We start from the raw sequence: 57671 nt of genomic DNA, 5'->3' as shown, positions 1-57671 counted from the left end.
ACCCCTGCGCCTGGCGATCCTCGAAGCGGTGTCGGTGCTCGAGGAAGCCGGTGTCCCCAGCCCGCGTGTGGACGCCGAGCTGCTCGCCGCGCATCTGCTCGGCATCGAGCGCACCCGTCTCGGGCTCGTGCCGCTCGTCGACCCCGCCATGGTCGACGCGTACCGCGCGATGATCGCGCAGCGTGCCAAGCGGATCCCGCTGCAGTACATCACCGGCAGCACGGGGATGGGGGAGATCGACATCGAGGTCGGCCCCGGCGTCTTCGTCCCGCGGCCCGAGACCGAGCTGCTGCTGGCCTGGGCCTTGGCGTACCTGGAAGGACTCCAGGAGCATCCGCCGGTGGTGCTCGACCTGTGCACCGGCTCGGGCGCCCTCGCGCTGGCCGTTGCGCACGCCCGGCCCGACGCGGTCGTCCACGCCGTCGAACTCGAGCCCCACGCCCTGGCCTGGGCGCGGCGGAACGCGGAACGCTGCGCGGCGGCGGGGGACACGCCGATCCTCCTGCATCAGGGCGACGTGACGGACCGCAACCTGCTCACCTCGCTCGAGGGCCGGGTCGACATCGTGGTGTCGAATCCGCCCTACATTCCCGAGGGCACCGACCTCCCGCCCGAGGTGATCGAGCACGACCCGCACTCGGCGCTGTTCGGCGGTCCCGACGGGCTGTCGGTGATCAAGCCGATGGTGTCGAACATTGCCCGCTGGCTGCGGATCGGCGGTGCCGTCGGCGTCGAGCACGACGACACGAACGGTGCCCAGGTCGCGGAGCTGTTCGCGCAGCGCCGCGTGTTCGGTGACGTGACCGAGCACCCCGATCTGGCGGGCCGGCCGCGGTTCGTCGTCGCCCGCCGGGTGCCGACCGACGTGGAGGCGCGGCGCGGCGGATCCCAGGGCGGGACGGGTGTGTGATGCCGGACACGTTCGCGGCAGTGGAAGGATGAACCCGTGAGCACCGTCTACGACTGCAGTCGCCCCGATTCCCGCGCCGCCGGTCTGACCGCCGCCAAGGGTGCGCTCAAGGCCGGACGGCTCGTCGTCGTGCCCACGGACACGGTGTACGGGATCGCGGCGGATGCCTTCGACAGCGATGCGGTGACCAGTCTGCTGCGCGCCAAGGGCCGGGGCCGGGACATGCCGGTGCCGGTGCTGGTCGGCTCGTGGAACACGATCGACGGCCTGGTGAACACCGTTCGTCCGCAGGCGCGGGAACTCATCCGTGCCTTCTGGCCCGGCGGTCTCAGTCTCGTTGTGCACCAAGCGCCCTCGCTCGCATGGGACCTGGGGGACACGCGCGGCACCGTGATGCTGCGCATGCCGTTGCACCCCGTTGTGCTCGAGTTGCTGCGCGAGGTGGGCCCGCTGGCCGTGTCGAGCGCGAACGTCTCCGGCCGTCCGCCGGCCACCACGGTGGACGAGGCGCGCACCCAGCTCGGCGGGTCGGCGAGCGTGTACCTCGACGGCGGACCGGCCGAACACGCCGTCGCCTCCACCATCGTCGACCTGACCGCCGACCGGCCCCGCGTGCTGCGCGAGGGCGCCGTGGCGGTCGAGGACATCGCGGAGGTGCTGGGCGAGGACCCGGCGCAGCTGCGTGCCGGCGGGGAGTGACGGCGGGGACCGGGCGAAGTGACTGCCGCCGACACGGCATCCCTGGTGCTGGCCCAGTCGGGCCGCGGCGCCGGCGTGCCCATCCGTGAGCTGCTGCTCGTGCTCCTCACCGCCGCGGTCGTCACCTTCCTCTCGACCGGGGCCGTGCGGATCGCCGCGATCCGGTTCGGTGCCGTCGCGGTGCCCCGGGACCGCGACGTGCACGTCCAGCCGACGCCACGGCTCGGCGGCGTCGGCATGTACATCGGGCTGGTGGCGGGCCTGCTGTTCGCCCAGCAGCTGCCGGCGCTGACCAGAGGCTTCGAGTACACCCCCGACATGGGTGCGGCGCTGGTGTCGGGCACCATCATCGTGATCGTCGGGATCATCGACGACCGTTGGGGACTCGACGCCCTGACCAAGTTCGTCGGGCAGGTCACGGCGGCGGGCGTGCTCGTCGTGATGGGCGTGAGCTGGATCGTCATCTACGAGCCGTTCGGCGGCAGCACCCTCATCCTCGACCAGTTGCAGGCGGGGCTGTTCACCGTGCTGGTCGCGGTGGTGATGATCAACGCGATGAACTTCGTCGACGGCCTCGACGGGCTCGCGGCCGGCCTGGGACTGATCGCAGCCGTCGCGATCTGTGCGTTCTCCGTCGGGCTGTTGCACGACCAGGGCGGCGACGTCAGCGCGTATCCGCCCGCCCTGATCGCCGCGGCCCTCGCCGGCGCCTGCCTCGGCTTCCTGCCGCACAACTTCCAGCCGGCCCGGATCTTCATGGGCGACTCCGGATCGATGCTGATCGGCCTGATGCTGGCGGCGACCTCGACGAGCGCGTCGGGACGCATCCCCCTGGCCGCCTACGGCACCCGCGACCTGCTCGGCCTGCTCTCCCCGCTGATCCTCGTCGGGGCTGTCATGTTCATCCCCATTCTCGACCTGCTGCTGGCGATCGTCCGGCGCACCCGGGCCGGGGTCAGCCCCTTCAGTCCCGACAAGATGCACCTGCATCACCGGTTGCTGCAGATCGGGCACTCGCACCGCCGGGTGGTGCTGCTGATCTACCTGTGGGTCGGGGTGCTCGCGTTCGGGGCCGTCGGCTCCTCCCTGCTCGACCGGCGGGCCGTCGTGCTGCTCGTGGCGGGCGGACTGGTGTTCGCGCTGGTCGTCACGGCGGTGCCGTCGCTGCGTCACGAGGACGCCGACCGTCCCCGGCGACGTTGGGGCCGGCGCCGGGTCCGTTAGGCTTGATTCCCGTGACCTCCCCGGATCGGCCCCTGCCCGCCCTGCCCGACTCTTCCGCGCCGATGCGCGCCGCCGTCCGCTACGGCGTGCTCGGACTGATCGCACTGACGGTCGTCGCGACGGTGATCGGCGGCCTCGTCGCCGGCCTGCCGGGCGTGTGGGGCGCGCTGATCGGCGCGGCCGTGGGAGGGGGGTTCATTCTCTTCACCGCTCTCGGCGTGCTGCTCACCGCCCGGCTCCCGGCGACGACGGCGGGCGCGGTGCTGCTGGGCACCTGGCTGCTCAAGTTGATCCTCGCGATCGTGGTGATGATGCTGCTCAAGCCGCTCGATTTCTACGACAAGGGTGCGCTGGTGCTCACCATCGTCTTCGCGCTGCTCATCGTCCTGGGGGCCGAGACCTACGGTGTGCTGTCGCAGCGGGCGCTGTACGTGGAGCCTGCCGGTAGCGCTGAGCAGGGGAACAACGACGAGCGGTAGTACCGCCGTTGTCAATGACCTGGCGGTACGGGCACCCGCCTACACAACGTCGTAGAAGTGTTGATAAGGTCGTCCCAAGCGAGTGCGACTGCCTGCGATTCCGGAGGAGTCGAGTGCGGTTGTGCCCTCGCAGGCGGTCGTGTTCGAATGGCCGCCGAGTCGACGAGAGTCGCCGACACCGACAGACGCTGGCCCCGATCGGGAGCCGACAGCAGCTGGCGAATACGCGAGCCGACCTGGTCGACTTGTTGGATCGTCAATGTCCGATCGAACCGCAGACGGCAATGCCTGCGGCCGACTACGGGAGAGAGCGCTGAGCGTCACCACCTTGGCTGCCGGAGAATTCCACGCGCCGTCACTAGCCGATTTCTTCCCCCCAGCAGTTCTGTTCGAAGGCACCCCCTTCGAAATGGACCGCCTGATGCTCATCCGCGTCGTCGTGGCCGTGCTCGTGGCGCTGTTCTTCGCGCTCGCGATGCGCAGCCCGAAGATTGTGCCCCGCGGTGTGCAGAACGTCGCCGAGATCATGATCGACTTCGTGCGGATCAACATCGCCGAGGACATCCTCGGCAAGCAGCAGGGCCGCCGATTCCTTCCGGTGCTCGTGACCATTTTCTTCCTCGTGGTCGGTCTCAACCTGACGTCGGTCATCCCGTTCCTGAACATCTCGTCGAACGCGCGCATCGGTATGCCGATCGTGCTGGCCGCGCTGGCCTACGTCGTCTTCAACTACGTGGGCATCAAGAAGTACGGGTTCTTCCGCTACGTCAAGAGCAGCATCGTCGTCCCGAACCTGCCCCCCGCGCTGCACGTGCTGGTCATCCCGATCGAGTTCATCTCGACGTTCCTGCTGCGCCCGTTCACGCTCACCATCCGTCTCATGGCGAACATGCTGGCCGGCCACATCATGCTGGTGCTGTTCTTCAGCGCAACCCAGTTCTTCTTCTTCAGCTCCGAAGGCGCGATGAAGATCTTCGGCATCGGCTCGCTGATCGGTGGCGTCGCGTTCACCTTCTTCGAGCTGCTGGTGATCGTCCTGCAGGCGTACATCTTCTCGCTGTTGACGGCGGTGTACATCGACCTGGCGCTGCACGCCGAAGAGCACTAGCGCGCCGACCGGCACTACCCACACAACACACAGACTGACTCGGTTGCCGATCCCCGGGGCCGAGCCACAAGAAAGGGAATGGAACACCAATGAGCGTTGCGCTTCAGGCAGTTGACGTCCTCGCCCAGACGGAGAGCACCATCAGCGGTCTCGGTGCGGTCGGCTACGGCCTCGCGGCCATCGGCCCCGGCATCGGCATCGGCATCGTCGTCGGCAAGGCGATCGAGGGCATGGCCCGCCAGCCCGAGATGGCCGGCCAGCTGCGCACCACCATGTTCCTCGGTATCGCGTTCACCGAGGCCCTGGCGCTGATCGGTATCGTCGCCGGCTTCATCTTCTGATCTGACGACCATGGCTGACAGCATCCTGTTGCTCGCGGCGGAGGCGGAGGACCAAAATCCTCTGCTCCCCGCGACGTATGACATCGTCTGGTCGCTGGTCGCCCTGATCATCGTCGGGCTCGTCTTCTGGAAGTACGTGCTTCCGCTGTTCCAGAAGGTGCTCGACGAGCGTTCGGAGCTGATCGAAGGCGGCATCAAGAAGGCCGAGGAAGCTCAGGCCGAGGCAAAGGCCGCGCTCGAGCAGTACCGCGCGCAGCTCGCCGAGGCCCGCACCGAGGCGGCGCAGATCCGCGAGGAGGCCCGTGCCCAGGGCCAGCAGATCATCGCGGACATGAAGGCCCAGGCCCAGGAGGAGAGCGACCGCATCGTCGCTGCCGGTCACAACCAGCTGCAGGCCCAGCGCCAGCAGATCGTGACCGAGCTGCGCGGCGATCTCGGACGCACCGCCGTGGATCTGGCCGAGAAGGTCATCGGGGAGTCCCTCTCCGACGACGTCAAGCGTGCCGGCTCGATCGACCGCTTCCTCAGCGAGCTCGACTCCCTCAGCGCTGACTCTGCATCCCGAAAGTGAGCACCATGTACGCAGCAAGCCGTGAGGCACTCGCTCAGACGCGTTCCGCGCTGCAGGGCGCGTTGGCGTCGAGCACCGCATCCGCTGCCGCGGGTGCCGCAACTGCAGCTGCGGCGCAGGCCGGCTCCGAGCTGTTCTCGGTGGTCGAGGTGCTCGACGATCAGCGCACCCTGCGGAGTGCGCTGGCCGACGCCTCGGCCCCGGCAGCCGGTCGGCAGGCACTGGCCGAGCGGGTCTTCGGGAGCAAGGTCTCGCCCGTCACCCTCGCGACCCTGAAGGCGGCGGCCGGGCAGGACTGGTCGACCCAGTCCGACCTGACCAACTCCCTCGTTCAGCTGGGCCGCGAAGCCCTCCTGTCGGCGGCGGCGGACCAGAACCAGCTCGACACCGTCGAGGACGAGCTGTTCCGGCTCGGTCGCATCGTGGCCGGCAACGCCGAACTCGAACAGGCCCTCTCCGATCGCACCAAGCCGCTGGCGGCCAAGCGGGAGTTCCTCTCGCGTCTGCTCTACGGCAAGTCCACGGCGATCACCGAGGCCCTGGCCGTGCAGGCCGTCGGACGGCTGAAGGACAAGGCCCCGGCCGACGCGTTCGACGCACTGTCGAACCTCGCCGCCACCCAGCGGGACCGCGCCGTCGCCCACGTGCGCAGCGCGGCACCTCTCAGCGCGGCGCAGGCCGAACGGCTCACCGGTATCCTGACCAGAACGTACGGGAAACCGGTCACGGTGCACGTCGAGGTGGTTCCCGAGCTTCTCAGTGGATTGGTCGTCCGGGTGGGCGACGAGGTCATCGACGGCACCGCCGCGGGTCGACTCGCCGCAGTGCGCAAGAGCCTCACGTAGTCCACTACCGAACACACACACATAGCGATCTTTTCGAAGACCAGATACCGAGAGCAGGAAGAACATGGCGGAGCTGACGATCTCCTCCGACGAGATCCGTAGCGCGATCGACAACTACACCGCGAGCTACTCCCCGGAGGCCTCCCGCGAGGAGGTCGGCGTGGTCGCCGACACCAGTGACGGCATCGCGCACATCAGCGGTCTGCCGTCGGCGATGGCCAACGAGCTGCTGGAGTTCCCCGGCGGTGTGCTGGGCGTGGCCCTGAACCTCGACGCCACCGAGATCGGTGCCGTCATCCTCGGCGACTACCAGGACCTCGAAGAGGGCCAGGAAGTCAAGCGGACCGGCGACGTTCTGTCGGTGCCGGTCGGCGACGGCTACCTCGGCCGCGTCGTGAACCCCCTGGGCCAGCCGATCGACGGCCTCGGCGACATCGAGGCGACCGAGAACCGGGCCCTCGAGCTGCAGGCCGCGACCGTGCTGCAGCGCCAGCCGGTCGAGGAGCCGCTGCAGACCGGCATCAAGGCCATCGACGCGATGACCCCGATCGGCCGCGGCCAGCGCCAGCTGGTCATCGGCGACCGCAAGACGGGCAAGACCGCCGTCTGCGTCGACGCGATCCTGAACCAGAAGGCCAACTGGGCCTCCGGCGACCCGAAGCAGCAGGTCCGCTGCATCTACGTCGCGATCGGCCAGAAGGGCTCCACCATCGCGGGCGTCAAGGCCGCCCTCGAGGAGCACGGCGCGATGGAGTACACCACCATCGTCGCGGCCCCCGCCTCCGACTCCGCCGGCTTCAAGTGGCTCGCCCCCTACACCGGCTCGGCCATCGGCCAGCACTGGATGTACCAGGGCAAGCACGTGCTCATCGTGTTCGACGACCTGACCAAGCAGGCCGAGGCGTACCGCGCGATCTCCCTGCTGCTGCGCCGCCCGCCGGGACGTGAGGCCTACCCGGGCGACGTGTTCTACCTGCACTCCCGTCTGCTGGAGCGCTCGGCCAAGCTGTCCGACGAGCTCGGTGGCGGTTCGCTGACGGCCCTGCCGATCATCGAGACCAAGGCCAACGACGTCTCGGCCTACATCCCGACCAACGTCATCTCCATCACCGACGGCCAGGTCTTCCTCGAGTCCGACCTGTTCAACAAGGGCATCCGCCCCGCCATCAACGTCGGTATCTCGGTGTCCCGAGTCGGTGGCGCCGCGCAGACCAAGGGCATGAAGAAGGTGTCCGGCTCGCTGCGTCTGGAGCTCGCGCAGTTCCGTGAGCTCGAGGCCTTCGCCGCCTTCGCCTCCGACCTCGACGCGGCCTCGAAGGCGCAGCTCGAGCGTGGCCAGCGTCTGGTCGAGCTCCTCAAGCAGGACCAGTACTCCCCGGTCGCCGTCGAGGACCAGATCGTGTCGATCTACCTCGCGGGTGAGGGCGTCTACGACTCGGTTCCCGTCGGCGACGTGCGCCGCTTCGAGGCCGAGCTGCTCGAGGACCTGCACCACAGCGCCTCGGGCGTCTACGAGCAGATCGCCGGCGGCAAGGCGCTGACCGACGACTCCGCGTCCGCGCTGCTCGCCGCGACCAACAAGTTCAAGGAGGGCTTCATCGCCTCCGACGGAACCCGCGTCGTGAACGAGGCCGAGGCCGAGGCCCTGGGCGCCGACGAGGTCGAGCAGGAGCAGGTTTCCGTCAAGCGCACCACTGTTCGCAAGTGAGCGTGGAGACCATGACCCAGCGTCCTGTGAAGGGAGTGTGATCGACGAATGGCAAGCCTGCGCGAGCTCCGCTCGCGGATCAAGTCGGTCAACTCGACCAAGAAGATCACCAAGGCGCAGGAGCTGATCGCGACGTCGCGGATCACGAAGGCTCAGGCCCGAGTGGCAGCGTCCAAGCCGTACGCCGAGGAGATCACCAAGGTGCTCTCCGAACTGGCGAGCGCGTCCGCGTCGCTGGATCACCCCCTGCTCAACGAACGGCCCAACCCGAGGCGTGCCGCAGTCCTGGTTGTCACCAGTGACCGTGGCATGGCCGGCGGCTACAACGCCAACGTCCTCAAGGAGGCCGAGGAGCTGCGGCAGCTGCTGGTCAGCGAGGGCAAGGAGCCGGTGTTCTACGTGCTCGGTGCCAAGGGCCTGAGCTACTACACCTTCCGCGGCCGGCAGGTTGCGGGGGCGTGGACCGGCTTCTCGCAGGAGCCGCGCTACACGGATGCGGCCAAGGCGAGTCGTCACCTGGTGGAACTGTTCATGGCCGGGTCCGGCAACGAGGTGCCCGCGCCGAACGGTGAGGGCACGATCGAGGGCGTCGACGAACTGCACATCGTCTACACCCGCTTCGTCTCGATGCTGACCCAGACCCCCGAGGTGCGCCGGATGGCGCCGCTCGAGGTGACCGTCACCGAGGACGAGATCGACCTCGGCGAGGACATGCTCACCGACGGCCGGCACGTCGGCAGCAACGGCGGGCCCCGGCCCGGCTACAACTTCGAGCCGGAGGCCTCGACGCTGCTCGCGGCGCTGCTGCCGAAGTACATCAGCACCCGCATCTTCGCGTCGCTGCTCGATGCCGCGGCATCGGAGTCGGCTGCTCGGCGTACCGCCATGAAGGCGGCCACCGACAATGCCACGGAACTGGTGAACACCCTCAGCCGTCAGGCCAACCAGGCCCGCCAGGCGCAGATCACCCAGGAAATCAGCGAGATCGTCGGCGGTGCCAACGCGCTCGCCTCGAGTGCAGGAAGTGACTAAGCACATGACCGCAGCAGTAACCGATAACTACGGGGCGGGGGCGGCCTCGGCCACCGCCGGCCGCGTCGTTCGGGTCATCGGCCCCGTCGTGGACGTCGAGTTCCCGCGTGGTGCCGTTCCCGCTCTGTTCAACGCCCTGCACGCAGAGGTCACTCTGCCGTCCGTGGCGAAGACCCTGACCTTCGAGGTCGCGCAGCACCTGGGTGACAACCTGGTGCGCACGATCTCCATGCAGCCCACCGACGGCCTGGTGCGCGGCACCACGGTCGTCGACACGGGCCGTCCGATCTCCGTGCCGGTCGGCGACGTCGTCAAGGGCCACGTGTTCAACGCCCTCGGTGACTGCCTCGACGCCCCGGGCACCGGGCGCGATGGCGAGCAGTGGGGCATCCACCGCAAGCCGCCGGCCTTCGACCAGCTCGAGGGCAAGACCGAGATCCTCGAGACCGGCATCAAGGTCATCGACCTGCTGACCCCGTACGTCAAGGGCGGCAAGATCGGTCTGTTCGGTGGTGCCGGTGTCGGCAAGACCGTTCTGATCCAGGAGATGATCACCCGTATCGCGCGTGAGTTCTCCGGCACGTCGGTGTTCGCCGGCGTCGGCGAGCGCACCCGTGAGGGCACCGACCTCCACCTCGAGATGGAGGAGATGGGCGTCCTCCAGGACACCGCCCTCGTCTTCGGCCAGATGGACGAGCCGCCGGGAACGCGTATGCGCGTCGCCCTGTCCGCGCTGACCATGGCGGAGTACTTCCGCGATATTCAGGGCCAGGACGTGCTGCTGTTCATCGACAACATCTTCCGGTTCACCCAGGCCGGTTCCGAGGTGTCGACCCTGCTCGGTCGTATGCCGTCGGCCGTCGGTTACCAGCCGACGCTGGCCGACGAGATGGGTGAGCTCCAGGAGCGGATCACCTCGACCCGTGGCCGCTCGATCACCTCGCTGCAGGCGATCTACGTCCCCGCCGACGACTACACCGACCCGGCGCCGGCCACGACGTTCGCGCACCTCGATGCGACCACCGAGCTCTCGCGTCCGATCTCGCAGATGGGTATCTACCCCGCTGTGGATCCGCTGACGTCGACCTCGCGCATCCTCGAGCCCGGCATCGTCGGTGCCGAGCACTTCCGCGTCGCCAACGAGGTGAAGCGGATCCTGCAGAAGTACAAGGAGCTGCAGGACATCATCGCCATCCTCGGTATGGACGAGCTCTCCGAGGAGGACAAGGTCCTCGTCGGCCGCGCCCGTCGTCTGCAGAAGTTCCTCGGCCAGAACTTCATCGTGGCCGAGAAGTTCACCGGCGAGCCCGGCTCCGTGGTGCCGCTGCGCGACACCATCGAGGCATTCGACCGCGTCACCAAGGGTGAGTTCGACCACCTGCCCGAGCAGGCGTTCAACAGCTGCGGTGGACTCGACGACGTCGAGGCCGCTGCCAAGAAGATCGCCGGGAAGTAGTCCGCGATGGCTGAAATGACCGTGGACCTCGTTGCCGTCGAGGAGCGCCTGTGGTCGGGCACCGCCCGGCTGGTCAGCGCCCAGACGACCGAGGGCGAGATCGGTGTCATGCCGGGCCACGAGCCGGTCCTGGGCCAGCTCGTGGAGGGCGGCGTCGTCTCCATCACGACCGGCGACGGCGAGCGCGTCGTCGCGGCCGTGCACGGCGGCTTCCTCTCGGTGACCGCCACGACGGTGACGATCCTCGCCGAGGCCGCGGAGCTGACGGAGAACATCGACGTCGAGTCCGCGCGCGCCGTGCTGAGCGAAAGCCGGGACGAGGCCGAGATCGCCGCGGCGCGGGGCCGGCTCCGGGCTGTCGAGCGGGCCTGACCGGACACGAGAAGCCGCGACGGAGCCGACGAGCAGTGTCAGTTGGAATGATTGTTCTCATCGTTCTGGTGATACTGCTCGCGGCTGCCGTCGCGGCTTTTCTCTATCGCCTCGTCACCCTGCGGGGCGGCGGCACCGCCGCGATCCTGCGGCGCCTGCCCAACGGCGCCGGCGCCGGGTGGCGGCACGGCGTCATCCGTTACGGCGAGCGCACGCTCGTCTTCTACAAGCTCTCCAGCCTGCGCCCGGGCCCGGACTCGCGCCTCGCCCGGCAGGGAGTCGAGGTGCGCAGCCGTCGCGCGCCCGAGGGCAGTGAGCACGACATCATGACCGAGGACATCGTGATCCTCGAAATCCAGGACGGCGCAAACAACTTCGAGATCGCCCTCGACAGCGGTGCGCTCACCGCCTTCCTGTCCTGGCTCGAATCCCGGCCCTCGGACCGATCCCTGCGCGGTCGGCCGAACTGAGGTCCGGCCGACCGGGTCCTCACGCGCCCGCGCCCGGCTTCCAGAGCACGTCACCATCCGGGTTCGCGACGCGACCGAGGATGAAGAGCAGATCCGACAGCCGGTTGAGGTACTTCGCCGGCAGCACATTCGTGTCGTCCGGGTGGGCGGCTACCGCCGCCCAGGCGGAGCGCTCCGCCCGCCGTGCCACCGTCCGGGCCGTGTGCAGCAGGGCCGCCAGCGCGGTGCCGCCGGGGAGAATGAAGGAATCGAGCGGCGCCAGTTCCTCGTTGAACTCGTCGCACCAGCGCTCGAGCCGATCGATATACCCCTGCGTGATCCGCAGCGGCGGATACTTCGGCTCCGGCACCACCGGCGTCGACAGGTCGGCTCCGGCGTCGAACAGGTCGTTCTGGATCTGGCGCAGGACCGGCACCATCCGTTCCGGTACGTCGCCCACAGCCAGCGCCACGCCGAGCGCCGCATTCGTCTCGTCGCAGTCCGCGTAGGCGATCAGCCTCGGGTCGTTCTTCGACACCCGGGAGAAGTCGCTGAGGCCCGTCGTACCGTCGTCGCCGGTGCGGGTGTAGATCCGTGTGAGATGGACAGCCATGCAGGTCACGGTACCGCTCCCGTATTCCCGCAGTGTGGTCGATAGGCTGTGGCGTTGTGAGTGATCGCTTTCTTGTCTCCGGTGGTAACCGGCTTGTCGGTGAGGTAGTCGTCGGGGGCGCCAAGAACAGCGTGCTCAAGCTGATGGCAGCCGCCCTGTTGGCAGAGGGGACGAGCGTCATCACCAACTGCCCGGACATCCTCGACGTGCCGCTGATGGCCGAGGTTCTCCGCGGACTCGGATGCGACGTGGAGCTCGAGGGTGACGAGGTACGCATCACGACCCCCGCACAGCCGAAGTACCAGGCAGATTTCGCCGCTGTCCGGCAATTCCGTGCGTCGGTGTGTGTCCTCGGACCGCTGGTGGCTCGGTGCCGCAAGGCCGTCGTCGCGCTGCCGGGCGGCGATGCGATCGGCTCACGGCCGCTCGATATGCACCAGACGGGGCTCCGCCTGCTGGGGGCGCACAGCACGATCGAGCACGGCTGTGTGGTGGCCGAGGCCGACGACCTGCACGGCAACGCGATCCGCCTGGCCTTTCCGTCGGTGGGGGCCACCGAGAACATCCTGATGGCCGCCGTTCTCGCGAGCGGAGAGACCACGATCGACAACGCGGCTCGGGAGCCGGAGATCGTCGACCTGTGCACCATGCTGGTCCAGATGGGTGCCCGCATCTCCGGGGCCGGCACCTCGACGCTGACGATCATGGGCGTCCCCCGGCTCGAACCCACCACCCACCGCGTCATCGGGGATCGCATCGTCGCGGCGACGTGGGGGATCGCGGCGGCGATGACACGCGGCGACGTCCGCGTGCGCGGCGTCAACCCGAAGCACCTGAGCCTCGTCCTCGACAAGCTCCGTGCCGCCGGCGCGGAGGTGACGCCCGAGGTGGACGGCTTCCGGGTTGTTCAGCACGACCGTCCCCGGGCGGTCAACTTCGCGACCCTGCCGTATCCCGGCTTCCCGACCGACCTGCAGCCCATGGCGATCGGGCTCGCGGCGGTCGCCGACGGCACGTCGATGATCACGGAGAACGTCTTCGAGGCGCGGTTCCGGTTCGTCGAGGAGATGATCCGGCTCGGCGCCGATGCGCGCACCGACGGGCACCATGCCGTGGTCCGCGGTGTCGAGGAGCTGTCGAGTGCGCCGGTGTGGTCGTCGGACATCCGTGCCGGTGCCGGACTGGTCCTGGCCGGGCTGTGTGCGGACGGCGTCACCGAGGTGCACGACGTCTACCACATCGACCGCGGCTACCCGAGATTCGTGGAGATCATCGAGGAGCTCGGTGGCGTCATCGAGCGGGTCAACTCCGACTCCTGATGCGGAGCGCCGAAATCGGCTGTGCCTCAGTCATTTCGGGCTCAAACGGGCGGGTGGACGACATGGCTCGTCCGAATGTGCCGCGCATCACGGTGGAGTGACAGCGCGGAGGCGGGGCTGGGGGCGGCCCGCGAACTGGGAAAACAGTGCCGCATCGGAGCTTGACCAGCGGATTTGGCGCACGCTTGTTCCTCACGTAACTTATTCCAGGTCAGAGCGACACGGACACCGACCCGGCCCGCAGGGGCCCGGGAAAACGAGGTTGGACGAAGGCGCCTGATTAACCCGATTGAAAACCTTCTGGTAGGGTTTCCAATCGCTCCTGAGATCGGATCGGCCGCGGATTTTGATTCCGAAAGCCCCCGATGTTAGGCTGGAACGGTTGCCCCGGAGTGAAGCACTGAAAAGTGCGTAGCGATGGTGTGCGCGTGTTCTTTGAGAACTCAACAGTGTGCCGATGAATGTCAGTGCCAAATATTTTGTTTGGTGCGATCAGATCAGACGCCGACCATGGTGTCAAGCCGATGAGGTGTCGTGAGATGATCGTTGCTGGCTGCCGCATTCTTCCGTCTGTGGTGGTCAGTGTTTTTTGCTGGTTTGAGTTTTTTGCTGGTGATTTGGCTCGATGTCTATGACTGATCGGCCCTTCGGGGTTTGATTGTGAGTCTTCAACGGAGAGTTTGATCCTGGCTCAGGACGAACGCTGGCGGCGTGCTTAACACATGCAAGTCGAACGATGAAGCCCAGCTTGCTGGGTGGATTAGTGGCGAACGGGTGAGTAACACGTGGGTGATCTGCCCTGCACTTCGGGATAAGCCTGGGAAACTGGGTCTAATACCGGATAGGACCTCGGGATGCATGTTCCGGGGTGGAAAGGTTTTCCGGTGCAGGATGGGCCCGCGGCCTATCAGCTTGTTGGTGGGGTAACGGCCCACCAAGGCGACGACGGGTAGCCGGCCTGAGAGGGCGACCGGCCACACTGGGACTGAGACACGGCCCAGACTCCTACGGGAGGCAGCAGTGGGGAATATTGCACAATGGGCGCAAGCCTGATGCAGCGACGCCGCGTGAGGGATGACGGCCTTCGGGTTGTAAACCTCTTTCAGTACCGACGAAGCGCGAGTGACGGTAGGTACAGAAGAAGCACCGGCCAACTACGTGCCAGCAGCCGCGGTAATACGTAGGGTGCGAGCGTTGTCCGGAATTACTGGGCGTAAAGAGCTCGTAGGCGGTTTGTCGCGTCGTCTGTGAAAACCCGCAGCTCAACTGCGGGCTTGCAGGCGATACGGGCAGACTTGAGTACTGCAGGGGAGACTGGAATTCCTGGTGTAGCGGTGAAATGCGCAGATATCAGGAGGAACACCGGTGGCGAAGGCGGGTCTCTGGGCAGTAACTGACGCTGAGGAGCGAAAGCGTGGGTAGCGAACAGGATTAGATACCCTGGTAGTCCACGCCGTAAACGGTGGGCGCTAGGTGTGGGTTTCCTTCCACGGGATCCGTGCCGTAGCTAACGCATTAAGCGCCCCGCCTGGGGAGTACGGCCGCAAGGCTAAAACTCAAAGGAATTGACGGGGGCCCGCACAAGCGGCGGAGCATGTGGATTAATTCGATGCAACGCGAAGAACCTTACCTGGGTTTGACATACACCGGACCGCCCCAGAGATGGGGTTTCCCTTGTGGTCGGTGTACAGGTGGTGCATGGCTGTCGTCAGCTCGTGTCGTGAGATGTTGGGTTAAGTCCCGCAACGAGCGCAACCCTTGTCCTGTGTTGCCAGCAATTCGGTTGGGGACTCGCAGGAGACTGCCGGGGTCAACTCGGAGGAAGGTGGGGACGACGTCAAGTCATCATGCCCCTTATGTCCAGGGCTTCACACATGCTACAATGGCCGGTACAGAGGGCTGCGATACCGCGAGGTGGAGCGAATCCCTTAAAGCCGGTCTCAGTTCGGATCGGGGTCTGCAACTCGACCCCGTGAAGTCGGAGTCGCTAGTAATCGCAGATCAGCAACGCTGCGGTGAATACGTTCCCGGGCCTTGTACACACCGCCCGTCACGTCATGAAAGTCGGTAACACCCGAAGCCGGTGGCCTAACCCCTCGTGGGAGGGAGCCGTCGAAGGTGGGATCGGCGATTGGGACGAAGTCGTAACAAGGTAGCCGTACCGGAAGGTGCGGCTGGATCACCTCCTTTCTAAGGAGCAACTCCTTGCTCGGACCAGCACACAGGTGCCGGGGGAGCGAGGCAGAGCCATTTCGGATTCACACGTAATCCGGTGGTGCTCATGGGTGGAACGCTGACAGTCATCACCGCGCGGGAAGGACCCGAGTGTCCTTCTGCGGTGGTTATATCGGTGCACTGTTGGGTCCTGAGAGAACACGCGAGTGTTTTGTCAGCGACGATGATCGGGAACGAAGGGGTTGTTTCTTCTTCCGGTACCGGTTGTTGTGTGTTGTTTGAGAACTGCACAGTGGACGCGAGCATCTTTGTTGTAAGTGTTTATGAGCGTACGGTGGATGCCTTGGCACCAGGAGCCGATGAAGGACGTGGGAGGCTGCGATATGCCTCGGGGAGCTGTCAACCGAGCTGTGATCCGAGGATTTCCGAATGGGGAAACCCAGCACGAGTGATGTCGTGTTACCCGCGCCTGAATATATAGGGCGTGTGGAGGGAACGTGGGGAAGTGAAACATCTCAGTACCCACAGGAAGAGAAAACAACATGTGATTCCGTGAGTAGTGGCGAGCGAAAACGGAAGAGGCTAAACCGCGGGTGTGTGAGAGCTGGCAGGCGTTGCACTCGTGGGGTCGTGGGGCCCTTCTTCCCATCACTGTCATGGTGGGCGAGAGTAAGAAACCGGTGTGTTAGTCGAAATGGTCTGGAACGGCCTGTCGTAGAGGGTGAGAATCCCGTAGACGAAAACATGCCGGCTCTCGTGGAGGGTACCCGAGTAGCAGCGGGCCCGTGAAATCTGCTGTGAATCCGTCGGGACCACCCGATAAGCCTGAATACTCCCTGGTGACCGATAGCGGACTAGTACCGTGAGGGAAAGGTGAAAAGTACCCCGGGAGGGGAGTGAAATAGTACCTGAAACCGTGCGCTTACAATCCGTCGGAGCCTTCGAGCAGTTTGGTCTGCTGGGGGTGACGGCGTGCCTTTTGAAGAATGAGCCTGCGAGTTAGTGGCATGTCGCGAGGTTAACCCGTGTGGGGTAGTCGTAGCGAAAGCGAGTCCGAACAGGGCGTCTGTAGTGGCATGTTCTAGACCCGAAGCGGAGTGATCTACCCATGGCCAGGGTGAAGCGACGGTAAGACGTCGTGGAGGCCCGAACCCACTTAGGTTGAAAACTGAGGGGATGAGCTGTGGGTAGGGGTGAAAGGCCAATCAAACTCCGTGATAGCTGGTTCTCCCCGAAATGCATTTAGGTGCAGCGTCGCGTGTTTCTCACCGGAGGTAGAGCTACTGGATGGTCTAGGGGGCCCACAAGCTTACCGAAATCAGCCAAACTCCGAATGCCGGTGAGTGAGAGCGCGGCAGTGAGACTGCGGGGGATAAGCTTCGTAGTCGAGAGGGAAACAGCCCAGATCGCCGGCTAAGGCCCCTAAGCGTGTACTAAGTGGAAAAGGATGTGGGATCGCTGAGACAACCAGGAGGTTGGCTTAGAAGCAGCCACCCTTGAAAGAGTGCGTAATAGCTCACTGGTCAAGTGGTTCTGCGCCGACAATGTAGCGGGGCTCAAGTACACCGCCGAAGCCGCGGCACTCGCACAACACCCCGGAGGGTCCACGGATCGTCCGGCAGTGGTGCGGGTGGGTAGGGGAGCGTCGTGCAGCCGGGGAAGCGCCGGAGTGATCCAGGTGTGGAGGCTGCGCGAGTGAGAATGCAGGCATGAGTAGCGAAAGACGAGTGAGAAACTCGTCCGCCGAATGACCAAGGGTTCCTGGGCCAGGTTAATCCGCCCAGGGTGAGTCGGGACCTAAGGCGAGGCCGACAGGCGTAGTCGATGGACAACGGGTTGATATTCCCGTACCCGTGTGAACGCGCCCCTGGTGAATCATCGGTACTAACCGTCCAAAGGGTGATCGAGTTCCTTCGGGAGCCGAGAGCCTGCTGCACGGGACCTTCGGTGGTAGTAGCCAAGCGATGGGGTGACGCAGGAAGGTAGTGGGGCCGGTCAGTGGTTGTACCGGTGTAAGCCCGTAGGGCGTGACACAGGCAAATCCGTGTCGCACACAGCCTGAGAGGTGATGCGTAGCCGAATGAGGCGAATTCCATGATCCTATGCTGCCGAGAAAAGCCTCTAGCGAGCTTTCACACGGCCCGTACCCCAAACCGACACAGGTGGTCAGGTAGAGAATACCGAGGCGATCGAGAGAACTGTGGTTAAGGAACTCGGCAAAATGCCCCCGTAACTTCGGGAGAAGGGGGACCAGTCCCGGTGACCGGACTTGCTCCGTGAGCCGGGGGTGGTCGCAGAGACCAGAGAGAAGCGACTGTTTACTAAAAACACAGGTCCGTGCGAAGTCGTAAGACGAGGTATACGGACTGACGCCTGCCCGGTGCTGGAAGGTTAAGAGGACCGGTCAGCGGAGTTCACTCCGCGAAGCTGAGAATTTAAGCCCCAGTAAACGGCGGTGGTAACTATAACCATCCTAAGGTAGCGAAATTCCTTGTCGGGTAAGTTCCGACCTGCACGAATGGCGTAACGACTTCTCTGCTGTCTCAACCACAGACTCGGCGAAATTGCACTACGAGTAAAGATGCTCGTTACGCGCGGCAGGACGAAAAGACCCCGGGACCTTCACTACAGCTTGGTATTGGTGTTCGGTTCGGTTTGTGTAGGATAGGTGGGAGACTGGGAAGCCCGCACGCCAGTGTGGGTGGAGTCGTTGTTGAAATACCACTCTGATCGTATTGGACCTCTAACCTCGGACCCTGATCGGGTTCAGGGACAGTGCCTGGTGGGTAGTTTAACTGGGGCGGTTGCCTCCCAAAATGTAACGGAGGCGCCCAAAGGTTCCCTCAGCCTGGTTGGCAATCAGGTGTCGAGTGCAAGTGCACAAGGGAGCTTGACTGTGAGACCGACAGGTCGAGCAGGGACGAAAGTCGGGACTAGTGATCCGGCACCGGCATGTGGAAGCGGTGTCGCTCAACGGATAAAAGGTACCCCGGGGATAACAGGCTGATCTTCCCCAAGAGTCCATATCGACGGGATGGTTTGGCACCTCGATGTCGGCTCGTCGCATCCTGGGGCTGGAGTAGGTCCCAAGGGTTGGGCTGTTCGCCCATTAAAGCGGCACGCGAGCTGGGTTTAGAACGTCGTGAGACAGTTCGGTCTCTATCCGCCGCGCGCGTTAGAAACTTGAGGAAGGCTGTCCCTAGTACGAGAGGACCGGGACGGACGAACCTCTGGTGTGCCAGTTGTCCCGCCAGGGGCACGGCTGGTTGGCTACGTTCGGAAGGGATAACCGCTGAAAGCATCTAAGCGGGAAGCCTGTTCCAAGATGAGGTTTCTCACCCCCTCGAGGGGGTAAGGCCCCCGGCAGACCACCGGGTTGATAGGCCGGAACTGGAAGTGCGGTAACGCATGCAGGTGACCGGTACTAATAGGCCGAGGACTTACCACAAAGAAGCTACGCGTCCACTGTGCGGTATCTGAAACAACACACTCACACTCGCTGCGCGAGGAGTCGGAGTAAACGCTGCCCCCCAAAGAATGGGTGGGCCTGCGGCCCCCGACCCACGCGAACAGCGTGCGTGGGTCGTTTCACAGAGTTACGGCGGCCATAGCGGAGGGGAAACGCCCGGTCCCATTCCGAACCCGGAAGCTAAGCCCTCCAGCGCCGATGGTACTGCACCCGACAGGGTGTGGGAGAGTAGGACACCGCCGAACACCCGTTACCGGAAGCCCCCCAACCTCGTTGGGGGGCTTCCGGCATTTCCGCGTTCCCTGTGGGGCGCAGCCGAACCCGTCGGTCCTTCGTCGGGATCAGTCCACCGGGACCGCAAGGCGGGTGACCTCCGACCGCCCGCGCAGGGTGACTTCACCTTTCAGCGACCATCGGATGCGCTCCGCTTCCGCGGCCACCTCTACCGCCCGGGCCGACGCCACCACGTGGCCGGGGAACGTCTTGGCCACGTCCGACAGCCGAGCCGCTTCGTTCACCGGATCGCCGATCACCGTGTACTCGAATCTCTCGTGAGCGCCCACGTTTCCGGCCACCGCGAGGCCCTCGGTGACCCCGATTCCCGCCTCGCACTCGGGGACCTCGGTGCGCAACCGGCGGGCCATCTCCCGGGCGGCCGCGAGCGCACTGCCCGCCGCGTCGTCCATTGCGACCGGAGCGCCGAAGATGGCCAGTGCCGCATCGCCCTCGAACTTGTTGACGAACCCGCCGGCCCGGTGCACCTCCTCGACCACCACTTCGAAGAAGCGGTTGAGCAGATGTACGACCTCGGTGGGCGGCCGATCGGCCGCCATTGCCGTCGAGCCGATGATATCGATGAACAGCACCGCGACATGGCGTTCCTCGCCGCCCAGGCGCGGCGACGACGCCAACGCCGCCCGCGCGACGTCCTGCCCGACGTGCCGGCCGAAGACGTCGCGGATCCGTTCGCGCTCGCGGAGGCCGTCGGCCATGCGGTTGAATCCCGCCTGCAGTTCTCCCAGTTCGGTTCCGTCGTAGACGACCACTTCGGCATCGAGGTCGCCCCGCTCGATGCGGGCCATGCCGGACCGCACCGACTCGATCGGCGCGACGCTGGTCCGGGCGGTGAGGAGCATAAGCAACGCCCCCAACAACAAGGCGAGTCCGCCGATCGTCAGGATCGTCACCGCGAACCGGACGGGTGATACGGGACGGACGAAGCTGAAGACCGCCACGAGCATCAGCCCGACGACGGGAACGCCGCTGCCCAGCGCCCAGGCCACCATGATGCGGCCGCTGGTGCCGGTGAGTCGGCGTCGCGGCGTCGCCCCGGCCTCCAAGGCCCGGGCCGCGATCGGCCGCAGGGCGAATTCGCTGAACAGATAGACGAAGCCGCAGACCGTCAGGCCCGCGAGGGCGATGGTGAGGGCGACCTTCGGGATCGTGCGCGGATCCACTACACCGAACGCGGTCGCGAACAGCACCAGCCCCAGCGCCCAGAATGCACCCTGCTGGGCGGTGAGGCGCATCGGCAGCCGCATGGTTGCACGTCGTTCGTCGGGGGTGGGATCCCGGTCCTCGAGGATCCACCGCAGTTGTGCAAGGCCGAGCCGGGTCCCGAAGGCCGTTCCCAGGAGGATGGCCCCGCCGACGTAGACGGGTGCTATGACGCCGGTGACGACGACGAACTCCGGACGCAGCACCGAGGGGCCCGGGACGACGACGTTGATCAACAACGCCGTGATCGCGGCCCCCGCGATGTTCGTGCCGAGCAGCAACAGGGTGAGCAATGTCTGCACGCGAACACGTTGGCGCCGGACGGATTCCGCGGGCGCGCCGAGCAGCGGCGAGCCGAGGGGCGAGGTGCGGCGGGTGCGAGGCATGGTCGTTCGAGAGTAGTCCGGAGCGATCCTCTAGGGTGGCAACGTGCGCCTTGTGATTGCCCGCTGTCGAGTCGACTACGTCGGACGTCTGACGGCACACCTGCCGATGGCGCGTCGGCTGCTCTTGGTCAAAGCCGACGGATCGGTCAGTGTGCACGCCGACGACCGTGCCTACAAGCCGCTGAACTGGATGAGTCCGCCGTGCTGGCTGGTCGAGGAGTCCGCAGACGAGGCGCACGCCCTGTGGGTGGTGACCAACAAGACGGGTGAGCAACTCCGGATCACCATCGACGAGATCGAGCACGATTCGAGCCACGAGCTGGGTGTGGACCCGGGCCTGATCAAGGACGGTGTCGAGGCGCATCTGCAGGAACTGCTCGCTGAGCACGTCGAAACCCTCGGCCCCGGCTACACCCTCGTCCGCCGGGAATACCCCACGGCCATCGGTCCGGTGGACCTGCTGTGCCGGGACGCGGACGGCGGCACGGTGGCCGTCGAGATCAAGCGACGCGGCGAGATCGACGGTGTCGAGCAGCTCACCCGGTACCTCGAGTTGCTCAACCGGGACCCGTTGCTCGCGCCCGTCAGCGGTGTCTTCGCGGCGCAACAGATCAAGCCACAGGCCAAGACCCTTGCGACCGATCGCGGTATCCGCTGCCTCGTGCTCGACTACGACGCCCTGCGCGGCACCGAGAGCAACGAGTTCCGGCTGTTCTGATATGCCCCGCCGCAACGTTCCCCGATCGCAGCGCCGGCGCCGGCCCGATATCGGCGGGTCGACGTTCTCCGGGGCCACCTCCCGCACCGAATGGGGGCCGTCCGGCGCGGAGTCCGAGCGCTACACCGTGCGCACCGTCCCCGGGTCGCGAGCAACGAAGGCGTACCGGTGCCCCGGCTGCGATCACGAGATCGCGCCGGGAACCCCCCACGTGGTCGCCTGGCCCACCGACGACATCGGGGGCGCCGACGAACGCCGACACTGGCACAACGGATGCTGGGCCGGCCGCGGTACCCGCGGACCGACCCGGCGGTGGTCCTAGTGACGGCTCAGCCGTCGGGTCCTAGTGACGGCTCAGCCGTCGGGTCAGTTGCGGACCTTGCTGGCCACTGCAGGTGAGCGGCCGAGGCGATCGGTGGGCGGTGCCTCCTCGTCGGACCGTGCCTCCTTCGCCGAGCCGGCTTCGCCGTCGCTGCCCTCCGGCTTGCCGCCGGCCGCCGGGAGTTCCTTGGTGGCCGGTTCCTTCTCGGATTCCCCGGTGGCGATCTCCTTGGTCGCGTCGGCCTCGCCCTCGGTGGTGAGCGCATCCCGGTCGCGGTCGAGCAGCTCGCCCTCGCGCGTCACGGCGGCGAGCATCGACGGCACGGCCTCGAGCTGACCGCGTACCCCGTCCAACTGGCTGAGGATGCGGCCGCGCAGCACCCGCAGTTCCTCGGTCAGATCGCGGGCGTTGGCGATCTTCCGCTCGGACTGTTCGGTGGCGATCTCGAGCCGGCGTGCCGCTTCGCGGGACGCGATCTCGAGACGCTGCTCGGCCTCGGCCTTGCTGGTGCGCTCGAGCTCGTCGAGGGCGCCGAGGACCTTGCTGCGGCGCTCGCTCATGGCGATCTCGAAGTCCTGCTGGACCCGGTCCCGCTTGGCTTCCGCCTCCGCCGCCAGGCGATCGCGCTCCGCTTCGGCGGCGGCGATGATCCGCGCGGCCTGGGCACGCGCCTCCGCCATCGTGCGGGCGTGCTCCGTCTCGAATGCCTTACGCCGCTCGGCGAGCTCGGCGATCATCGCTTCGTAGTCCCCGCGCAGCCGGATGCCTTCCTGCTCGGCCAGGGAGATCATCTCGGCTGCGTCGGCCTCGGCCCGTGCCCGCAGCTCGGACGCCTCGTCGGAGGCGAGGCGCAGCATGCGGGAGATGCGGTCGCTCATGCCCTCGGCCGTGGTGGGCGGCACCGACAGCCGATCGACGTCCTTGCGCAGCTCGTCGATCTCGTTGCGGGCGTTCTCGAGCTGTCGAGCCAGGTCGCGAGCCTGCGCGGCGGCCGCATCCCGGTCCGTGGCGGTCACGCGCAGCTCGGCCTCGAATCTGGCGAAGTAGTTGGTCACCTCGTCGCGGTCGAATCCCTTGCGCACGATGGAGAAGGGCAGGTGGCTTGGGGTGCGATCGCGATCGAAGACCATGGCGCCAATCTACCTGCTCGAAGCGGCCGGAGCTGCGCGTGCCGCCGCGTTGTGCTAATGCTGCGGCGGTGTGAACCCGGCGAGTCGGCCGGGTGAGATGGGGGCGGTCAGTGCGATCCGTGCGCAGCAGGTTCGACGAGCTCGACGAGCACGCCGCCGGCGTCCTTGGGGTGGAGGAAGTTGATGCGGGAATCGGCGGTGCCGCGTCGCGGGGCGTCGTACAGCAGGCGCACGCCGCGCGCGCGGAGCTCGGCGGACACCGCATCGAGGTCGCTGACGCGGTAGGCGAGCTGCTGCAGGCCGGGCCCGCTGCGGTCGATAAACTTCGCGATCGTCGAGTTCTCGTTCAGCGGGGCGAGCAGCTGGATCGCGGTCGCGCCCTCCGGCGAGCCGGGAACCGACAGCATCGCCTCGCGCACGCCCTGCTCCTCGTTGACCTCCTCGTGGGTGGAGACGAGCCCGAGGTTCTCGGCGTACCAGGTGAGGGCGGCGTCCAGGTCGGGGACCGCGATGCCGACGTGGTCGATGGCGGTCACGAGGCCGGAGGTCAGCGCCGCGAGCGGAGTCGGAGTGGGGGAGGTCTCAGTCATGAATAAAGACGGTAGCGCTAACGTTAGATCAGTATGCGTCGGGATGGGCTTGCCGGCCTCGAGCCCGCGCGGAAGCCGTCACTCCCACCACCGGAGGAAATCCTCGTGACCAGTTCTGTCATCGTTGCCGGAGCCCGGACCCCGATGGGGCGTCTGCAGGGCGCCCTGAAGGACTTCTCCGGTTCGGACCTCGGCGGGGTCGCCATCGCCGGTGCCCTCGCCAAGGCCGGGGTGGCCCCGGAGCAGGTCGAGTACGTGATCATGGGTCAGGTGCTCACCGCCGGCGCCGGCCAGATCCCGGCCCGGCAGGCCGCGGTGGCCGCCGGCATCCCGATGGACGTGCCCGCCCTGACCGTGAACAAGGTGTGCCTGTCCGGGATCGACGCGATCGCGCTGGCCGACCAGCTCATCCGCGCCGGCGAGTTCGACATCGTCGTCGCCGGCGGCCAGGAGTCGATGAGCCAGGCCCCGCACCTGCTCGAGCACTCCCGGGCCGGGTTCAAGTACGGCGATGTGACCCTGCGCGACCACATGGCCTTCGACGGGCTGCACGACATCTTCACCGACCAGGCCATGGGCAACCTCACCGAGGCCGCCAACACCGGCACCCGGTTCGTCTCCCGCGCCGAGCAGGACGCCGTCGCCGCCGCCAGCCACCAGCGGGCGGCCCGCGCGCAGAAGGACGGGCTGTTCGACGCGGAGATCGTGCCGGTGTCGATCCCGCAGCGCCGCGGCGAGCCGGTCGTGGTCACCGCCGACGAGGGCATCCGCCCGGAGACCACCGCCGAGTCGCTGGCGGCGCTGCGGCCGGCGTTCGCGAAGGACGGCACCGTCACCGCCGGGTCGGCCTCGCAGATCTCCGACGGGGCGGCCGCGGTGGTGGTGATGAGCCGGGCCAGGGCCGAACAGTTGGGTCTGTCCTGGCTCGCCGAGATCGGCGCGCACGGGGTGGTCGCCGGCCCGGACTCGACGCTGCAGTCCCAGCCGGCCCGGGCGATCGCCAAGGCCTGCGCCCGGGAGGGCCTGGACCCGGCCGGGCTGGACCTGGTGGAGATCAACGAGGCGTTCGCCGCGGTCGGGATCGCCTCCGGCCGCGAGCTGGGGCTGGACCCGGCCCGGATCAACGTCAACGGCGGCGCCATCGCGCTGGGGCACCCGCTGGGGATGTCCGGGGCCCGGATCGTGCTGCACCTGGCGCTCGAACTGGCCCGCCGCGGCGGCGGTGTCGGGGCCGCGGCCCTGTGCGGCGGCGGCGGCCAGGGCGACGCCCTCATCGTCCGCGTCCCCAAGGCGTAGACCGCGTCCAATACTCTCGTCGCCGCCCCCGCGCACCGCGTGGGGGCGGTGACGTCTCTCACAGCAACGACAGCTCGTCGTAGCCGATCGGCACAATGGTGTGCATGGCGAACTTCTTCGATCTCAGCACCCCGGCCAAGCGGTTCCGCTTCGTCGCCGTCCTCGAGGCCTTCACCTGGGCCGGCCTGCTCGTCGGCATGGCGTTCAAGTACCTGCCCGAGAACGGCAACGAGATCGGGGTGAAGATCTTCGGCCCGCTGCACGGCGGCGTGTTCGTGGCCTTCGTCCTCGTCGCCCTCCTCACCGCGCGGGCGCTGAAGTGGAACCTGGTCACCACGGGCCTGGCCCTGATCTCGTCCGTCCCGCCGTTCGGCACGATCGTCTTCGAATGGTGGGCTGTGCGCACCGGCCGGCTCGCGGAACTGTCCGCGCAAGCGCGTCCGGTGGACGCGCCCGCACTCGCCTGACCTGCTGTCCCCTGTCGCGCGGAACGTGACAGACTGGACGGCGTGACTCGACCAGGTTCCCGTCCTGCAGCACGTTCCGCCGCGACCGCCGCGGCGATGTCCGGCGCGGTGGATCTCGCGCCCCTCAAGGAGCGGTCTACCGCGCCCCCACCTCCGTCGCAGCCCGGCTCCGGCACCGGCCCCCAGTCCGGTTTCACGCCCGTCGTCGACGTTACCGAGGCCACCTTCGAGGCCGAGGTGCTGCAGCGCTCGATGCAGGTCCCCGTCATCGTGGACCTGTGGGCCACCTGGTGTGGCCCGTGCAAGCAGCTCTCGCCGGTCCTCGAGAAGCTGGCCCACGAGGGCGGCGGCAGCTGGGTCCTCGCGAAGGTCGACGTGGACGCCAACCCGCGGATCGCGCAGGCGTTCGGTGTGCAGTCCGTGCCGACCGTCGTCGCGATCGCCGCCGGGCAGCCCCTCGCCGACTTCCAGGGCGTGCAGCCCGAACCGCAGCTTCGGCAATGGCTCGCCGCCATCCAGGACGCGGTCGCCGGAAAGCTGTCCGGCCCGCCCGGCGCCGAGCCCGTCGAGGAGCAGGAGGATCCGCGGTTCGTCGCCGCCGAGCAGGCCCTCGAGGCAGGGGACCTGGCCGGTGCCGAGGCGGCGTACGAGCTGATCCTGAACTCCGAGCCCGCCAATGCCGACGCTCTGGCCGCGCTGCGGCAGGTCCGGTTCCTCGCCCGCGCTCAGTCGGTGCCCGAGGACGCGATCGCCGCGGCCGACGCCGCCCCGGCCGACCTCGAGGCGCAGCTCGTCGCGGCCGACGCCGAACTGTTCGCCCAGCAGCCCGAGGCTGCCTTCACCCGGCTGATCGGGTTCGTCGCCCGCAGCGCCGGCGACGAGAGGAACGCCGCCCGCACGCGGCTGCTGGAGCTGTTCGAGCTGTTCGATCCCGCCGAGCCGTTCGTCGTCACCGCGCGCCGCAAGCTGGCGTCGGCGCTGTACTGATCGGTTCCCGACCCGCGGTGGCGGTCCGGCTTCCCGGGCCGCCACCGCGCGTCGGTCAGTGGTAGCGGCCCGAGCAGGCGGCCTCGCCGCCGAGAACCCCGGTGCGGAACGCGTCCACCCGGGAGAATCCGCTCGGCACGGTGTTGCCGTTGACGTCGCTGGCGGCGAGGCCGTCGGTCAGCAGGCCGGAGACCGCCTCGTCCAGATCGCCCGGCGACAACCACACCATGTCCTCGGCCGGCTGGGCGCCGGTGCTGTCGGGGCTCAGTTCCGCGCTGATCACGCCGGCGAGGCAGGCAGCCCGCAGCGCCGTCTGGGGGTCGACGAGCGACTGGCCGGCCGCGTTCTGCACGGCCAGGGCGTACCGGGAGGCGAGCAGCACGTAGGCGGCGTAGTCGCCCCGCACGTCGGTCGTGATCCCCCCGGCGCCGGTCTGCAACGGGGTACCGCGGTCCGCCAGCTCGTCGACGTCCACCCCGATGGTGTTGGTGGCGGGACAGTACGACACCGGCGACGTGGCCTTCGCGTCCGGACAGCCGAGGTCGGCGCCGGACAGGTCGAGCTCCGGTTGTTCCGGCAGATCGAACACCCGGCGGAACGAGGCCATCAGCGCCTCCACCGACTCCTCGGTCACGGGAAGTTCGCCGTCGTCGGAACTGTCGAAGAACTGCGGCAGATCGGCGCGCCGGGACTCGATCTCGGCGGCGTCGATGCGGGTGCACGATCCCGCACCGTCGGTGAAGCCGATCTGGAACGCGGTGACCCGCTCGAATGCCGACCCGTGGATCGCGTCCGGGTCGTTGGGGTCGCTGTCGCGGAAGGAGACCATCGACGCCAGCACCGAGTTCAGCCCGTCCGAGGTGTTCAACCGGAAGTGCTCCGAGTTGCCGGCGGCGACGTGCCGCATGAAGGCGCCTGCGAAGCAGTCCGCCTGCTGCTCGAACACGATGCCCGGATCGTCCTCGGCGACCGTCCCGGCCTTGAACTGGACGGCGTGCCCGTACTCGTGGGCGAGCACCGTCACGGCCGCCATCGGGCCGAACGTCTCGATGAGCTGCGGCATCAGGTAGGTGCGGTCCCACCCGATGACGTCGTCGCGGTTGCAGTACGCGGCGTTGATGAACTCGAAGGTGGATTCGCCGCAGAACCTCGGGCCGCGCTCGTCGGGATCCCACGAGGCGATCGTGCCGACGGGCTCGAACGCGCCCCGGGCGATGCGCGGGAACTCCTCGTTCCAGTAGGCCTCGATGTCGGCGACCGCGTTGCCGGCGAGGACGTCGACGTCCCCGCCGTCCGAGTTCTCGATCGTCACCTGTGCGTCCGGGGCGGCGGGCCGCGGGCCGCTCGGGCCCGAGGACACCGGCAGGCCCGCCACCGAGAACGGGTTGTCGTAGATGGAGACGGCGGTGCCCTCGATGCGAGCGGCACATCCGGCGAGCACCATCACGGCCAGCGCCGGTACCGCGAGGCGGAACGGCAGCCGCGTCCGAGTCACCTGTTCTTCTCCTGTCGTCCGAGGACGGCGGTCACCGCTGCAACGTCAGCCAGATCGCACCGTAAGCAGGCAGCGTCACCTCCGCCGACGCCGGGCGCCCGTGCCAGGAGCGTGCCGTGGCCGTCACGGCGCCGAGGTTGCCGACGCCGTTGCCCTGGTAGGCCGTCGAATCCGTGTTGAGGATCTCCGACCACTGTCCTGTTTCGGGTAGTCCGACACGATAGTCCGAATGCGTCGATCCGGAGAAGTTGAACAGGCACGCCACGACGGAACCGTCGCTCCCGTGACGGAGAAAGCTCAGCACGTTGTTCGCCGAGTCGTTGGCGTCGATCCACGAGTACCCGCTCGGCGAGGTGTCCAGCGTCCACAGGGCGGGGTGCTCACGGTAGATCCGGTTGAGGTCGGCGACGAGCCGGTGCACGCCCTGGTGCAGCGGTCCGTTGTGCGGATCGTCGAGCTGCCACCAGTCCAGGCCCCGCTCCTCGGACCATTCCGCGGTCTGGCCGAACTCCTGCCCCATGAACAGCAGTTGCTTGCCGGGGTGGGCCCACATGTACGCGAGCAGGCCGCGCAGGCCGGCGGCCTGCTCGCGGTCGCCACCCGGCATCCGGGTCCAGAGCGTGCCCTTGCCGTGCACGACCTCGTCGTGGCTGACAGGCAGGACGAAGTTCTCACTCCAGGCGTACACCAGCGAGAAGGTGATCTCATGGTGGTGGTACGTGCGATGCACCGGGTCCCGGCCGATGTACCCGAGGGTGTCGTGCATCCAACCCATGTTCCATTTCATGGAGAACCCGAGCCCGCCCGCATGGGTGGGCCGGGTGACGCCGGGCCATGCCGTGGACTCCTCGGCGACGGTGACGACGCCGGGGTGGAGCTTGTGCACGGTGGCGTTCATCTCCTGCAGGAAGGCCACCGCCTCGAGGTTCTCCCGGCCGCCGTACACGTTGGGGGTCCAGCCGCCCTCGGGCCGCGAGTAGTCGAGGTACAGCATCGAGGCGACGGCGTCGACGCGCAGGCCGTCGATGTGGAACTCGTCGATCCAGTACAGCGCGTTGGCGACGAGGAAGTTGCGCACCTCCCGGCGGCCGAAGTCGAAGACGTAGGTGCCCCAGTCCAGCTGCTCGCCACGCCGGGGATCGGGGTGTTCGTAGAGGGCGCTGCCGTCGAAGCGGGCCAGGGCCCACTCGTCCTTCGGAAAGTGGGCGGGCACCCAGTCCACGATCACGCCGATGCCGGCGGCGTGCAACCGGTCGACGAACGCACGGAACTCGTCGGGCGTGCCGAAGCGGGCGGTGGGGGCGTAGTACGAGGTGACCTGGTATCCCCACGATCCGCCGAAGGGATGCTCAGCCACCGGCAGCAGCTCGACGTGGGTGAAGCCGGCCGCCGCGACGTACTCGGCGAGCTGGTCGGCCAGCTCCCGGTATCCGAGACCGGGACGCCACGAGCCGAGGTGCACCTCGTAGACGCTCATCGGCTCCTGCCACGGCCGGGAGTCGGCCCGGGCGGCGAGCCACGCGTCGTCGCCCCACACGTAGCTGCTGTGGTTGACCACGGAGGCCGTCGCCGGCGGCACCTCGGTGGCGAACGCCATCGGGTCGGCCTTGTCCTGGACCGAGCCGTCGCGGCCGTGGACCCGGAACTTGTACAGCGCACCCGGCTCCACGTCGGGCAGGAACAGTTCCCACACGCCGCTGGAGCCGAGCACCCGCATCGGCGCGAGCCGGCCGCTCCAGCCGTCGAAGTCGCCGACGACCGTGACGCCGCGCGCGCCGGGCGCCCACACCGCGAACGACGTGCCGCGGACCGTGCCGTCGGGGGTCTCGTACGAGCGCTGATGCGCCCCCAGGATCTCCCACAGCCGCTCGTGCCGGCCCTCGGCGAACAGGTGCAGGTCCAGCTCCCCGAGCGTGGGCAGGAACCGGTACGGGTCGGCGACGACGACGGTGTGCTCGAACGGGTAGGTCACCACGAGCCGGTAGTCCGACAGGTCGTGCACCGGGACGAGCGCGCTGAACACGTCGTGGCCGAGAGGCTCGAGTGGGTGATCGATGCCGCCGATGCGCGCCGCCACCTTCTCCGCGTGGGGACGCATGGCCCGGATGATCGTGCCTTCCGGATGCGGGTGGGCGCCGAGCACCGAGTGCGGATCGTGGTGCTCGCCGGCCGCCAGCCGGGCGAGGTCGTGCGGGTTGGGGGAGTGGCGTCGAGTCGGGGGCACTGTCACGAGTTGCTCCTGTAGGCGAGGGTGGTTCGCGTCGGTACACCGATCGGGGGCAGCGCCAGGATGTGCGCCACCGCGCGCCAGGGTTCGAGCCGGACGAAGTTGGCCTGGCCCCACGAGTACTGCGCGCCGGACACCTCGTCGAACACCGTGAGCTGGTCGTGCCATTCGTGGCCGAGCGCCGGCATGTCCAGCCAGACGGTGCCCTGCTCGGCGCCGAACGGGTTGAGGTTGATCACGGTGAGGACCGAATCCCCGGTCCGGGGATCGAATTTCGAGTACGCGATGAGGGCGTCGTTGTCGATGTGGTGGAAGTGGATGTTGCGCAGCTGCTGCAGGGCCGGGTGGGCGCGCCGGATCCGGTTGAGCGTGGCGATCCACGGCTCGAGGGATTCGCCGCGGCGGCGGGCCTCGTCGAACCGTCGCGGACGCAGCTGGTACTTCTCCGAGTCGAGGTACTCCTCGCTGCCGGGTCGCAGCGGGACGTGTTCGTAGAGTTCGTAACCGGAGTACACCCCCCACGACGGGGCGAGCGTGGCCGCGAGGGCCGCGCGCAGAGCGAACATTCCGGGCCCGCCGTGTTGCAGCGACTCGTGCAGGATGTCGGGCGTGTTGACGAACAGGTTCGGGCGCGCCTCGTCCGCCTTCGCCGCGATCTCCTGTCCGAATTCGGTCAGCTCCCACTTCGCCACGCGCCAGGTGAAGTACGTGTAGGACTGCGTGAACCCGCGTCGGGCGAGGCCGTACATGCGGGCGGGACGGGTGAAGGCCTCGGACAGGAACAGCACGTCGGGATCGGTGCGCTTGACCTCGGCGATCAGCCACTCCCAGAAGTTCGGCGGCTTGGTGTGCGGGTTGTCGACCCGGAAGATCTTGACGCCGAAGCTGATCCAGTGCCGCACCACGCGCAGCACCTCGGCGTAGATGCCGTCCGGATCGTTGTCGAAGTTGACCGGATAGATGTCCTGGTACTTCTTGGGCGGGTTCTCGGCGTAGGCGATCGTGCCGTCCGGCAGGACCGTGAACCACTCGGGATGCTCCTTCGCCCACGGGTGGTCCGGGGCGCACTGCAGCGCCAGATCGAGGGCCACCTCGAGGTCGAGTTCGCGCGCCCGGGCGACGAAGGCGCGGAAGTCGTCCTCCGTGCCGAGCTGCGGGTGGATCGCGTCGTGGCCGCCCTCGTCGGAGCCGATGGCCCAGGGGGAGCCCACGTCGTCCGGGCCGGCGGTGAGGGTGTTGTTCGGTCCCTTGCGGTTGACCTTGCCGATCGGGTGGATGGGCGGCAGGTACACCACGTCGAAGCCCATCGCGGCGACCCGCGGCAGTTCCTCCGCGGCGGTGGCGAAGGTGCCGTGCCGTGGCGTGCCGTCCTCGTTCCACCCGCCCGTCGAGCGGGGGAAGAACTCGTACCAGGAACCGAACAGGGCCCGTTCCCGATCGACCACGGCGGTGTACGCCTTCCCGCGGGTGATCAGCTCGCGCAGCGGATTGGCCCGCAGGATCTCGGTGATGTCGGCGGCGAAGGCAGGGGCGATCCGGTCGGCGAGCGGCCGCTCCGAACGCAGCGCCGCGGCCACGGCGAGCAGGGCCGGCCGGTTGGGGCGCGGCGCGGTCTTCGCGGCCTTCTCGAACAGGCGGGCGCCGATCTCGATGTCGTTCGCCAGGTCCTCCGGACCCTGGCCGGCGTCGACCTTCGCGTCCACCGCGTGCCGCCACGTGCTCACCGGATCGCTCCAGGCCTCCACCCGGTACGTCCACAGTCCCGGACTGGTGGGGGTGAACACGGCGTGGAAGGTGTCGGGCACCTCGCCGGGAACCATCGGGATCCGGATCAGCTTCCCTTCGCTCTCCGGGTCCGATCCCGGCCCGCGCACGGCCAGGGTGGCGGCGACGGCGTCGTGGCCTTCTCGCCACACGACTGCCGACACGGGAACCACCTCCCCGACAACGGCCTTGACCGGATGTCGCCCTCCCGAGATGTCGGGACGGACATCGTCGATGCCGAGGCGGCCTGTCGCGCTGGCTCCGATTCGACCTGTCACGCTCGCTCCGTTCCGTCTGTCATGCCGGCTCCGTTTCCCTCGCACGGACTGCTGACGAGCCTTCGGATGCGGCCCGTCCCCAACCGTAGTGGAGGTACGCACCGCCGTCCCCTCATGCGACGCGCAATGTCGTCGACGCCCCGCAATAGCTGTTACCCGGGGTCGACGCGACGGAACGAGCGAGCCCCGCGGCGCCGTGTGCCGCGGGGCTCGCGCGTCCGCTCGCGGGGAACGTGGCCCGGCCGCCGGACGGCCGCCGCATTTGCCGGTCTTCCCGGCCGGCCGAATGTCGGTAGTCTTCCCGGGGTGAGAGCCTTGCGTCGGTTCACCGTACGAGCCCACCTTCCCCAGCGGCTGGCCGGACTGGGCCCGCTCGCCGTCAACCTGCGCTGGTCGTGGCACACGCCCACGCAGGACCTGTTCGCCTCGATCGACTCCGCGCTGTGGCGTCGCGTCGAGCACGACCCGGTGCGGATGCTCGGCGAGGTGCCGCCGGCCCGTCTCGACGCGCTCGCCGCCGACGAGGAGTTCCTCGCGCGGCTCGACGCCGAGTCGGCCGACCTCGACGACTACCTCGCGAGGCCGCGCTGGTACCAGCACCAGCAGCAGGAGGGCACCGGGCTGCCGTCCGGCATCGCCTACTTCTCCATGGAGTTCGGCGTTTCCGAGGTTCTGCCGAACTACTCCGGCGGACTCGGCATCCTGGCCGGCGATCACCTCAAGGCGGCCTCGGACCTCGGCCTGCCGCTCATCGGTGTCGGCCTGCTCTACCGCTCCGGCTACTTCCGTCAGTCCCTGACCGCCGACGGATGGCAGAGCGAGCACTACCCGAACTACGACCCGCAGGGCCTGCCGCTGCGGCTGCTGACCGAGGCCGACGGCACCCCTGCCCTGATCCAGGTCGCCATGCCCGGCAATCGCACCCTCACCGCCCGGGTGTGGATCGCCCAGGTGGGCCGCGTCCCGTTGCTGCTGCTCGACTCGGACATCGCCGAGAACGACGAGGAACTGCGCGGGGTCACCGACCGCCTCTACGGCGGCGACCAGGACCATCGCATCAAGCAGGAGATCCTGGCCGGGGTCGGCGGGGTGCGCGCCGTCCGCGCCTACACCCGGATCGCGGGACTGCGCGATCCCGAGGTGTTCCACATGAACGAGGGACACGCCGGGTTCCTGGGCGCCGAACGCATCCGCGAACTGGTCACGGGCGCCGGTCTGGACTTCGACGAGGCGCTCGCCGCCGTGCGCGCCGGCACCGTCTTCACCACCCACACCCCGGTTCCCGCGGGCATCGACCGGTTCCCGGCGGAACTCGTCCGGCACTACTTCTCCGGACCGAACGGCGAGAACGAGTCGGCGCTGCTGCCCGGCCTGGGGGTGGACCGCGTCCTTTCCCTCGGCCGGGAATCGGACCCCCGTGTGTTCAACATGGCCCACCTGGGTCTGCGGCTCGGCCAGCGCAGCAACGGCGTGTCGAAGCTGCACGGCCGGGTCAGCCGCGAGATGTTCGTGGGCCTGTGGCCCGGCTTCGACGCCGGCGAGGTGCCGATCGGGTCGGTCACCAACGGCGTGCACGCCCATACCTGGGCCGCCCGCGAGTGGCTCGAGTTCGCCAACCGTCTCGCCGGTCCCGACCGGGTCGAGGAGGCCCAGGGCTGGGAACTGCTGCAGACGGTCGAACCGCGCGAGCTGTGGGCCACCCGCAACACGTTGCGTGCGCAGCTGGTGGAGGAGATCCGTCGGCGGCTGCGCCGGTCCTGGCTCCAGCGCGGCGCCACCGAGGCCGAACTCGGCTGGGTGGACGGGGTCTTCGATCCGCACGTGCTCACCGTCGGCTTCGCCCGCCGGGTGCCGACCTACAAGCGGCTCACCCTGATGCTGCGCGACCCGGAACGACTGCGGGCCCTGCTGCTCGACGAGGAGCGCCCCGTGCAGCTGGTCGTCGCCGGCAAGAGCCACCCGGCCGACGACGGCGGCAAGGCACTGATCCAGCAGGTGGTGCGGTTCGCCGATGCCGCCGACGTGCGGCACCGCATCGTTTTCCTGCCGGACTACGACATGTCCATGGCCCGGTACCTCTACTGGGGCTGCGACGTGTGGCTGAACAACCCGCTGCGCCCGCTCGAGGCGTGCGGCACCTCCGGGATGAAGTCGGCCCTCAACGGCGGGCTCAACCTCTCCATCCGCGACGGCTGGTGGGACGAGATGTACGACGGCGAGAACGGCTGGGCCATCCCCACCGCCGACGGTGTGATCGACGAACACCGCCGCGACGACCTCGAGGCCAGCGCCCTGTACGAGCTGCTCGAGCGCTCGGTCCTGCCGCGGTTCTACGACCGGGACGGCAGCGGTGTGCCCACCCGCTGGATCGAGATGGTGCGGCACACGCTCCAGAACCTCGGTCCGAAGGTGCTCGCCTCCCGCATGGTCCGGGACTACACCGTGCAGTACTACGCGCCGGCGGCCGCGGCCGCGCGCGAGGCGGTCGCCGACGGGTTCGCCGGAGCGCGCGAGCTCGCCCACTACCGGCGTCGCGTCGAGGCGGCATGGCCGGCCGTGCGGGTGGCCCAGGTCGACAGCGCCGGACTGCCGGACATCCCGGAGATCGGCTCCAAACTGGCCCTGACCGCCCACGTGTACCTCGACGGTCTCCGGGTGACCGACGTGGTCGTTCAGGCCGTCGTCGGCCGGGTCGGGGTCGACGACACCCTGTCCGACGTGGTGACGGTGCCGATGCGGCACACCGGCACGGACCCGCTGGGCGAGGTCTTCGAGGTCGAGGTCGCGCTGCCGATGGCCGGGTCGGTCGGCTACACGGTGCGGGTGCTGCCGCACCACGAGCTGCTCGCGTCGGACGCCGAACTCGGCAAGGTCGTGCTCGCCTAGCTAGCTCTCCGCGCCGGGCCCGCGGCCGCTCGCGTCGAGCAGGACGCGCGCGGCGTCGCGGGCCTGCCGCGCGACGGCGGGAGAACCGGAGATCGCCGCCGTCGCCATCGCCCCGTTGGCCAGGATCGCCAGCTGGTCGCCCAGTGCCGGGGGGCTGCCCGCGTCCGCCACGAGTCCGCGCAGGTAGCGCCGGAACGCGTCCTTGTGCGTGCGGGCGATCTCGGCGACGTCACCGGAGATTCCGCCGAGTTCGCCGAACGTGTTGATGAAGGTGCAGCCGCGGAAGTCGCTGCAGGCGAACCATTCCTCGAGAAAGTCGAACACCGCGAGAACCCGCTCGCGCGGATCGGTGCGGGCATCGACATACCGGCGCAGATCCGTCAGCACGGTGTGATCGCGCCGGGTCAGAACGGCCTCCACGAGCCGGTCCTTGGCGGGGTAGAGCTGATAGAGCCGCTTGAGCGACACCCCGGAGCGGGCCCGGATCGTGTCCATTCCGACGGCCTGGATGCCGTGCTCGTTGAACAGTTCCTCGGCGGCGTCGAGCAGCCGGGTCTGCGCGGTGTCCGCGTCCATCGGGCCCCTCCCTCTTGCATCGAGAACCATCGTTCTCTACGCTACACCACGTACCGGAGAACGCTCGTTCTCCGACCGATCCGAGGAGGACTCATGTCCGCTTCCGTTGTCCGCCACCGCACCGAGACCATCGACGGGCTCGACGTTTCCTACCGCGAGGCCGGGGACCCGGGTGCGCCGGCTCTCGTTCTGCTGCACGGCTTCCCGTCCAGCTCGCACATGTTCCGCCACCTGCTCGGCGAGCTCGCCGACCAGTACCACCTCGTCGCCCCCGACCACATCGGCTTCGGGCGATCGGCGATGCCCGCCGTCGACGAGTTCGACTACAGCTTCGACCGTCTCGCGCAGATCACCGATGCGCTGCTCGACCGGATCGGGCTGACGCGCTTCGCCCTCTACCTCCACGACTACGGCGCCCCGATCGGCCTGCGGATCGCGGCCGGGAACCCCGAGCGCGTCACCGCGCTGATCACCCAGAGCGGCAACGCCTACCGCGAAGGGTTCACCCCGTTCTGGGAGATCCTCTTCGCCCACGCACAGGACCGCGCCGCCCACGAATCCACCGTCCGTGCCCTCCTCGAGCCCGAGGCGACCCGGTGGCAGTACGTCCACGGTGTCCCCGAGGACCGGCTCGACCGGATCGCCCCGGAAGCCTGGCTGCTCGACCAACTGGGCCTCGATCGGCCCGGCAACAAGGAGATCCAGCTCCAGTTGTTCTGGGACTACCAGTTCAACCTCGACGCGTACCCGGCATTCCAGGAGTACTTCCGCGCCTGGCGGCCGCCGACCCTGGTGGCGTGGGGCCGCGGCGACGAGATCTTCGGTCCCGCCGGTGCGGAAGCATTCGCCCGCGACCTCCCCGACGCGGAGATTCACCTGCTCGACGCAGGCCACTTCGCCCTCGAGACCCACGGGCCGGAGATCGCGGACCTCGTCCGTGGATTCCTGGGCCGCACTCTGAACCCGGCCGCACTCTGAGCCCGGCCGCACACTCCGAGACCGAAGGAGAGTAATCGGATGCCACCGCTTCTCGGTGATGCACCGGACGGGTCCCGCCGTGCCCTGGCCGCCGCCCTCGCCCCGGGGGCCGTCGCGCTCGGCGCGGCCGGCGCGCTCGCCGCCCTCGAGAACCTCGCCCACTGGGCGGTGTTCGGGTTGCCGTACGTCGCGTCCGCAGCCCTCATCGCCCTCGCACCCGGCACCCCGGCCGCCCGGCCCGGAGCGATCGTGCGGGCCTACCCTGCGGCCGCGGCCGCGGCGCTCGTCGTCGCGGCCGTCGCCGGTCCGTCGCAGGCCGGCGCCGCCGTCGCAGCGGGACTTGCGGTCGTCGCCATGGCGCTGCTGCGGGCGCCGCATGTGCCCGCCGCGGTGTGTGCCGGGGCGATCGGGCTCACGGACCCGGGGATCGGCTACGTGGGAACCACGCTGGTGCCGGCGCTCCTCGTCGTCCTCGGCGTCGCGACCGTCGCCGGGCGGGTGCTGCCCGGATTCGTCTATCCGGCGCGGGTCGCCCGTGCCGGCTGACCGGGACGGTCGCCCGTCGCTGTGCGCACGCCCTCGCTTCGAGGTATAGGACCGCGGGGCGGTGGGTATACACCCGATGCGTCCGACCGAGGACGCATCGGAAATCGAGGAGGAGGATGCACTCGCGACACGCCTCTCAGGCGTTCACATCGACCGGGTTGTTCTACCGCGGGGTCCGCGCCGAGCCGAGCCAGGTGACGATGCTCCGGCAGGCCCTGGACCGGTGGCTGGACCGCCTCCACCTCGAGGTCGAACTCGGGCAGGATGTGCTGCTGGCCAGCTACGAAGCGCTGGCCAATGCCGTCGAGCACGCGTATCCCGACGGGTACGGGGATCGTGTCGGTGCGGTCGACCTGGAGGCCGTCTATCGACCGGGGGAACGTTCCGTCGAAGTGATCGTCACCGATCACGGCCGCTGGCGCACCCCGGAGGATCCGTCCGGCGACAGCTGCCGTGGCCACGGGCTCGCGCTGATCCGGACCCTGACGTCCCACACGGATGTCGTCACCGTCCCCGACGGCACCTCGGTCTCGATGAAGTGGGACGTCTCGACCTCGCCCGCGCTCGTCGCGGCGCCGTGACCCCGTAGTGACGCATCAGCGGTGACCCGGCAGTGACACATCGGCCGTGACCCGGCAGTGACGGACCACCGGCTTCCGGAAGCGCCCCCCTGCGGCGCTGTCCGGAAGCCGGTGGTCCGGTCGGAGACCACCGACGCCGGGAGAACGTCGGTGGTCAGCTCCTGCGGCCGCGCCGGCTCGACGCCCATCCGGGGCGCCGGGGCGAGGCCGCGGTGGCCCTGCGATCGTCGCCGGTCACAGTGTTCCCGTGGTCGTCCGCGAACATCGCGTCGATACGAGCCTTGATCTCGGCCGTGCTCATCGCCGAACCCGGGACGGTGCTCGGGTCGGCGACGTGATTGAGGTGGTTCATCGGTTCCTTGCTCGGGCGGGCCGTCGGAGTCGGGAGTGGGCGAGGTCAGGAGCGGATCATCACCGCTGCGACCGCGACCGTCGCCACCGTGAGAAGGGCGGCCAGCACGCCGAGGGTGAGGGATCGGCTGATCGCGACGGCCAGCCCGCACGAGAGGGTGCCGGCACCGACGATGATGGACGGTACCGAGAGCAGCGGCGAGTTGTCGCTGTGGGGAGCCGGATGGGCGAGGTGAGCCATGGGTGTTCCTTCTTCGCGGATCGTGTCCGGGAGGTACACCTGCTCGGAGCGACGGGCAACCGGGCCTCGAGCGGTGTTCTCCCGAAAACCTGTCCACACGATTCGTGGAGAGTGAGAGAGGAGCACCGGGGGTCGGGGCGGCTCCGATTCGGGCGTCGCCGGGATCTGGGGCGGACGCTCTGTGTACCAGGATATGTGATGTGACGCGTGCGACGCCACCCAAGAACTGTGATGTGTGTCACTATCGAGGGTGTTGCCGACCGGAGGGGGCGCGCCGGTGTTCGACCAGGACGAGTTCATGGCGGTGCTGTCGCGGTTCGCGCGCCTGCTGCCCACCCCCTACGACGTCGGCGCAGCGCTCGACGAGCTCGTCGACGGCGTGACCGCCGTTCTGGGTCTCCTCGGGTGCGGCGTGAGCCTGCAGTGCGAGGGCCGGCTGCAGTTCGTCACCGCGGCCGCCGAGGTGGTGGGGGAGATGGAACGCTGCCAGGAGGAGGCCGGGGTGGGGCCGTGCCAGTACGCGTTCGATCGTGGCGAGCCCATCGCGGTCGCCGACGTGCGGACACGATCAGACCTGTGGCCGGACTACGCCGAGAAGGCCCGCGAGCACGGGATCGCGGCGGTGGCCGGCATACCGATGCAGCTCGCGGACGAGAAGATCGGCGCTCTCGACCTGTACGCGTGCGAACCGCGCGAATGGGCGGATCGTGAGATCGCGGCGGCGCAGATCTTCGCAGACATGGCCACCGGCTACATCGTCAACTCCAACAAGCTGCGGCAGCACGAGCAGCTGAACGCGCAACTGCAGGCGGCGCTCGATTCGCGCATCGTCATCGAACAGGCGAAGGGCATCATCGCCCACGCCCGGAGCACCACCCCCGACGAGGCGTTCCGGCTCATCCGCGGCCACGCCCGCAGCAACCAGGCACCCGTGCGGTCGGTTGCCAAGGCGATCGTCGAGGTGGGCCTGCGGGTCTGATCACCGGGTGCCGCGGCGGCCGCGGTTCTCACACCGGTCGGACGTTCTCCGCCTGAGGTCCCTTCACACCCAGTCCGATCTCGAACTCGACGCGCTGACCCTCTGTCAGCGAGCGGAAGCCCGTCCCCGCGATCTCCGAGTAGTGGACGAAGATGTCGGGCCCGCCGCCCTCCTCCGCGATGAAGCCGAACCCCTTCTCCTCGTCGAACCACTTCACAACGCCCTGTGGCATATCCGAAAAGCCCCCTGTCCCTGCGACCCTCGACTCCGGCGCCTGCGCCGCCTTCGATGCTGCCGCGAAACGGCCGGAAATTCCGGGAAAGTCGTGAACGTTTCGGGATCGGACGCGTCGCGGCCCGGTCAGCCCCGCAGACGGACGAGCGCCTTGCGCACCACCCGCGGATCGGCTGTCTCCCAGAACGGGGGCAGCGACGCGCGCAGATACCCGCCGTACCGTGCGGTCGCCAGGCGGGGATCGAGCACCGCCACGACACCCCGATCGTCCGTGCTGCGCAACAACCGGCCCACGCCCTGCGCGAGCAGCAGCGCGGCGTGGGTGGCCGCCACCGACAGGAAGCCGTTGCCCCCGCGCGCCTCCACCGCCCGCTGCCGCGCCACCAGCAGCGGGTCGTCCGGTCGCGGGAACGGGATCCGGTCCAGGATCACCAGCGACAGCGACGGTCCCGGCACGTCCACGCCCTGCCACAGCGACAGGGTCCCGAACAACGACGTCGGTTCGTCGGCCGCGAACTTCTCCACCAGGGCGCCGGTCGCGTCCTCGCCCTGGCACAGGACCGGCGTGTCCAGGCGCTCCCGCATCGCCTCCGCCGCCGCCTTCGCGGCGCGCATCGACGAGAAGAGCCCGAGCGTGCGGCCGCCGGCGGCCTCGACCAGCTCCGCGATCTCGTCCAGGTACGCGGGGGAGAGCCCGTCGCGGCCGGGGGCCGGCAGGTGCTTGGCGACGTACAGGATGCCGGAGCGGGCGTGATCGAACGGCGATCCCACGTCCAGGGAATTCCACCGCAGGTCCCCGTCGTCCGACGGTGGTTCCGTCCCCGACGCCGCGCCGGTGTCGCTGCGGGCCGGCGACTGCGGCGGCAGCCCCCAGTTGACGGCGAGCGCGTCGAACGAGCCACCCACCGTCAACGTCGCCGAGGTCAGGACGACCGTCGACGCGGCGAACAGCCGGGACCGCAGCAGTCCGCCGACGGACAGCGGCGCCATCCGCACCGTGTGGCGGGTGTTGCCGCGGAACTCGTCGGCGGCGTGCCAGACGACGTCCCGGCGGGCAGCGGGATCCGTCTCCTCGAAGGCGGTCAGCACGCGAACCGCGCAGTCGTGCACCTCGTCGACGTCCGCCAGCGCCTGGTTGCGGGCCGCGGCGGCCTCGGCGTCGAGCCCCGCCTTGGGTGGTCCGATCGCCGTGCACACGGCCCACGCCGCGTCGCGGATCGCGGCCAGCGCCGCGCCCGCGCCCTCGGGCAACTCGTCCCACCGCCCCGGCGGCAGCTCCTCGAGCAGCGCCTCCCAGTTCTCGGCGGCCCCCTCGAGTCGGTCGACGTCCTCGTCCTCGATCAGCTTCACGCAGCGCCGCGCCGCGGCCGAGACGGTGCCGCCGGACAGCTCCGCCGTCGCCACCCCGGTGACGCGGTCCACGAGTTCGTGCGCCTCGTCGACCACCACCACGTCGTGCTCGGGCAGGATCGAGATGCCGCTGATCGCGTCGATCGCCAGCAGCGCGTGGTTGGTGACGACCACGTCGACCTGCCCGGCCTCGGCGCGGGCGATCTCCGCGAAACAGTCGTCGCCGACCGGGCACCGCGACTTGCCCAGGCATTCGCGGGCGGTGACACTCACCTGACGCCACGCCTCATCCGACACGCCGGGGACGAGGTCGTCGCGGTCGCCGGTGCCGGTGGTCGACGACCACTCCGTGATCCGACGCACCTCCCGGCCGATCCGCGACAGGGCGAACGCGTCGAACAACTGGTCGTCCGCAGGCGGCTCCTCGGCCAGACCGGTGTGGATCTTGTTCAGGCACAGATAGTTCCCGCGGCCCTTGAGGATCGCGAAGCGGGGGCGCCGGCCCAGCGCCGACTCCAGCGCGCCGGCCAGCCGCGGCAGGTCCCGGTCCACCAGCTGACGCTGCAGTGCGATCGTCGCGGTGGAGACCACCACCGTCCGGCCCGTCTGCACCGCATACCGCACGGCCGGCACGAGGTAGGCCAGCGACTTGCCGGTGCCGGTGCCGGCCTGGACCGCGAGGTGCTCGCCGGTGTCCAGCGAATGCGCCACCGCCGAGGCCATGGTCAGCTGGTTGCGCCGTTCCTTGCCGCCCAGCGCGTGCACCGCGGTGCGCAGCAGTTCCGGCACATTCGGGAGTTCGGGCACCGCGTCAGGGTACTGGGCACCACCGTCAGGTTCGCGGCCCGACCTGTCCGACCAGGTCCACACCCGCCCCCCGGAGCGCCGAGAGCGCCGACTCGACGGTCGCCTCGCTCACCCCGGCCGTGTACGGCAGCAGCACCCGCGTGTCGAACCCGGCGGCGGTGGCATCGAGCGCGGTCGCCCGCACGCAGTGATCGGTGGCGATACCCACGATGTCGACCGCGGTGACCCCGTGCCCGCGCAGCCACCCGTCGAGGGACTCGCCCGTGTCGTGGCTGCCCTCGAAGCCCGAGTACGCGGCCTCGAACGCCCCCTTGGAGAAGACCGCCTCCACGCGGGTGGTGTCGAGGGCCGGATGGAACTCGGCACCCTCGGTTCCCGCCCGGCAGTGCGGCGGCCACGAGTCCACGAAGTCCGGCTCCTCGGCGAAGTGCGCACCCGGATCGACGTGGTGATCCCGGGTGGCGACCACGTGCGCGTAGTCCTGCGCGTGTGCGGCCAGATACCGGCTGATGTCCGCGGCGACCGCGGCGCCGCCGGCCACGGCCAGCGACCCGCCCTCACAGAAGTCGTTCTGCACGTCGACGATGATCAGCGCCCGCGACAACGTCCTCACCTCACGAATCGGGTCGGCACCGCGGCCTCGCCCGCCGACAGGGTCAGGGCCTCCCACGGGAGACTGATCAGCCCGTGCGCGAGCAATGCCCGGCTCTCCTCCAGCGTAGGCCCGTCGCCGACCCGCTCGCCGTTGCAGACCAGCGGAACCATCAGCTCGTGCACCACCTCGCCGTCGCCCCCCGGTGCGGGCGCGTCCGCCGGGTAGATCACCTCTTCCACCAGCGTGCCGGTCGGGCGGGCGAACCGCACCGCGCGCTTGGCGCCGCCCCGGGACTCCTTGTGCGCGCTGCGCTTCTCCACCGGGATGCCGTCGACCTCGACCAGCTTGTAGACCATCCCGGCCGTGGGCGCGCCCGAGCCGGTGACCAGCGACGTCCCGACGCCGTACACGTCGACCGGCTCGGCGCGCAGACCTGCGATCGAGTACTCGTCCAGGTCACCCGACAACACGATCTTCGTGTTCGTCGCGCCCAGGCCGTCGAGCTGCTCCCGCACCTGCCGGGCCAGCACGCCGAGATCGCCCGAGTCGATCCGCACGGCCCCGAGTCCGGTGCCGGCCACCTCGACGGCCGTGCGCACCCCGTTGGTGATGTCGTACGTGTCCACCAGCAGCGTGGTCCCCACCCCGAGCGTCTCGACCTGGCTCCGGAACGCCGCCGCCTCGTCGCGGCCCGCCCCGGTGGTGTGCACGAGCGTGAACGCGTGCGCCGCGGTACCCGTGCCCGGCACCCCGTACCGGCGCACCGCCTCGAGGTTCGACGTCGCGTCGAAGCCCGAGAGGTATGCCGCCCGCGCACACGCGACCGCCGCCTCCTCGTGGGTGCGGCGCGACCCCATCTCGATCAGCGTGCGGCCGTCCGCGGCGCTGACCATCCGCGCCGCCGCCGACGCCACCGCGCTGTCGTGGTTGAGGATCGACAGGATCAGGGTCTCGAGCAGGACGCACTCGGCGAACGTGCCGCGCACCGCCAGCACCGGCGAACCGGGGAAGTAGAAATCGCCCTCCCGGTAGCCCTCGATGTCGCCGGAGAACCGGTAACCGCGCAGCCACTCCACGGTCGAGGCGTCGAGGAACCGTGCCGCTACGGCCAGTTCCTCCTCGCCGAAGTGGAACGTCTCCAGCGCATCGATCAGCCGGCCGGTCCCACCGACCACGCCGTACCGGCGCCCGGGCGGCAGACGCCTCGCGAACACCTCGAACGTGCAAGGGCGGGAACCGGTGCCGTCCGCGAGCGCGGCCTCGAGCATCGTCAGCTCGTAGACGTCCGTGAACAGGGCGGTGCTCGCCGTCGCGGTGCGCGGCAGAAGGGAATCGGGCACCCGATCACTGTAGAGCGCGGGCCGGGATGCGGCTGTATTGCCGGGCGCCGACGCCGTACCCTGGAGACATGGCGACGTGTTCCCCGACAAGCCCGTTCGGCACCGCCCCCCCGGAGCCGTCCGACGCAGTCACCGTGGCCTCGTTTCCCGCCCTCACCATGGCGGCAGGGCAGGCAATGCCGGCGGAAGCCGAAACCGTCGAGGAGATCGAAGCAGTCGACCGGCCCTGGGTCACCGTCGTGTGGGACGACCCGGTCAACCTCATGCACTACGTCGCGTACATCTTCCAGAAGCTGTTCGGGTACAGCAAGGCCAAGGCCACCGAGCTGATGCTCAAGGTGCACAACGAAGGCAAGGCGGTCGTCTCGAGCGGCTCGCGTGACAAGATGGAACACGACGTGCAACGCCTGCACGCCGCCGGGCTGTGGGCGACGATGCAGCGGGCCGAGTGACCGGCCGCCCGCTCGCCGACCATCCCGACCGCGAAGCCAGGAGGAGCCGACCGACGTGCGGCAGTGGAGCAGGAAGAACTCGCTCGGAGGCGTGAAGCTGCGATCCGAGATGGACGCACACGAGGCGTCGGTGCTGCGCTCGCTCGTCGCATCCGTACTCGGCATGCTCGAAGAACGCGCCGCCGGCGCCCCGCAGGACGACCTCGCCGCCCTCACCGGCCTGCGCACCGGCAACTGCACCCCGCCGGACGTCCCCGCCCTGCAACGGCTGCTGCCCGACTTCCACCGGCCCGACGCCGACGCCACCGTCCATCCCGACGACGAATCCGCCGACCTCAACGGTGCCCTGCGCAGCCTGCACGAACCCGACATCATCGACGCCAAGCTCGCCGCCGGAGCCGTCATCCTGCGCACCGTCCCCGAATCCGGCGGCAAGGTGGTGCTCAGCCCGGAACAGGCCGATGCCTGGCTGTACGGGCTCAACGACCTCCGGCTGGCCCTCGGCACCACCCTCGGCATCGACGACGACACCCCCGAGACGCTCGACGAAGACGACCCGCGGGCCCCGCACCTCGACGTCTACCACTGGCTGACCTGGATGCAGGACTCCCTCGTCCAGGCGCTGCTGCCGTGACGGCCACGCCCGGACCCACCGACTCGCTCACCGACGTCGCCGGCCTGCGCGTGGGGCACTGGCAGGCCCTCGACGCCGACGTCACCCTCGGCTCCGACCACGCCTTCGGCACCGGGCGGGCCACCGGATGCACCGTCGTCGTTCCCGACCGTGCCGTCACCGCCGCCGTCGACGTCCGCGGCGGCGGGCCCGGCACCCGCGAAACCGACCTGCTCGACCCCAGCCACTCCGTCCAGCGCGTCGACGCGGTGCTCCTCACCGGAGGCAGCGCCTACGGGCTCGCCGCCGCCGACGGCGTGATGCGGTGGCTCGAGGAACAGGGCCGCGGCATTCCGATGGGGCCGCCGGGGGCCGTGGTGCCCATCGTGCCGGGCGCGGTCGTCTTCGACCTGCCCGTGGGGGAGTGGTCCGCCCGGCCCACCGCCGACAGCGGATACCGGGCCGCCGCGGCCGCCGGCACGACCGTCGCCCGCGGCACCGTCGGCGCCGGAGTCGGCGCACGCGCCGGCACCCTCAAGGGCGGCATCGGCACCGCGAGCCTGTTCCTGACCGAGGGCCCCGCCGCCGGCGTCACCGTCGCAGCCCTCGTCGTCGCCAACCCCGTCGGAGCGGTGTTCGACCCCGAGACCGGCCTGCCCTGGGGCCTCGGCCCCGCCCGGGCCGCCCGGCTCGGGCTCGTCGCGCCCACCGCAACCGACCTCGCCGCCGCCAACGCCCTCGCATCCAAGGGCACCGCCCTCAACACCACCATCGGCGTCGTCGCCACCGACGCCGACCTGACCGCCGCGGCCTGCCGCCGTGTCGCCGTCGCCGGGCACGACGGCCTCGCCCGGGCCGTCCGCCCCGCCCACTCGCCCCTCGACGGCGACACCCTCTTCGCCCTGGCCACCGGCACCGCGACGCCCCCCGGCGCGAGCCGACCGATCCCGGAGGCCTTCGCGCCCGAACTGCCCGTGCTGGCCGCCGTGTGCGAGGCGGCCGCCGAGGTCGTCCAGCGCGCCGTCGTCGACGCGGTGCTGCAGGCCACCGCGGTCGCGGGTATCCCCGCCTATCGTGACGTGTTCCCCTCCGCCTTCACGGCCGGGATTCCCACGTCGCGCTGAGGACCGCGCTGAGGGCTCAGCCCGGCGTGCCCTCCGACACGCGCTTCATCTGGTCGCCGCAGCAGATCTCCGAATGCGGCATCCCCTCGGTGCAGGGACACGGCTTCTCGTAGACGATCTGCGCGCCGCACTTCTCGCAGGCGTAGCGATCTCCGACGTTTCTCGGCACGACTGCCTCCCGGGTCCGACGGTGCCTCCCACAGTAGCCACCGGGCCGCCGGTCGACAGGGCTTTCACGGCGAAGCCCGACCGTCGCCGCGCACGTGTCGAGCGGTGCGCACGTCGGTAGGCTCGAAAGCCAGGAACACAGCACAGGACACACGCGAAGGGCGAGCGCATGACCGTACCCGACGGTTCCCGTCCCGGGCCCCGGCCCGTCTGGCAGCGCGCGGCGCTCCTGATCGCCGGATTCGTCGCCCTGCTATACGGCATCGAAGCCGTCGACGCCGCCGCGCCCGCCGACCTCGACTCCGCCGGTATCGAACCGAGAACCGCCGACGGGCTGTGGGGCGTGGCGTTCGCACCCGTGCTCCACGCCGACTGGGCGCACCTGAGCGCCAACACCATTCCGCTGCTCGTGCTCGGCTTCCTCGTGCTCGTCTCCGGCATCGGCCGCGGTCTGGCCGCCACCGCGATCATCTGGGTGGTCGGCGGGCTCGGCACCTGGCTCACCGCCGGGTCCGGCTTCGTGCACATCGGCGCGTCGATCCTCGTCTTCGGCTGGCTCACCTACCTGATCACACGCGGCATCTTCACCCGGCAGTCGAGCCAGATCGTCATCGGGGTGATCGTGCTGTTCGTCTACGGCAGCATCCTGTGGGGCGTGCTGCCCAGCGATCCGCGCGTCTCCTGGCAGGGGCACCTCTTCGGCGCCGTGGGCGGCGTCCTGGCCGCCTGGCTGCTCTCCGCCGACGAGCGTCGCCGCCGCCGCCCGCCGGCCGTGCCCACCTCCTCGTTCGGGTGAGACGCACCCCCGCGCAACAACTGACCGATCGGTAGGCTCACAGCGTCGCCGCAACTGTGACATCTCTCGATCAAAACCTGCGTTGGCTTCGTCGCAGCCACAGGGACGTGGCAGCATGACCCCCATGCGCATGACCGTCCTGGGGTGTTCCGGCAGCGTGGCCGGGCCGGATTCCGCCGCGTCGGGCTACCTGATCACCGCCCCGGGCACCCCGCCCCTGGTGATCGACTTCGGTCCCGGCGTCCTCGGGGCCCTCCAGCGCTACGCCGACCCCGGCGAGGTCTCCCTGTTGCTCTCGCACCTGCACGCCGACCACTGCCTCGACATCCCCGGCCTGCTCGTCTGGCGGCGCTATTCCCCGAACCGCCCCACCGGGCGGACCCTCGTCTACGGCCCCTCGGACACCAGCGTCCGCATCGGCGCCGCCTCCGCCGAGATCGCCGGCGAGATGGACGACGTCAGCGACACCCTCGACGTGCGCCCCCTCGCCGACGGCGAAGCCTTCCGCTTCGGCGCGCTCACCATCCAGCCCGGCCGGGTCAACCACCCGCCCGAGGCCTACGGATTCCGCATCACCAGCGACTCCGGGCGCACCGTCGTCTACACCGGCGACACCGGCATGTGCGACGAGGTCGTCGAGCTCGCGCGCGGCGCCGACGTCCTGCTGTCCGAGGCCTCGTGGACCCACGCACCCGACGACCGCCCCGACGGTATCCACCTCTCCGGCGCCGAGGCCGGCATGCTCGCCGCTCGCGCCGAGGTGGGCGAGTTGCTGCTCACCCACATCCCGCCGTGGACCTCGCGCGAGGACGTCATCGCCGAAGCCAAGGAGCAGTACTCCGGGCCCGTCCACGCGGTGTCCGCCGGGGACGTCTACCCCATCTAATAGGCTCGTCCGGGTGACCACACGAGAAGACGGCAGAGCGGACGACGAACTCCGCCCCATCCGGATCACCCGAGGATTCACCAACCACCCCGCGGGCTCGGTGCTCGTGGAATTCGGCCAGACCCGCGTCATGTGCACCGCCAGCGTCGAAGAGGGCGTGCCGCGCTGGCGCAAGGGCTCCGGTCTCGGCTGGCTCACCGCCGAATACGCGATGCTCCCCGCCGCCACCCACACCCGCAGCGGACGCGAATCCGTCAAGGGCAAGCTCGGCGGCCGCACCCAGGAGATCAGCCGCCTCGTCGGCCGCGCCCTGCGCGCCTGCATCGACCTCGCCGCCATCGGCGAGAACACCATCGCCATCGACTGCGACGTCCTGCAGGCCGACGGCGGCACCCGTACCGCCGCCATCACCGGCGCCTACGTGGCCCTCGTCGACGCCGTCGCGTGGCTGAGCGCGGCGGGCCGCCTCACCGACCCGCAGCCGATCTCGTGCGCCATCGCGGCCGTGAGCGTCGGTGTCGTCGACGGCCGCGTCCGCCTCGACCTGCCCTACGAGGAGGACGTGCGCGCCGAGGTCGACATGAACGTCATCGCCACCGACACCGGCACCCTCGTCGAGGTCCAGGGGACCGGCGAAGGTGCGACCTTCGCCCGGTCCACCCTCGACAAGATGCTCGACTCCGCGCTCGCCGGCATCGCCGAACTGTGCGAGATCCAGAAGCAGGCGCTCGACGCCCCCTACCCGGGCACGCTGCCGCAGCCCGTGACCCCGGAGCGGACCAGGAAGAAGTTCGGTGTCTGACAGGGTGCAGGTGCTCGTGGCGAGCCGGAACGCGAAGAAGTTGCGCGAACTGCGGCGCGTCCTCGACGCCGCCGGGATCGAGGGGATCGACCTCGTCGGACTCGACGCCGTGCCGCCCTACGACGAGGCGCCCGAGACCGGCGCGACGTTCGAGGAGAACGCGGCCGCCAAGGCGCGCGACGGCGCGGCGGCGACCGGAATGCCGTGCGTCGCAGATGATTCCGGACTCGAGGTCGATGCCCTCAATGCGATGCCCGGGGTGCTCTCCGCCCGGTGGTCGGGGCGGCACGGCAACGACCACGCCAACACCGAACTGCTGCTCGGGCAGCTGCAGGACGTTCCCGACGAGCGCCGCGGCGCGGCATTCGTCTCCGCCTGTGCCCTCGCCGTCCCCGGTGACGACGGCGAGATCGCGGTGCACGTCGTGCGCGGTGAGTGGCGCGGCTCCATCGTCCACAGCCCGCGCGGCGCCAACGGTTTCGGCTACGACCCGGTGTTCCGGCCCGAGGGGGAGGAGCGCACCGCCGCCGAGCTCAGCGCCGAGGAGAAGGACGCCTCGTCGCACCGCGGGCGCGCACTGGCACGATTGGTGCCCGATCTCGCAGCGCTCGCCCGCTGACGCCCGCCGCCGCGGCGCGAAGCCTGCGCTCCCACGCGAAACAAGAAGCCGCCCACGCAATCGCGTGGGCGGCTTGCTGTTTCGCGCGCCGATCGGCCGGCCGGATCAGACGCCGAAGTCGGCCTTGACCTGCTTCGTGCGCTGGTGCTCGACGAAGAACGACAGGAACGGGATCGTGCCGGCGAGGAGGGTGCCGATCGTGCGGCCCGCGGGCCAGCGCACCTTGATCGCCAGGTCGAGCGTGAGCACCAGATACACCGCGTAGACCCAGCCGTGGACCACGGCGATCCAGCCGGGGACGTTCTCGACCTTCAGGATGTACTTCGCGACCATCTCGCCGGTGAGCACAAGCAGCCACACGCCGGTGATCCAGGCGAGCGCGCGGTACCGCGTCAGGGCCGAGGCAATCTTCTTCCGGTCGGCCTCCGGACGGGACTGCGGCGCGGTCGAACCGCTCGTCTGGTCGGGTGCCTGCTCGGGGGTCGTGCTCACTGAGCGCTCCTATCGGACCTGCGCGCAAGCTGCGCGAGGTAATCGTTGTACTCCAGCATCTGCCGAGCCTCCGGGTCGTCCGGATCGACGGCCGCGTTCGGATCGAGCCCAGTGCGGGGCCGCTGGGGGAGGAGATCCTCGGGGATCTCGGTGGGTTCCTTCGGTTCCGACGCGCGCGGCGCACCCGTGGCCTGGCTCTCGGCGTCCTCGGTCTCGAGTTTCACGAACCGGCGGTAGGCGTAGACGCAGAAGAAGGCGAAGGCGGGCCACTGCAGGGCGTAGCCGAGGTTCTGGAACGTGCCGCCCACGGCCTCGAACCGCGTCCATTGCCAGAAACCCAGACCGAGACAGCCGGCCGCGGCGACCGCCACCAGTACGACGAGGGCAAGGCGACGCGGCGGACGGTTCTCGGACACGTCATCAAAAGTACCCGAGCGGCCCCTCGACCTGCCAAGAGCGGTCGGGGGGCCGTGGGCGAGGTCACGTGGTGCGCGAGGGGGGACTCGAACCCCCACGTCCTTTCGGACACAGGTACCTAAAACCTGGGCGTCTGCCTGTTCCGCCACTCGCGCTGGACCCATGAACCATACGACATCCGACCGAGAATTACCTCGTCCGTAGTCGATGGTTTCGTGCCGCCCACGTCGCTGTCTGGCTGTGGCAGTTGGGGCAGAGGAAGCGGACGTTTTCCGGTCGGGAGTCGTTCGGATTCCCGTCGATGTGGTCCACATGCAGTGTCAGTGGGAGATCACACCATTCCGGTCCGATACCGCAGCTTTCGCACTTGTGGGGGCGGCCGGACTCGAGGAGGGCGCGGCGGAGTAGCTTCGCCATTCGTCGCGGCGTGCCCGTGGGCTGCACTACAAGTACCTCCCGCCACGGGAGGCGATTTCGTGCCGGTGCCCCACCCATGTGCGCTTGACCAGTGAAGTGAGATGTGTCGAGCCCCAGCCGTTTGATCCGGCGACTGAGGTGATGGTGCGAACCCCCGCTCGGCACCAGGCCCAGGTAGCGCATGACCCCCGCAACGCTCGTCGAGTTTCGGACCGCATCCTCGAGGACTTCCCGTGTGTACTTCGTCGACCGTCCCATCATCCCCCCTGGATCGAATGTATGTTCGATGCGCGGGACTGTATCGGACGGCGCCGACAAATTGCCGAAAGTGCCCTCATGCACGCGTTTCGCGGTCAGTCAAGATGGTAACGATTGTGTAACGATAAACCTGAGGGATTCCTCAGGTTGATGGACGTCCATGTAGCCGCGCAGCCTGCGCGGACTCTCCCTACCAACCGGTCACTTCTCCGACCTGCTGTGAGTGATCTCACGTGCCCCCTCGGGGGAGGTAACCCGCGCGGAACAAAACATGAGGAACCCCTCATGATTTTGTGTCACTCTTGGGTAGCCCGAACGAGCAGATCAGAGCCCATCAGAACGCCAACGGCGGCGCGGGCGGCCACGAGACCACGCCCTTGCGGTGTTCAGGAGAGGAACTACACGCGTGACGATCGACGAGACCACACCAGCCGACAACGGACGGAACTCGAAGGCATCACGACGCGCCAGTGACCGGGGCAACGCCCCCGCTTCCCGTAAGGGCGCGCTGGTCGACAAGCTCCTCGCCGGGGAGCCCTACGCACTCGCCTTCGGTGGCCAGGGCGCTCCCTGGCTCAGCTCCCTCGAAGAACTCAGCCGCGACAACGGGCTCGAGCCGGTCCTGACCGAACTGGTCAACGAGGCCACCGCGCTGCTCGCGCCCGTCGCACACGACCTCGTCGTCGTGCGCCCGAGCGGCTTCGACCCCATCGCCTGGATGCTCGAGCAGGAGGTCGCCGACGAGGACGAGACGCCCGTCTCCGGCCCCTCCGAGTCCACGCTGACTTCCGCCGCGGTCTCGCTGCCCGGCGTGTTCCTGACCCAGGTGGCCGCGCTGCGCGCGCTGGCGAACCAGGGCCTCGACGTGACCGCCCAGGCCCCGGCCGCCGTGATCGGCCACTCGCAGGGCGTGCTGGCCGTCGCGGCCACCGAGGCCGCCGGCGCCAAGGACGGGCAGATCCTCGCGATCGCCCAGCTCATCGGTGCCGCCGCCACCCTCGTCGGCCGTCGCCGCGGCATCATCGCCGGCGCCGAGCGCTTCCCGATGCTCGCCGTCGCGAACGTCGACCCCGAGCGCCTGCGCGCCGTCGTCGCCGAGGTCTTCGCCGACCAGGACCCGCAGCGCTCCGCGGTCGTCGCCATCCGCAACGCCCGCCGCCGCGTCGTGCTGTCCGGCCCGCCTGCCGCCCTGGCTCGCGTGCAGCAGCGCTGCGAGGAGATCTCCGCCGCGGAGACCCGCGAGCGTGAGGCGAAGAAGCGCGGCGGTGCCGTGTTCGCCCCGACCTTCGAGCCGGTCTCCGCCGAGATCGGCTTCCACCACCCCGCTCTCGCCGACGCGGTCGAGCAGGTCGCCGACTGGGCCGCCCGCTGCGGCCTGGACGCGGACCTCGCCCGCTCGCTGGCGCAGGAAGTGCTCGTCGACCCGGTCGACTGGGTCGCCCTCGTCGACGACGCCGTCGCGGCCGGCGCCTCGTGGATCCTGGACATGGGTCCCGGTGAGCTGCTGACCCGTATGACCAGCTCGGGCCTGCGTGGCCAGGGTGTGGGCATCATCGCGGCCGCCACCCGCGGCGGTCAGCGCAACCTGCTGACCCCGGGCGCGGAGCCCGAGGTGCCGCAGCCGTGGTCCGCGTTCGCGCCGAAGCCGGTCACCCTGCCCGACGGCCGCCAGGGCGTCGAGACGGCGTTCACGCGCCTGACCGGCCGCTCCCCGATCCTGCTGGCCGGCATGACGCCGACCACCGTCGATCCGAAGATCGTCGCCGCGGCAGCCAACGCCGGCCACTGGGCCGAGCTCGCCGGCGGCGGCCAGGTCACCGAGCAGATCTTCGCCGACCACGTCGAGGAACTGAAGGGGCTGCTCGAGCCGGGCCGCGCCGTGCAGTTCAACTCGATGTTCCTCGACCCGTACCTGTGGAAGCTGCACGTGGGTGGCAAGCGGCTGGTGCCGCGGGCCCGCGCCGCGGGCGCGCCGTTCGACGGCGTGGTCGTCACCGCCGGCATCCCCGAGCTCGAGGAAGCCGTCTCGATCATCGAGGAGCTGACCGAGGCCGGCATCAGCTACGTCGCCTTCAAGCCGGGCACCGTGGCGCAGATCCGCTCGGTGATCCGCATCGCGAACGAGGTGCCGAACTACCCGGTCATCGTCCACATCGAGGGCGGCCGCGCCGGTGGCCACCACTCGTGGGAGGACCTCGACGATCTGCTGCTCGCCACCTACGCCGAGCTGCGCACCCGCTCCAACCTGGTGCTGTGCGTCGGTGGTGGCATCGGCACCCCCGAGCGGGCCGCCGACTACCTGACCGGCCGCTGGTCCACCGCCCACGGCTTCCCGGCGATGCCGCTCGACGGCATCCTCGTCGGCACCGCGGCGATGGCGACGCTCGAGGCGACCACGTCGCCCGAGGTCAAGCGGATGCTCGTCGAGACCCCCGGCACCCCCGACTGGGTCGGCGCCGGCACCGCCTCCGGCGGCATGGCCTCCGGCCGTAGCCAGCTGGGCGCGGACATCCACGAGATCGACAACGCCGCGTCCCGCACGGGCCGCCTGCTCGACGAGGTCGCGGGCGACGCCGAGGCCGTGGCCGCGCGCCGCGACGAGATCATCGCCGCGCTCGACGTCACCGCGAAGCCGTACTTCGGCGATGTCGCCGAGATGACCTACGGGCAGTGGCTCGCCCGCTACCTGGAGCTGGCCGTCGGCTCGCAGGAGGTGGCCGACGCGGCCGAGAACCCGTGGATCGACGTCACCTGGCGTGAGCGCTTCCACGAGATGCTGCAGCGCGCCGAGTCCCGCCTGCACCCGGCCGACCGTGGCCCGATCCCGACGCTGTTCGCCGACGACGCGGCCCTCGACCGGCCGTACGCGGCGCTGGCCGCGCTGACCGAGCAGTTCCCGGACGCCGACTCGGTGGTCCTGCACCCGGCCGACGTTCCGTTCTTCGTCTCGCTGTGCCGCACCCCGGGCAAGCCGGTGAACTTCGTCCCGGTCGTCGACCAGGACGTGCGTCGCTGGTGGCGGTCCGACTCCCTGTGGCAGGCCCACGATCCGCGCTACAGCGCCGATCAGGTCTGCATCATCCCGGGCACCGTCGCCGTCGCGGGCATCACCCGCGCCGACGAGCCCGTCGGTGAGCTGCTCGACCGCTTCGAGAAGGCCGCGGTCGACGAGCTGATCGCGGCCGGCGTCGAGCCGGTGCAGATCGCGGCCCGCCGCCACCAGGACCTCGCGGCCGGCCTGCTCGACGCCGTGCTGTCGGCTCCGGACGTCAACTGGGCCGGCCGGCAGACCGTCAACCCGGTGCACCGCCTCGGTGACCTGGACGAGTGGTCCGTCGAGTCCGACACCGCCGCCGTGCACGGCGCGACGGGCGCCACGCTGAGCGTTCTCGACGCCGAGCACGTGGGCCTGACGGTGCCGCTCGCCGGCGACAAGACCGTCGAGATCCGCCTCACGGTGCCCGCCACCGTGCACACCGGTGGCGCCCCGGTCGTCACCGCGGACGACGCGTCGGCGTCGATGTCGGCGCTGCTCGGTGTCGCCGCGGGGCAGGAGCTGCCCGCGGTGAAGAAGGGCGCGGCCCGCATCACCCTCGGCTGGCTGCCGGAGAAGATCGCCGACCACGCCGGTGTCACCGGTTCGGGACTGCCGCTGAACCTGACCCCGAGCGGCCACGGTGTGCCCGACGTCCTGGTCGGCGCGTGCTGGCCGGCGGTGTTCGCCGCGCTCGGCGCCGCGCAGACCGACGACAGCCTGTCGGTGATCGAGGGCATGCTCGACCTGGTCCATCTCGACCACGCCGTCGACGTGAAGGACGGTCTGCCGACCGATCCGTCGATCCTGGGCGTCAAGGCCGAGGCACGGGACGTGGCCGACACCGACCTCGGCCGGGTCGTCGAGGTGCACGTCGAGATCACCGCCGACAACGGCAACGGCTCGGGTGACACCACGGTCGCCACCCTGATCGAGCGGTTCGCGATCCGTGGCCGCACCGGCAAGGCCGAGCTGGCCGATCCGGTCCGTGCCGGCGGTGCCGTGAGCGAGGACGCGGTGGAGACCCCGCGTCGCCGCCGCCGCGACGCCGTGATCGTCGCCCCGATCGACATGAGCGCCTTCGCGCGGGTGTCGGGCGACCACAACCCGATCCACACCTCGGACAACGCCGCCCTCCTGGCCGGCCTGGGCACCCCGATCGTGCACGGCATGTGGCTGTCCGCCGCCGCCCAGCAGGTCGTCACCGCCCTCGAGGCCGACGCCAAGCTGCCGGCCCGCCGCCTGACGGCGTGGACCGCCCGGTTCCTCGGCATGGTGCGGCCGGGTGCGCAGATCGACGTGCGCGTCGACCGCATCGCGACCGACCGTGGCGCCGAGATCGTCGAGGTGAGCTGCCGCGTGGACGGGGACCTGGTGATGGTCGCCACCGGCCGCACCGCCGCCCCGCGCACGGTGTACGCGTTCCCCGGCCAGGGCATCCAGCGGCCCGGCATGGGCCTGGACGCCCGCGCCCGCTCGAAGGCCGCCCGGGAGATCTGGGATCGCGCCGACAAGCACACCCGCAAGGCCCTGGGCTTCTCCATCCTTGCCGTGGTGCGCGACAACCCGACCGTGCTCAAGGCCCGCGGCGTCACCCACAAGCACCCGGACGGCGTGCTGCACCTGACCCAGTTCACGCAGGTCGCGATGGCGACCCTGGGTGTCGCCCAGATCGCGGAACTGCGTGAGGCCGGCGCCTTCGTCGAGGGTGCGCTCCTGGCCGGCCACTCGGTGGGCGAGTACAACGCGCTCGCCGCGGTCGCCGGGGTGCTGCCGCTCGAGGCGGTGCTCGAGGTGGTCTTCAGCCGCGGGTCGGCGATGCACGCCCTCGTGCCGCGCGACGAGCAGGGCCGTTCGAACTACCGCATGGCCGCGATCCGGCCGTCGCAGTTCGGTGTCGCCGACGCCGATCTCGAGGCGTTCGTCGCCGGGGTCGCCGAGGAGACCGGGGAGTTCCTGCAGATCGTCAACCTGAACCTGCGCGGCTCGCAGTACGCGATTGCCGGTACGGTCGCCGGTCTCGAGGCCCTCGAGTCCGTGATCGAGCGCAAGGTCGCCGAGTTCGGGGGCAAGCGTGCGTTCATCCTGGTCCCGGGCATCGACGTGCCGTTCCACTCGACCGTCCTGCGCGGCGGCGTGGACGACTTCCGGGAGCGCCTGCTGAACCTGCTGCCCGAGCAGATCGATCCCGACATCCTCATCGGCCGCTACATCCCGAACCTGGTGCCCAAGCCGTTCAACCTGGGCCGGGAGTTCGTCCAGGAGATCGCGGACCTGGTGCCGTCGGAGCCGCTGGCTGAGGTCCTCGCGGACTTCGACACCTGGGCGGCTGACCCCTCGAAGCTGTGCCGCGTGGTGCTCGCCGAGCTCCTCGCCTGGCAGTTCGCGTCCCCGGTCCGCTGGATCGAGACGCAGGATCTGCTGTTCGCCGACGAGGCCGACGGTGGCCTGGGTGTCGAGCGGTTCGTCGAGGTCGGCCTCGGCGCCGCCCCGACGGTGGCGAACCTGGCGTCGCAGACGCTGAAGCTGCCGGGCCGCTTCGGGCAGCCGGTCGAGGTGCTCAACATCGAGCGCGAGGCCTCGATCGTGTACTCCACGGACGTCGATCCGGCGCCGGTGGAGGACGACGAGCCGGCCTCGGCCGACGCTTCCGCTGCCGCTCCGGCCGCGGCCGCCGCTCCGGCCGCCGCGCCCGCAGCTCCGGCGGGTGGTCCGCGTCCGGACGACATCGCGTTCAAGGCCGCCGACGCCACGAAGGTGCTCATCGCCCTGTGGACGAAGCTGCGCCCGGATCAGATCGGTCCCGCCGACACGATCGAGGCGCTGTGCGACGGCGTGTCCTCGCGGCGCAACCAGCTGCTCGTCGACCTCGGCTCGGAGCTGTCGCTCGGTGCCATCGACGGTGCGGCCGACGCCGACATGGGCGCGCTCGCCGGCACGGTCGATCGCCTGGCCCGCACCTACCGGCCCTTCGGTCCGGTGCTGTCGGACTCGATCAACGACCACCTGCGCAAGGTGTTCGGCCCGTCGGGCAAGCGTCCCGCCTACGTCGCCGACCGGGTCACCAAGGTGTGGGGTCTCGGCGAGGGCTGGGCGTCGCACGTGACCGCGGAGGTCGCGCTGGGCAGCCGGGACGGTTCGTCCGTCCGCGGCGGTGCGCTCGGCGGCCTTTCCGACGGCGCGCTGTCCGACGGTGCCGCCGTCGACAAGCTGATCGACGCGGCCGTGCAGTCGGTCGCCGGCCGCCGCGGTGTCGCGGTGTCGATGCCGTCCGCCGGTGGCGGTGGCGGTGCCACCGTCGACGCTGCCGCGCTCGGCGAGTTCGCCGAGGGCATCACCGGCTCGAACGGTGTGCTCGCCAAGACCGCCCGCCTGATCCTGTCCGAGCTGGGCCTGGCCGACGCGGCCTCGGACCTCGCGGACAAGGCGGACACCGAGCTGGTCGACCTGGTCTCGGCGGAGCTCGGCTCCGACTGGCCGCGGCTGGTCGCACCGGCGTTCGACGCCCGCAAGGCCGTGCTGATCGACGACCGGTGGGCGACGGCCCGCGAGGACCTGGCTCGCATCTGGCTCGGTGCCGAGATCGGCGCGGAGCGGTTTGCCGGTGCGGGTGCCACGGTCGCCGCGCACGCCGCGTTCTGGGCGGGCAAGGCCACCGAGGCCGGCCGCACGGAGCTCGCGCAGGTCTTCGACGCCGTCGCGACGGCCGCCCGGCAGACCGGCGACGCCGAGTACGCGGGCGAGGTCGCCGTGGTCACCGGCGCCAGCAAGGGCGGGATCGCGGCCGCGGTCGCGGCGAAGCTGCTCGCCGGCGGCGCCACGGTCGTGGTCACCACGTCGAGCCTGAACGACAGCCGCCTCGGCTTCTACAAGGAGCTGTATGCGCGCAACGCACGCTCCGGTGCGGCGCTGTGGGTGGTCCCGGCCAACATGGCGTCCTACGCCGACGTCGACGCCCTGGTGACGTGGCTCGGCACCGAAACCGTGGAGACCGCGGGCGGCGCCAAGAAGCTGATCAAGGAGGCCCTGACCCCGACGCTGCTGTTCCCGTTCGCCGCGCCGCGCGTGTCCGGGTCGATGGCCGACGCCGGTGCCCGCGCCGAGATGGAGATGCGGGTCCTGCTGTGGTCGGTGGAGCGCCTGATCGCGGGCCTGGCCGACATCGGCTCCGACCGTGACGTGGACACCCACCTGCACGTCGT

The 57671-nt window shown here is 69.4% G+C and carries 50 protein-coding genes, 1 tRNA gene and 3 rRNA genes (2 of these 54 running past the window's edge); 35 read left to right on the top strand and 19 right to left on the bottom strand.

The window, feature by feature from the left end; translation table 11 throughout:
* The 13 genes from prmC to A4U64_RS14405 all read left to right on the top strand — a co-directional run.
* Positions 1-910, top strand: partial view of a peptide chain release factor N(5)-glutamine methyltransferase gene (gene prmC, locus A4U64_RS14465; RefSeq protein ID WP_029542938.1) — the 3' portion only. Its footprint begins 11 nt before the window's first position; the window shows 910 of its 921 coding nt (coding positions 12-921); its start codon lies beyond the left edge, outside the window; the stop codon is at positions 908-910.
* 36 nt (positions 911-946) lie between these two features.
* Complete coding sequence (locus A4U64_RS14460; protein ID WP_029542940.1) at positions 947-1609, top strand: L-threonylcarbamoyladenylate synthase; 663 nt, start codon at positions 947-949, stop codon at positions 1607-1609.
* 18 nt (positions 1610-1627) lie between these two features.
* Complete coding sequence (locus A4U64_RS14455) at positions 1628-2833, top strand: MraY family glycosyltransferase (RefSeq protein ID WP_006944360.1); 1206 nt, start codon at positions 1628-1630, stop codon at positions 2831-2833.
* A gap of 62 nt (positions 2834-2895) precedes the next feature.
* Entirely contained in the window at positions 2896-3312 is a 417-nt protein-coding gene (locus tag A4U64_RS14450) for a hypothetical protein (RefSeq protein WP_202917562.1), read from the top strand.
* 259 nt (positions 3313-3571) lie between these two features.
* Positions 3572-4420 carry a F0F1 ATP synthase subunit A gene (gene atpB / locus A4U64_RS14445; RefSeq protein ID WP_170914067.1) on the top strand — a complete coding sequence of 283 codons (849 nt, stop codon included), beginning with the start codon at positions 3572-3574 and terminating at the stop codon, positions 4418-4420.
* Positions 4421-4509: 89 nt separating this feature from the next.
* Complete coding sequence (locus A4U64_RS14440; RefSeq protein WP_003935756.1) at positions 4510-4761, top strand: ATP synthase F0 subunit C; 252 nt, start codon at positions 4510-4512, stop codon at positions 4759-4761.
* A 10-nt stretch (positions 4762-4771) separates the two neighbouring features.
* Positions 4772-5332 (top strand): F0F1 ATP synthase subunit B, encoded by a 561-nt coding sequence (locus A4U64_RS14435; protein WP_006944352.1) that lies wholly within the window; start codon positions 4772-4774, stop codon positions 5330-5332.
* Positions 5333-5337: 5 nt separating this feature from the next.
* Complete coding sequence (locus tag A4U64_RS14430) at positions 5338-6177, top strand: F0F1 ATP synthase subunit delta (RefSeq protein ID WP_006944350.1); 840 nt, start codon at positions 5338-5340, stop codon at positions 6175-6177.
* A 64-nt stretch (positions 6178-6241) separates the two neighbouring features.
* Positions 6242-7885 carry a F0F1 ATP synthase subunit alpha gene (gene atpA / locus A4U64_RS14425; RefSeq protein WP_006944348.1) on the top strand — a complete coding sequence of 548 codons (1644 nt, stop codon included), beginning with the start codon at positions 6242-6244 and terminating at the stop codon, positions 7883-7885.
* 48 nt (positions 7886-7933) lie between these two features.
* Entirely contained in the window at positions 7934-8917 is a 984-nt protein-coding gene (locus A4U64_RS14420) for a F0F1 ATP synthase subunit gamma (protein WP_006944337.1), read from the top strand.
* A 4-nt stretch (positions 8918-8921) separates the two neighbouring features.
* Positions 8922-10373 (top strand): F0F1 ATP synthase subunit beta, encoded by a 1452-nt coding sequence (atpD, locus tag A4U64_RS14415; RefSeq protein WP_006944336.1) that lies wholly within the window; start codon positions 8922-8924, stop codon positions 10371-10373.
* Between the two features lie 6 nt (positions 10374-10379).
* On the top strand, positions 10380-10745 hold the full coding sequence (locus tag A4U64_RS14410) for a F0F1 ATP synthase subunit epsilon (protein ID WP_006944335.1): 366 nt from the start codon (positions 10380-10382) through the stop codon (positions 10743-10745).
* A 47-nt stretch (positions 10746-10792) separates the two neighbouring features.
* Positions 10793-11215: a DUF2550 domain-containing protein gene (locus tag A4U64_RS14405; protein WP_037200752.1), complete on the top strand. Its 423-nt coding sequence runs from the start codon at positions 10793-10795 to the stop codon at positions 11213-11215.
* Positions 11216-11234: 19 nt separating this feature from the next.
* Here A4U64_RS14405 and A4U64_RS14400 read toward each other — a convergent pair whose 3' ends face one another.
* The gene (locus A4U64_RS14400) at positions 11235-11807 is read right to left on the bottom strand and encodes a cob(I)yrinic acid a,c-diamide adenosyltransferase (protein ID WP_050036333.1); all 573 of its coding nucleotides are present in this window, start codon (positions 11805-11807) and stop codon (positions 11235-11237) included.
* Between the two features lie 56 nt (positions 11808-11863).
* Between A4U64_RS14400 and murA the strand changes: the two genes are divergently transcribed.
* The 4 genes from murA (at position 11864) to rrf (ending at position 19015) form a co-directional block, all read left to right on the top strand.
* Positions 11864-13126, top strand: a complete 1263-nt coding sequence (murA, locus tag A4U64_RS14395) for a UDP-N-acetylglucosamine 1-carboxyvinyltransferase (protein ID WP_006944332.1) — start codon at positions 11864-11866, stop codon at positions 13124-13126.
* 668 nt (positions 13127-13794) lie between these two features.
* Positions 13795-15316: ribosomal RNA gene (locus tag A4U64_RS14390) — 16S ribosomal RNA — on the top strand.
* 296 nt (positions 15317-15612) lie between these two features.
* Positions 15613-18749 (top strand): 23S ribosomal RNA (locus A4U64_RS14385).
* A gap of 149 nt (positions 18750-18898) precedes the next feature.
* A 5S ribosomal RNA gene (gene rrf, locus A4U64_RS14380) occupies positions 18899-19015 on the top strand.
* Together the 16S, 23S and 5S rRNA genes form the textbook arrangement of a ribosomal RNA operon.
* A gap of 96 nt (positions 19016-19111) precedes the next feature.
* Here rrf and A4U64_RS14375 read toward each other — a convergent pair.
* Entirely contained in the window at positions 19112-20653 is a 1542-nt protein-coding gene (locus tag A4U64_RS14375; protein WP_043797348.1) for an adenylate/guanylate cyclase domain-containing protein, read from the bottom strand.
* Positions 20654-20696: 43 nt separating this feature from the next.
* Here A4U64_RS14375 and nucS point away from each other — a divergent pair, with 43 nt between their 5' ends.
* Together nucS and A4U64_RS28815 are read left to right on the top strand one after the other, a co-directional pair.
* Positions 20697-21371, top strand: a complete 675-nt coding sequence (nucS, locus tag A4U64_RS14370; protein ID WP_029542949.1) for an endonuclease NucS — start codon at positions 20697-20699, stop codon at positions 21369-21371.
* Position 21372: 1 nt separating this feature from the next.
* Positions 21373-21693, top strand: a complete 321-nt coding sequence (locus A4U64_RS28815) for a hypothetical protein (RefSeq protein WP_029542951.1) — start codon at positions 21373-21375, stop codon at positions 21691-21693.
* A gap of 44 nt (positions 21694-21737) precedes the next feature.
* Here the strand turns inward: A4U64_RS28815 and A4U64_RS14360 are convergent, their stop codons facing one another.
* Positions 21738-22823 carry a hypothetical protein gene (locus tag A4U64_RS14360; protein WP_065922701.1) on the bottom strand — a complete coding sequence of 362 codons (1086 nt, stop codon included), beginning with the start codon at positions 22821-22823 and terminating at the stop codon, positions 21738-21740.
* Positions 22824-22930: 107 nt separating this feature from the next.
* Positions 22931-23413 (bottom strand): methylmalonyl-CoA epimerase, encoded by a 483-nt coding sequence (gene mce, locus A4U64_RS14355; protein ID WP_029542955.1) that lies wholly within the window; start codon positions 23411-23413, stop codon positions 22931-22933.
* Between the two features lie 105 nt (positions 23414-23518).
* Between mce and A4U64_RS14350 the strand changes: the two genes are divergently transcribed.
* From A4U64_RS14350 to A4U64_RS14340, 3 genes are all read left to right on the top strand, one after another.
* Positions 23519-24709 carry an acetyl-CoA C-acetyltransferase gene (locus A4U64_RS14350; RefSeq protein ID WP_065922700.1) on the top strand — a complete coding sequence of 397 codons (1191 nt, stop codon included), beginning with the start codon at positions 23519-23521 and terminating at the stop codon, positions 24707-24709.
* A 95-nt stretch (positions 24710-24804) separates the two neighbouring features.
* The gene (locus tag A4U64_RS14345) at positions 24805-25176 is read left to right on the top strand and encodes a DUF3817 domain-containing protein (protein WP_006938400.1); all 372 of its coding nucleotides are present in this window, start codon (positions 24805-24807) and stop codon (positions 25174-25176) included.
* Between the two features lie 96 nt (positions 25177-25272).
* Positions 25273-26163, top strand: a complete 891-nt coding sequence (locus tag A4U64_RS14340) for a tetratricopeptide repeat protein (RefSeq protein WP_029542958.1) — start codon at positions 25273-25275, stop codon at positions 26161-26163.
* 55 nt (positions 26164-26218) lie between these two features.
* Here A4U64_RS14340 and A4U64_RS14335 read toward each other — a convergent pair whose 3' ends face one another.
* The 3 genes from A4U64_RS14335 to A4U64_RS14325 are packed head-to-tail and all read right to left on the bottom strand — an operon-like array spanning position 26219 to position 31927.
* Positions 26219-27658: a metallopeptidase gene (locus tag A4U64_RS14335; RefSeq protein WP_065922699.1), complete on the bottom strand. Its 1440-nt coding sequence runs from the start codon at positions 27656-27658 to the stop codon at positions 26219-26221.
* A 31-nt stretch (positions 27659-27689) separates the two neighbouring features.
* The gene (gene glgB, locus A4U64_RS14330) at positions 27690-29888 is read right to left on the bottom strand and encodes a 1,4-alpha-glucan branching protein GlgB (protein ID WP_006938391.1); all 2199 of its coding nucleotides are present in this window, start codon (positions 29886-29888) and stop codon (positions 27690-27692) included.
* Entirely contained in the window at positions 29885-31927 is a 2043-nt protein-coding gene (locus A4U64_RS14325; protein ID WP_029542960.1) for an alpha-1,4-glucan--maltose-1-phosphate maltosyltransferase, read from the bottom strand. Before A4U64_RS14325 ends, glgB begins: the two co-directional genes overlap by 4 nt.
* 306 nt (positions 31928-32233) lie before the next feature.
* On the opposite strand from A4U64_RS14325, the gene glgP reads away from it, so the two are divergent.
* On the top strand, positions 32234-34813 hold the full coding sequence (gene glgP, locus A4U64_RS14320) for an alpha-glucan family phosphorylase (protein ID WP_044476069.1): 2580 nt from the start codon (positions 32234-32236) through the stop codon (positions 34811-34813).
* Here glgP and A4U64_RS14315 read toward each other — a convergent pair whose 3' ends face one another.
* On the bottom strand, positions 34814-35389 hold the full coding sequence (locus tag A4U64_RS14315) for a TetR/AcrR family transcriptional regulator (protein WP_006938382.1): 576 nt from the start codon (positions 35387-35389) through the stop codon (positions 34814-34816).
* Between the two features lie 93 nt (positions 35390-35482).
* Here A4U64_RS14315 and A4U64_RS14310 point away from each other — a divergent pair, with 93 nt between their 5' ends.
* From A4U64_RS14310 to A4U64_RS14300, 3 genes are all read left to right on the top strand, one after another.
* Positions 35483-36367, top strand: a complete 885-nt coding sequence (locus tag A4U64_RS14310) for an alpha/beta fold hydrolase (protein ID WP_065922698.1) — start codon at positions 35483-35485, stop codon at positions 36365-36367.
* 39 nt (positions 36368-36406) lie between these two features.
* On the top strand, positions 36407-36913 hold the full coding sequence (locus tag A4U64_RS14305; RefSeq protein WP_006938378.1) for an HPP family protein: 507 nt from the start codon (positions 36407-36409) through the stop codon (positions 36911-36913).
* Between the two features lie 116 nt (positions 36914-37029).
* Entirely contained in the window at positions 37030-37494 is a 465-nt protein-coding gene (locus A4U64_RS14300) for an ATP-binding protein (protein ID WP_029542966.1), read from the top strand.
* A gap of 154 nt (positions 37495-37648) precedes the next feature.
* On the opposite strand, the gene A4U64_RS14295 is transcribed toward A4U64_RS14300, so the two are convergent.
* Together A4U64_RS14295 and A4U64_RS14290 are read right to left on the bottom strand one after the other, a co-directional pair.
* Positions 37649-37846: a hypothetical protein gene (locus A4U64_RS14295; protein WP_050035020.1), complete on the bottom strand. Its 198-nt coding sequence runs from the start codon at positions 37844-37846 to the stop codon at positions 37649-37651.
* Between the two features lie 45 nt (positions 37847-37891).
* Positions 37892-38086 carry a hypothetical protein gene (locus tag A4U64_RS14290; RefSeq protein ID WP_206530813.1) on the bottom strand — a complete coding sequence of 65 codons (195 nt, stop codon included), beginning with the start codon at positions 38084-38086 and terminating at the stop codon, positions 37892-37894.
* Positions 38087-38363: 277 nt separating this feature from the next.
* Between A4U64_RS14290 and A4U64_RS14285 the strand changes: the two genes are divergently transcribed.
* Positions 38364-39065 carry a GAF and ANTAR domain-containing protein gene (locus A4U64_RS14285; protein WP_029542970.1) on the top strand — a complete coding sequence of 234 codons (702 nt, stop codon included), beginning with the start codon at positions 38364-38366 and terminating at the stop codon, positions 39063-39065.
* Between the two features lie 28 nt (positions 39066-39093).
* Here A4U64_RS14285 and A4U64_RS14280 read toward each other — a convergent pair whose 3' ends face one another.
* The 4 genes from A4U64_RS14280 to A4U64_RS14265 all read right to left on the bottom strand — a co-directional run bounded on the left by A4U64_RS14280 (position 39094) and on the right by A4U64_RS14265 (position 43391).
* A complete protein-coding gene (locus tag A4U64_RS14280; RefSeq protein ID WP_029542972.1) occupies positions 39094-39297 on the bottom strand; it encodes a cold-shock protein in 204 nt (67 codons plus the stop codon).
* A 128-nt stretch (positions 39298-39425) separates the two neighbouring features.
* Positions 39426-41456 carry an ATP-dependent DNA helicase gene (locus tag A4U64_RS14275; RefSeq protein WP_065922697.1) on the bottom strand — a complete coding sequence of 677 codons (2031 nt, stop codon included), beginning with the start codon at positions 41454-41456 and terminating at the stop codon, positions 39426-39428.
* A 25-nt stretch (positions 41457-41481) separates the two neighbouring features.
* Positions 41482-42060, bottom strand: a complete 579-nt coding sequence (locus tag A4U64_RS14270; RefSeq protein WP_065923497.1) for an isochorismatase family protein — start codon at positions 42058-42060, stop codon at positions 41482-41484.
* Between the two features lie 5 nt (positions 42061-42065).
* On the bottom strand, positions 42066-43391 hold the full coding sequence (locus A4U64_RS14265) for a nicotinate phosphoribosyltransferase (protein ID WP_065922696.1): 1326 nt from the start codon (positions 43389-43391) through the stop codon (positions 42066-42068).
* 68 nt (positions 43392-43459) lie between these two features.
* Here A4U64_RS14265 and clpS point away from each other — a divergent pair, with 68 nt between their 5' ends.
* The 3 genes from clpS to A4U64_RS14250 are packed head-to-tail and all read left to right on the top strand — an operon-like array spanning position 43460 to position 45580.
* The gene (gene clpS, locus A4U64_RS14260; protein WP_065922695.1) at positions 43460-43843 is read left to right on the top strand and encodes an ATP-dependent Clp protease adapter ClpS; all 384 of its coding nucleotides are present in this window, start codon (positions 43460-43462) and stop codon (positions 43841-43843) included.
* Positions 43844-43898: 55 nt separating this feature from the next.
* Positions 43899-44477: an oxidative stress transcriptional regulator AosR gene (gene aosR, locus A4U64_RS14255; protein WP_006937528.1), complete on the top strand. Its 579-nt coding sequence runs from the start codon at positions 43899-43901 to the stop codon at positions 44475-44477.
* On the top strand, positions 44474-45580 hold the full coding sequence (locus tag A4U64_RS14250) for a P1 family peptidase (protein ID WP_065922694.1): 1107 nt from the start codon (positions 44474-44476) through the stop codon (positions 45578-45580). The genes aosR and A4U64_RS14250 overlap by 4 nt, the downstream gene beginning before the upstream one ends.
* A gap of 16 nt (positions 45581-45596) precedes the next feature.
* Here A4U64_RS14250 and A4U64_RS28525 read toward each other — a convergent pair whose 3' ends face one another.
* Positions 45597-45749 (bottom strand): hypothetical protein, encoded by a 153-nt coding sequence (locus A4U64_RS28525; protein ID WP_168579503.1) that lies wholly within the window; start codon positions 45747-45749, stop codon positions 45597-45599.
* A gap of 168 nt (positions 45750-45917) precedes the next feature.
* Here A4U64_RS28525 and A4U64_RS14245 point away from each other — a divergent pair, with 168 nt between their 5' ends.
* The 4 genes from A4U64_RS14245 to rdgB all read left to right on the top strand — a co-directional run bounded on the left by A4U64_RS14245 (position 45918) and on the right by rdgB (position 48851).
* Positions 45918-46544, top strand: a complete 627-nt coding sequence (locus A4U64_RS14245; RefSeq protein ID WP_065922693.1) for a rhomboid family intramembrane serine protease — start codon at positions 45918-45920, stop codon at positions 46542-46544.
* Positions 46545-46668: 124 nt separating this feature from the next.
* Positions 46669-47430 carry a cyclic nucleotide-degrading phosphodiesterase gene (locus A4U64_RS14240; protein WP_065923496.1) on the top strand — a complete coding sequence of 254 codons (762 nt, stop codon included), beginning with the start codon at positions 46669-46671 and terminating at the stop codon, positions 47428-47430.
* A gap of 13 nt (positions 47431-47443) precedes the next feature.
* Positions 47444-48232, top strand: a complete 789-nt coding sequence (rph, locus tag A4U64_RS14235; protein WP_006937538.1) for a ribonuclease PH — start codon at positions 47444-47446, stop codon at positions 48230-48232.
* 10 nt (positions 48233-48242) lie between these two features.
* On the top strand, positions 48243-48851 hold the full coding sequence (gene rdgB, locus A4U64_RS14230; protein ID WP_044476031.1) for an RdgB/HAM1 family non-canonical purine NTP pyrophosphatase: 609 nt from the start codon (positions 48243-48245) through the stop codon (positions 48849-48851).
* A 105-nt stretch (positions 48852-48956) separates the two neighbouring features.
* On the opposite strand, the gene A4U64_RS14225 is transcribed toward rdgB, so the two are convergent.
* The 4 genes from A4U64_RS14225 to A4U64_RS28810 all read right to left on the bottom strand — a co-directional run bounded on the left by A4U64_RS14225 (position 48957) and on the right by A4U64_RS28810 (position 50435).
* Entirely contained in the window at positions 48957-49343 is a 387-nt protein-coding gene (locus A4U64_RS14225) for a DUF3817 domain-containing protein (RefSeq protein WP_029542990.1), read from the bottom strand.
* The gene (locus A4U64_RS14220) at positions 49340-49759 is read right to left on the bottom strand and encodes a hypothetical protein (protein ID WP_006937553.1); all 420 of its coding nucleotides are present in this window, start codon (positions 49757-49759) and stop codon (positions 49340-49342) included. The genes A4U64_RS14225 and A4U64_RS14220 overlap by 4 nt, the downstream gene beginning before the upstream one ends.
* 69 nt (positions 49760-49828) lie before the next feature.
* Positions 49829-49915 (bottom strand) — tRNA-Leu (locus A4U64_RS14215).
* 34 nt (positions 49916-49949) lie between these two features.
* A complete protein-coding gene (locus tag A4U64_RS28810) occupies positions 49950-50435 on the bottom strand; it encodes an HNH endonuclease (protein ID WP_072635004.1) in 486 nt (161 codons plus the stop codon).
* A gap of 406 nt (positions 50436-50841) precedes the next feature.
* Between A4U64_RS28810 and A4U64_RS14210 the strand changes: the two genes are divergently transcribed.
* Positions 50842-57671 carry the 5' portion of a type I polyketide synthase gene (locus A4U64_RS14210; RefSeq protein WP_006937558.1) on the top strand. 2425 nt of this gene lie beyond the right edge of the window, so the window shows 6830 of its 9255 coding nt (coding positions 1-6830); the start codon lies at positions 50842-50844; its stop codon lies off the right edge, out of view.

This window comes from Rhodococcus sp. WB1 (genome assembly GCF_001700945.1).
Classification (GTDB): domain Bacteria; phylum Actinomycetota; class Actinomycetes; order Mycobacteriales; family Mycobacteriaceae; genus Rhodococcus; species Rhodococcus aetherivorans.
Note: the sequence above shows the minus strand (reverse complement) of the source record. Positions and strands in the feature narration are given on the sequence as shown.

Bases quoted from the DNA above. Each gene is read 5' to 3' on its own strand.
- A4U64_RS14450 (WP_202917562.1), top strand. From the start codon at position 2,896: ATGCGCGCCGCCGTCCGCTACGGCGTGCTCGGACTGATCGCACTGACG.
- atpB (WP_170914067.1), top strand. From the start codon at position 3,572: ATGTCCGATCGAACCGCAGACGGCAATGCCTGCGGCCGACTACGGGAG.
- A4U64_RS14440 (WP_003935756.1), top strand. From the start codon at position 4,510: ATGAGCGTTGCGCTTCAGGCAGTTGACGTCCTCGCCCAGACGGAGAGC.
- A4U64_RS14435 (WP_006944352.1), top strand. From the start codon at position 4,772: ATGGCTGACAGCATCCTGTTGCTCGCGGCGGAGGCGGAGGACCAAAAT.
- A4U64_RS14430 (WP_006944350.1), top strand. From the start codon at position 5,338: ATGTACGCAGCAAGCCGTGAGGCACTCGCTCAGACGCGTTCCGCGCTG.
- atpA (WP_006944348.1), top strand. From the start codon at position 6,242: ATGGCGGAGCTGACGATCTCCTCCGACGAGATCCGTAGCGCGATCGAC.
- A4U64_RS14420 (WP_006944337.1), top strand. From the start codon at position 7,934: ATGGCAAGCCTGCGCGAGCTCCGCTCGCGGATCAAGTCGGTCAACTCG.
- atpD (WP_006944336.1), top strand. From the start codon at position 8,922: ATGACCGCAGCAGTAACCGATAACTACGGGGCGGGGGCGGCCTCGGCC.
- A4U64_RS14410 (WP_006944335.1), top strand. From the start codon at position 10,380: ATGGCTGAAATGACCGTGGACCTCGTTGCCGTCGAGGAGCGCCTGTGG.
- A4U64_RS14405 (WP_037200752.1), top strand. From the start codon at position 10,793: ATGATTGTTCTCATCGTTCTGGTGATACTGCTCGCGGCTGCCGTCGCG.
- A4U64_RS14400 (WP_050036333.1), bottom strand. From the start codon at position 11,807: ATGGCTGTCCATCTCACACGGATCTACACCCGCACCGGCGACGACGGT.
- A4U64_RS14375 (WP_043797348.1), bottom strand. From the start codon at position 20,653: ATGCCTCGCACCCGCCGCACCTCGCCCCTCGGCTCGCCGCTGCTCGGC.
- A4U64_RS28815 (WP_029542951.1), top strand. From the start codon at position 21,373: ATGCCCCGCCGCAACGTTCCCCGATCGCAGCGCCGGCGCCGGCCCGAT.
- A4U64_RS14360 (WP_065922701.1), bottom strand. From the start codon at position 22,823: ATGGTCTTCGATCGCGATCGCACCCCAAGCCACCTGCCCTTCTCCATC.
- mce (WP_029542955.1), bottom strand. From the start codon at position 23,413: ATGACTGAGACCTCCCCCACTCCGACTCCGCTCGCGGCGCTGACCTCC.
- A4U64_RS14345 (WP_006938400.1), top strand. From the start codon at position 24,805: ATGGTGTGCATGGCGAACTTCTTCGATCTCAGCACCCCGGCCAAGCGG.
- A4U64_RS14340 (WP_029542958.1), top strand. From the start codon at position 25,273: ATGTCCGGCGCGGTGGATCTCGCGCCCCTCAAGGAGCGGTCTACCGCG.
- A4U64_RS14315 (WP_006938382.1), bottom strand. From the start codon at position 35,389: ATGGACGCGGACACCGCGCAGACCCGGCTGCTCGACGCCGCCGAGGAA.
- A4U64_RS14310 (WP_065922698.1), top strand. From the start codon at position 35,483: ATGTCCGCTTCCGTTGTCCGCCACCGCACCGAGACCATCGACGGGCTC.
- A4U64_RS14305 (WP_006938378.1), top strand. From the start codon at position 36,407: ATGCCACCGCTTCTCGGTGATGCACCGGACGGGTCCCGCCGTGCCCTG.
- A4U64_RS14300 (WP_029542966.1), top strand. From the start codon at position 37,030: ATGCACTCGCGACACGCCTCTCAGGCGTTCACATCGACCGGGTTGTTC.
- A4U64_RS14295 (WP_050035020.1), bottom strand. From the start codon at position 37,846: ATGAACCACCTCAATCACGTCGCCGACCCGAGCACCGTCCCGGGTTCG.
- A4U64_RS14290 (WP_206530813.1), bottom strand. From the start codon at position 38,086: ATGGCTCACCTCGCCCATCCGGCTCCCCACAGCGACAACTCGCCGCTG.
- A4U64_RS14280 (WP_029542972.1), bottom strand. From the start codon at position 39,297: ATGCCACAGGGCGTTGTGAAGTGGTTCGACGAGGAGAAGGGGTTCGGC.
- clpS (WP_065922695.1), top strand. From the start codon at position 43,460: ATGGCGACGTGTTCCCCGACAAGCCCGTTCGGCACCGCCCCCCCGGAG.
- A4U64_RS14245 (WP_065922693.1), top strand. From the start codon at position 45,918: ATGACCGTACCCGACGGTTCCCGTCCCGGGCCCCGGCCCGTCTGGCAG.
- A4U64_RS14240 (WP_065923496.1), top strand. From the start codon at position 46,669: ATGCGCATGACCGTCCTGGGGTGTTCCGGCAGCGTGGCCGGGCCGGAT.
- A4U64_RS28810 (WP_072635004.1), bottom strand. From the start codon at position 50,435: ATGGGACGGTCGACGAAGTACACACGGGAAGTCCTCGAGGATGCGGTC.